The sequence below is a fragment of the Cupriavidus gilardii genome, from assembly GCF_008801915.1.
Taxonomy (GTDB): Bacteria; Pseudomonadota; Gammaproteobacteria; order Burkholderiales; family Burkholderiaceae; genus Cupriavidus; species Cupriavidus gilardii.
In genome coordinates this window covers 1-57,671 of the sequence record NZ_VZOV01000010.1, presented here as the reverse complement: position 1 = coordinate 57,671, position 57,671 = coordinate 1, and the positions used below count along the sequence as shown (strand labels likewise).

44 protein-coding genes, 5 tRNA genes and 1 other RNA gene (1 of these 50 running past the window's edge) are annotated in these 57,671 nt (G+C 67.4%); 36 read left to right on the top strand and 14 right to left on the bottom strand.

The annotated features are described in order from the left end of the window. From F7Q96_RS13905 to F7Q96_RS13875, 7 genes are all read left to right on the top strand, one after another. Positions 1–96, top strand: partial view of an acyl-CoA thioesterase gene (locus F7Q96_RS13905; protein WP_053822102.1) — the 3' end only. It extends 408 nt beyond the left edge of the window; only the last 96 of its 504 coding nucleotides appear in the window; its start codon lies beyond the left edge, outside the window; it ends in the stop codon at positions 94–96. 90 nt (positions 97–186) lie between these two features. Beyond that, positions 187–597, top strand: coding sequence for a RidA family protein (locus F7Q96_RS13900; RefSeq protein WP_151022874.1), 411 nt, complete (start codon positions 187–189; stop codon positions 595–597). A gap of 512 nt (positions 598–1,109) precedes the next feature. After that, entirely contained in the window at positions 1,110–2,246 is a 1,137-nt protein-coding gene (carA, locus tag F7Q96_RS13895; RefSeq protein WP_053822101.1) for a glutamine-hydrolyzing carbamoyl-phosphate synthase small subunit, read from the top strand. Between the two features lie 49 nt (positions 2,247–2,295). Next, positions 2,296–2,997 (top strand): leucine efflux protein LeuE, encoded by a 702-nt coding sequence (leuE, locus tag F7Q96_RS13890; RefSeq protein WP_053822100.1) that lies wholly within the window; start codon positions 2,296–2,298, stop codon positions 2,995–2,997. A gap of 68 nt (positions 2,998–3,065) precedes the next feature. After that, a complete protein-coding gene (gene carB / locus F7Q96_RS13885; RefSeq protein WP_053822099.1) occupies positions 3,066–6,314 on the top strand; it encodes a carbamoyl-phosphate synthase large subunit in 3,249 nt (1,082 codons plus the stop codon). A gap of 274 nt (positions 6,315–6,588) precedes the next feature. Next, on the top strand, positions 6,589–7,065 hold the full coding sequence (greA, locus tag F7Q96_RS13880) for a transcription elongation factor GreA (protein ID WP_053822098.1): 477 nt from the start codon (positions 6,589–6,591) through the stop codon (positions 7,063–7,065). Between the two features lie 67 nt (positions 7,066–7,132). Continuing rightward, positions 7,133–7,606: a DUF4149 domain-containing protein gene (locus F7Q96_RS13875; RefSeq protein ID WP_053823137.1), complete on the top strand. Its 474-nt coding sequence runs from the start codon at positions 7,133–7,135 to the stop codon at positions 7,604–7,606. Between the two features lie 87 nt (positions 7,607–7,693). Here F7Q96_RS13875 and F7Q96_RS13870 read toward each other — a convergent pair whose 3' ends face one another. Beyond that, positions 7,694–8,194 carry a YhbY family RNA-binding protein gene (locus tag F7Q96_RS13870; protein WP_053822097.1) on the bottom strand — a complete coding sequence of 167 codons (501 nt, stop codon included), beginning with the start codon at positions 8,192–8,194 and terminating at the stop codon, positions 7,694–7,696. Positions 8,195–8,353: 159 nt separating this feature from the next. Here F7Q96_RS13870 and F7Q96_RS13865 point away from each other — a divergent pair, with 159 nt between their 5' ends. The 11 genes from F7Q96_RS13865 (at position 8,354) to phoR (ending at position 20,800) form a co-directional block, all read left to right on the top strand. Then, positions 8,354–9,019, top strand: coding sequence for an RlmE family RNA methyltransferase (locus F7Q96_RS13865; protein WP_053822096.1), 666 nt, complete (start codon positions 8,354–8,356; stop codon positions 9,017–9,019). A 204-nt stretch (positions 9,020–9,223) separates the two neighbouring features. After that, positions 9,224–11,107 carry an ATP-dependent zinc metalloprotease FtsH gene (ftsH, locus tag F7Q96_RS13860; protein ID WP_006576612.1) on the top strand — a complete coding sequence of 628 codons (1,884 nt, stop codon included), beginning with the start codon at positions 9,224–9,226 and terminating at the stop codon, positions 11,105–11,107. 157 nt (positions 11,108–11,264) lie between these two features. Further along, on the top strand, positions 11,265–12,140 hold the full coding sequence (folP, locus tag F7Q96_RS13855; protein ID WP_082371498.1) for a dihydropteroate synthase: 876 nt from the start codon (positions 11,265–11,267) through the stop codon (positions 12,138–12,140). Positions 12,141–12,228: 88 nt separating this feature from the next. Beyond that, positions 12,229–13,572: a phosphoglucosamine mutase gene (gene glmM / locus F7Q96_RS13850; RefSeq protein WP_151022849.1), complete on the top strand. Its 1,344-nt coding sequence runs from the start codon at positions 12,229–12,231 to the stop codon at positions 13,570–13,572. A 237-nt stretch (positions 13,573–13,809) separates the two neighbouring features. Then, positions 13,810–14,841 carry a phosphate ABC transporter substrate-binding protein PstS gene (gene pstS / locus F7Q96_RS13845; RefSeq protein WP_053822094.1) on the top strand — a complete coding sequence of 344 codons (1,032 nt, stop codon included), beginning with the start codon at positions 13,810–13,812 and terminating at the stop codon, positions 14,839–14,841. A 105-nt stretch (positions 14,842–14,946) separates the two neighbouring features. Next, the gene (gene pstC, locus F7Q96_RS13840) at positions 14,947–15,912 is read left to right on the top strand and encodes a phosphate ABC transporter permease PstC (protein WP_053822093.1); all 966 of its coding nucleotides are present in this window, start codon (positions 14,947–14,949) and stop codon (positions 15,910–15,912) included. Beyond that, entirely contained in the window at positions 15,909–16,820 is a 912-nt protein-coding gene (pstA, locus tag F7Q96_RS13835; protein ID WP_053822092.1) for a phosphate ABC transporter permease PstA, read from the top strand. Before pstC ends, pstA begins: the two co-directional genes overlap by 4 nt. Positions 16,821–16,891: 71 nt before the next feature. After that, positions 16,892–17,680 carry a phosphate ABC transporter ATP-binding protein PstB gene (pstB, locus tag F7Q96_RS13830; protein WP_006576607.1) on the top strand — a complete coding sequence of 263 codons (789 nt, stop codon included), beginning with the start codon at positions 16,892–16,894 and terminating at the stop codon, positions 17,678–17,680. Between the two features lie 74 nt (positions 17,681–17,754). Then, positions 17,755–18,459, top strand: a complete 705-nt coding sequence (gene phoU, locus F7Q96_RS13825; protein ID WP_053823135.1) for a phosphate signaling complex protein PhoU — start codon at positions 17,755–17,757, stop codon at positions 18,457–18,459. A gap of 156 nt (positions 18,460–18,615) precedes the next feature. Then, positions 18,616–19,323 (top strand): phosphate regulon transcriptional regulator PhoB, encoded by a 708-nt coding sequence (gene phoB / locus F7Q96_RS13820; RefSeq protein WP_006576605.1) that lies wholly within the window; start codon positions 18,616–18,618, stop codon positions 19,321–19,323. A gap of 157 nt (positions 19,324–19,480) precedes the next feature. Beyond that, complete coding sequence (gene phoR / locus F7Q96_RS13815; protein WP_053822091.1) at positions 19,481–20,800, top strand: phosphate regulon sensor histidine kinase PhoR; 1,320 nt, start codon at positions 19,481–19,483, stop codon at positions 20,798–20,800. A gap of 102 nt (positions 20,801–20,902) precedes the next feature. On the opposite strand, the gene ppk1 is transcribed toward phoR, so the two are convergent. Then, positions 20,903–23,020 carry a polyphosphate kinase 1 gene (gene ppk1 / locus F7Q96_RS13810; protein ID WP_151022847.1) on the bottom strand — a complete coding sequence of 706 codons (2,118 nt, stop codon included), beginning with the start codon at positions 23,018–23,020 and terminating at the stop codon, positions 20,903–20,905. Positions 23,021–23,150: 130 nt separating this feature from the next. On the opposite strand from ppk1, the gene ppx reads away from it, so the two are divergent. Continuing rightward, positions 23,151–24,683, top strand: coding sequence for an exopolyphosphatase (gene ppx / locus F7Q96_RS13805; RefSeq protein WP_053823134.1), 1,533 nt, complete (start codon positions 23,151–23,153; stop codon positions 24,681–24,683). A gap of 121 nt (positions 24,684–24,804) precedes the next feature. Here ppx and F7Q96_RS13800 read toward each other — a convergent pair whose 3' ends face one another. The 3 genes from F7Q96_RS13800 to infA all read right to left on the bottom strand — a co-directional run bounded on the left by F7Q96_RS13800 (position 24,805) and on the right by infA (position 27,211). Next, positions 24,805–25,641: a GNAT family N-acetyltransferase gene (locus tag F7Q96_RS13800; protein ID WP_082371497.1), complete on the bottom strand. Its 837-nt coding sequence runs from the start codon at positions 25,639–25,641 to the stop codon at positions 24,805–24,807. A gap of 156 nt (positions 25,642–25,797) precedes the next feature. Then, a complete protein-coding gene (locus tag F7Q96_RS13795) occupies positions 25,798–26,274 on the bottom strand; it encodes a SixA phosphatase family protein (protein WP_053822089.1) in 477 nt (158 codons plus the stop codon). 715 nt (positions 26,275–26,989) lie between these two features. Continuing rightward, a complete protein-coding gene (gene infA, locus F7Q96_RS13785) occupies positions 26,990–27,211 on the bottom strand; it encodes a translation initiation factor IF-1 (RefSeq protein ID WP_006578938.1) in 222 nt (73 codons plus the stop codon). A gap of 230 nt (positions 27,212–27,441) precedes the next feature. Here infA and F7Q96_RS13780 point away from each other — a divergent pair. The 4 genes from F7Q96_RS13780 to F7Q96_RS13765 all read left to right on the top strand — a co-directional run bounded on the left by F7Q96_RS13780 (position 27,442) and on the right by F7Q96_RS13765 (position 28,532). Next, a tRNA-Pro gene (locus tag F7Q96_RS13780) sits at positions 27,442–27,518 on the top strand. Between the two features lie 51 nt (positions 27,519–27,569). Further along, positions 27,570–27,646, top strand: a tRNA-Arg gene (locus F7Q96_RS13775). A gap of 242 nt (positions 27,647–27,888) precedes the next feature. Next, complete coding sequence (locus F7Q96_RS13770) at positions 27,889–28,146, top strand: type II toxin-antitoxin system Phd/YefM family antitoxin (RefSeq protein WP_053822087.1); 258 nt, start codon at positions 27,889–27,891, stop codon at positions 28,144–28,146. Next, positions 28,143–28,532, top strand: coding sequence for a type II toxin-antitoxin system VapC family toxin (locus F7Q96_RS13765; RefSeq protein WP_053822086.1), 390 nt, complete (start codon positions 28,143–28,145; stop codon positions 28,530–28,532). Before F7Q96_RS13770 ends, F7Q96_RS13765 begins: the two co-directional genes overlap by 4 nt. An 83-nt stretch (positions 28,533–28,615) precedes the next feature. Here the strand turns inward: F7Q96_RS13765 and fabI are convergent, their stop codons facing one another. Then, positions 28,616–29,404, bottom strand: a complete 789-nt coding sequence (gene fabI, locus F7Q96_RS13760; RefSeq protein ID WP_006578939.1) for an enoyl-ACP reductase FabI — start codon at positions 29,402–29,404, stop codon at positions 28,616–28,618. A gap of 392 nt (positions 29,405–29,796) precedes the next feature. Between fabI and F7Q96_RS13755 the strand changes: the two genes are divergently transcribed. The 5 genes from F7Q96_RS13755 (at position 29,797) to F7Q96_RS13735 (ending at position 36,715) form a co-directional block, all read left to right on the top strand. Continuing rightward, the gene (locus tag F7Q96_RS13755) at positions 29,797–31,659 is read left to right on the top strand and encodes an extracellular solute-binding protein (RefSeq protein ID WP_144425816.1); all 1,863 of its coding nucleotides are present in this window, start codon (positions 29,797–29,799) and stop codon (positions 31,657–31,659) included. A 46-nt stretch (positions 31,660–31,705) separates the two neighbouring features. Further along, a complete protein-coding gene (locus F7Q96_RS13750; RefSeq protein ID WP_053822084.1) occupies positions 31,706–32,755 on the top strand; it encodes a microcin C ABC transporter permease YejB in 1,050 nt (349 codons plus the stop codon). Continuing rightward, entirely contained in the window at positions 32,752–33,954 is a 1,203-nt protein-coding gene (locus F7Q96_RS13745; RefSeq protein WP_053822083.1) for an ABC transporter permease, read from the top strand. Before F7Q96_RS13750 ends, F7Q96_RS13745 begins: the two co-directional genes overlap by 4 nt. 17 nt (positions 33,955–33,971) lie before the next feature. Further along, a complete protein-coding gene (locus tag F7Q96_RS13740) occupies positions 33,972–35,657 on the top strand; it encodes an ABC transporter ATP-binding protein (protein ID WP_170292924.1) in 1,686 nt (561 codons plus the stop codon). A 380-nt stretch (positions 35,658–36,037) separates the two neighbouring features. Then, positions 36,038–36,715 carry a C40 family peptidase gene (locus F7Q96_RS13735; protein ID WP_053822081.1) on the top strand — a complete coding sequence of 226 codons (678 nt, stop codon included), beginning with the start codon at positions 36,038–36,040 and terminating at the stop codon, positions 36,713–36,715. Positions 36,716–36,826: 111 nt separating this feature from the next. Here the strand turns inward: F7Q96_RS13735 and F7Q96_RS13730 are convergent, their stop codons facing one another. Continuing rightward, on the bottom strand, positions 36,827–37,765 hold the full coding sequence (locus tag F7Q96_RS13730) for a patatin-like phospholipase family protein (RefSeq protein WP_053822080.1): 939 nt from the start codon (positions 37,763–37,765) through the stop codon (positions 36,827–36,829). 274 nt (positions 37,766–38,039) lie between these two features. Between F7Q96_RS13730 and gltX the strand changes: the two genes are divergently transcribed. The 4 genes from gltX (at position 38,040) to F7Q96_RS13710 (ending at position 40,168) form a co-directional block, all read left to right on the top strand. Then, positions 38,040–39,446 carry a glutamate--tRNA ligase gene (gene gltX / locus F7Q96_RS13725; RefSeq protein WP_053822079.1) on the top strand — a complete coding sequence of 469 codons (1,407 nt, stop codon included), beginning with the start codon at positions 38,040–38,042 and terminating at the stop codon, positions 39,444–39,446. Positions 39,447–39,760: 314 nt separating this feature from the next. After that, positions 39,761–39,836 (top strand) — tRNA-Ala (locus tag F7Q96_RS13720). Positions 39,837–39,938: 102 nt separating this feature from the next. Continuing rightward, positions 39,939–40,014: transfer RNA gene (locus F7Q96_RS13715), tRNA-Glu, on the top strand. 77 nt (positions 40,015–40,091) lie between these two features. Next, positions 40,092–40,168, top strand: a tRNA-Asp gene (locus F7Q96_RS13710). A 190-nt stretch (positions 40,169–40,358) separates the two neighbouring features. On the opposite strand, the gene F7Q96_RS13705 is transcribed toward F7Q96_RS13710, so the two are convergent. From F7Q96_RS13705 to trxA, 6 genes are all read right to left on the bottom strand, one after another. Beyond that, a complete protein-coding gene (locus tag F7Q96_RS13705; protein WP_053822078.1) occupies positions 40,359–41,708 on the bottom strand; it encodes an MATE family efflux transporter in 1,350 nt (449 codons plus the stop codon). A 121-nt stretch (positions 41,709–41,829) separates the two neighbouring features. Next, on the bottom strand, positions 41,830–43,608 hold the full coding sequence (locus F7Q96_RS13700; RefSeq protein WP_053822077.1) for an ArnT family glycosyltransferase: 1,779 nt from the start codon (positions 43,606–43,608) through the stop codon (positions 41,830–41,832). Between the two features lie 258 nt (positions 43,609–43,866). Continuing rightward, entirely contained in the window at positions 43,867–44,133 is a 267-nt protein-coding gene (locus F7Q96_RS13695; protein WP_053823133.1) for a type B 50S ribosomal protein L31, read from the bottom strand. Positions 44,134–44,339: 206 nt separating this feature from the next. Continuing rightward, the gene (locus F7Q96_RS13690) at positions 44,340–45,191 is read right to left on the bottom strand and encodes a M90 family metallopeptidase (RefSeq protein WP_053823132.1); all 852 of its coding nucleotides are present in this window, start codon (positions 45,189–45,191) and stop codon (positions 44,340–44,342) included. Positions 45,192–45,269: 78 nt separating this feature from the next. After that, a complete protein-coding gene (rho, locus tag F7Q96_RS13685) occupies positions 45,270–46,532 on the bottom strand; it encodes a transcription termination factor Rho (protein WP_006578219.1) in 1,263 nt (420 codons plus the stop codon). 198 nt (positions 46,533–46,730) lie between these two features. Beyond that, positions 46,731–47,057: a thioredoxin TrxA gene (gene trxA / locus F7Q96_RS13680; RefSeq protein ID WP_006578220.1), complete on the bottom strand. Its 327-nt coding sequence runs from the start codon at positions 47,055–47,057 to the stop codon at positions 46,731–46,733. A 481-nt stretch (positions 47,058–47,538) separates the two neighbouring features. Here trxA and F7Q96_RS13675 point away from each other — a divergent pair, with 481 nt between their 5' ends. From F7Q96_RS13675 to F7Q96_RS13665, 3 genes are all read left to right on the top strand, one after another. Beyond that, positions 47,539–47,862 (top strand): hypothetical protein, encoded by a 324-nt coding sequence (locus F7Q96_RS13675; protein WP_226994742.1) that lies wholly within the window; start codon positions 47,539–47,541, stop codon positions 47,860–47,862. 137 nt (positions 47,863–47,999) lie between these two features. Beyond that, positions 48,000–51,134 carry a PD-(D/E)XK nuclease family protein gene (locus F7Q96_RS13670; RefSeq protein ID WP_151022845.1) on the top strand — a complete coding sequence of 1,045 codons (3,135 nt, stop codon included), beginning with the start codon at positions 48,000–48,002 and terminating at the stop codon, positions 51,132–51,134. Then, the gene (locus F7Q96_RS13665; protein WP_151022843.1) at positions 51,131–54,820 is read left to right on the top strand and encodes a UvrD-helicase domain-containing protein; all 3,690 of its coding nucleotides are present in this window, start codon (positions 51,131–51,133) and stop codon (positions 54,818–54,820) included. The genes F7Q96_RS13670 and F7Q96_RS13665 overlap by 4 nt, the downstream gene beginning before the upstream one ends. Positions 54,821–55,114: 294 nt before the next feature. Here the strand turns inward: F7Q96_RS13665 and ffs are convergent. After that, positions 55,115–55,213, bottom strand: an RNA gene (gene ffs / locus F7Q96_RS13660) — signal recognition particle sRNA small type. Between the two features lie 57 nt (positions 55,214–55,270). Here ffs and F7Q96_RS13655 point away from each other — a divergent pair. Next, on the top strand, positions 55,271–57,671 hold a 2,401-nt coding region (locus tag F7Q96_RS13655; protein WP_151022841.1), incomplete at its 3' end, for an adenosylcobalamin-dependent ribonucleoside-diphosphate reductase.

Genomic DNA, 57,671 nt, shown 5'->3' with positions numbered 1-57,671 from the left:
GCGATGGCCCGCTTTGTCGACGAGATCGGCAACGAAGCGCCTGCTGCCCCATCGGCCGCCTCGGCCGCCTCGCCCTCTCCTTCATCGAATTCCTGACGAGTCCAAGCTATGAACGATATCGTGGCGCCCACCGCCGAATCCTCGACCACCGCGAACACTGCCGCCGCTGCGCAGCGGGGCCAGCCGATGGCCGTGCTGCAGCCCCCGGGCTGGGCCGCGCCGCGCGGCTATGCCAACGGCATCCTGACCGAATTCCAGGCCGGCAGCCGGCTGATCTTCGTCGGCGGCCAGATCGGCTGGAACGGCCAGTGCGAGTTCGAAAGCGACGACTTCGCGGAGCAGACCGCCCAGGCGCTGCGCAATGTGATCGCGGTGCTGGAGCAGGGCGGGGCCCGCGCCGAGCATATCGCGCGGATGACCTGGTATGTGAAGGACAAGGCGGAATACGTCGCTGCCTATCCCGCGATCGGCAAGCACTACCGCGAGATCATCGGCCGCCATTTCCCGGCGATGACCGCGGTCGAGGTCGCGGATCTGATCGAACCGCGCGCGCGGGTCGAGATCGAAGTGACGGCGGTGGTGCCGCCGGCGGCATAAGGACAAGCTCGCGGGTGTTCTCCCTGCCGCTTGCGGGAGGGGGACGAGCATAGGGACGGGCAGAGGGAACTGGGCGGTCGCGGCGACCGCAAAGTCTCGCAGAGCCAACGCTGCGCCCTCTGCCCCGACCTCTTCCCGACCGCTTCCCCGACCTCTCTCCCGCATGCGAGAGAGGGTGGTAGTCCGAGGGCAAATGGCAAGGACCTGGCATACGCAAGTCCTTGAAAACTTGAGAAATTGGCCGGCGTGAGATAGAATCCGAAAGTTTCGCTTTCAGAACCCTTCACCCTAGCGCCAACCGCATTCCACCTTCCGCCGCCCTGACCGCTGCCCTGCGGATTCGCCCCGGAGCGCCGTGCCGATCGCCGTCGACACCCTCTGCGCACCGATGCCGAATCCCGCGCAGCCCGGCCCGACCGCCCCGGCTCGCTGCCGGCGCGCTCGCCGTCAGATTCGGGGCACGAGGCGTCGAGAGAGGTCGGTCACGGGGTGAATCCAGCAGGAGCCTACCCGTGTTACCGTCTTTTCCGCCCGCCATCCTTGCGCTAGCAGACGGCACGGTCTTTCGTGGCTATTCCATCGGCGCCTCCGGCCATACCATCGGCGAAGTGGTGTTCAACACCGCGCTGACCGGTTACCAGGAAATCCTCACCGACCCGAGCTATTCGCGGCAGATCGTCACGCTGACGTACCCGCATATCGGCAATGTCGGCGTCAATTCCGAGGATGTCGAAGCCACCAAAGTCCATGCCGCCGGCCTGATCATCAAGGATCTGCCGCTGCTCGCCTCGAACTTCCGCAAGCAGCACACGCTGCCGCACTACCTGAAGCAGGAGAAGGTGCCCGCGATCGCCGGCATCGACACCCGCAAGCTGACCCGCATCCTGCGCGAGAAGGGCGCGCAGAACGGCTGCATCCTGGCCGGCGAGGACAACGCGCAGAAGGCCATCGACCTGGCGCGCTCGTTCCCGGGCCTGGCCGGCATGGACCTGGCCAAGGTCGTGTCGGTCAAGGAACCGTACGAGTGGAACCAGACCGAGTGGGCGCTCGAGCGCGGCTACGGCAAGCTGGAGAACCCGCGCTTCCACGTGGTCGCGTTCGACTACGGCGTCAAGTTCAACATCCTGCGCATGCTGGCCCAGCGCGGCTGCCGCATCACGGTGCTGCCGGCCCAGTCGAGCGCCGCCGACGCGCTGGCCTACAAGCCGGACGGCATCTTCCTGGCCAACGGCCCGGGCGACCCCGAGCCGTGCGACTACGCGATCCGTGCCACGCAGGAATTCCTGCAGCGCGGCATCCCGACCTTCGGCATCTGCCTGGGCCACCAGATCATGGGCCTGGCCGTCGGTGCGAAGACGGTCAAGATGCCGACCGGCCACCACGGCGCCAACCATCCGGTCAAGGACCTGGATGACGGCCGCGTGGTGATCACCTCGCAGAACCACGGCTTTGCGGTCGACGCCGCAACGCTGCCGGCCAACGCGCGCGTGACCCACGTCTCGCTGTTCGACGGCACGTTGCAGGGCTTCGCGCTGAACGACAAGCCGGCCTTCTGCTTCCAGGGACACCCGGAAGCGTCGCCCGGCCCGCACGACGTGGCCTATCTGTTCGACCGCTTCACCAGGCTGATGGAGGAGGCCCGCCAGTAGGGCGGACCTCGACATCGAGAGCGGAACGAGACGACACAGGATCGCGACCATGAACGCCCTGATGCACGCTACCTTCGGCATTACCGACTTCTGGACCTATCTGCTGGGCACGATCTTCATCGTGCTGCTGCCGGGGCCGAATTCGATGTACGTGCTGTCGGTCGCCGCGCAGCGCGGCGTGCGTGCCGGCTATCGCGGCGCCTGCGGCGTGTTCCTCGGCGACGCGATCCTGATGGTGCTGTCGGCCGCCGGCGTGGCCTCGCTGCTCAAGGCCAGCCCCGGGCTGTTCTACGTGATCAAGTACATCGGTGCCGCCTATCTGGCGTGGATCGGCTTGCAGATGCTGCGCGGCGCGCTGCGCAACTGGAGCGGCCACGGCAAGGGCGGGAAAGGCGCCGAGGCCGCGGGGCAGGGCGAGGGCGCGGGACAGGCGCAGGTCGCCGACCCCGCCAACCCGTTCCGCAAGGCGCTGCTGATCAGCCTGCTGAACCCCAAGGCCATCCTGTTCTTCGTCTCGTTCTTCATCCAGTTCGTCGATCCGCAGTTCGCCTATCCGGTGCTGTCGTTCGGCGTGCTGGGGCTGATCTGCCAGGCCTGCAGCTTCGCCTACCTGACCGCCATCATCTTCGTCGGCGCGAAGCTGGCCGATGCCTTCCGCCGCCGGCGCAGGCTGTCGGCCGGCATGGCGAGCGGCGTGGGCGCGATGTTTATCGGCTTCGGCGCCAAGCTGGCGACGGCCACCCTGAACTGAATATTGATATCCGGCGCGGTGCGCCTGCTCGCGAGCGAGCGCGGACCGGCCGACAAAGTGAGCGTGCAATGCCAAAACGCACAGACATCCAGAGCATCCTGATCATCGGCGCGGGCCCCATCATCATCGGCCAGGCCTGCGAGTTCGACTATTCCGGCGCGCAGGCGTGCAAGGCGCTGCGCGAGGAAGGGTTCAAGGTCATCCTGGTCAATTCGAATCCGGCGACCATCATGACCGACCCGAACACCGCCGATGTGACCTACATCGAGCCCATCACCTGGGAAGTGGTCGAGCGCATCATCGCCAAGGAGCGCCCCGATGCGATCCTGCCGACCATGGGCGGCCAGACCGCGCTGAACTGCGCGCTGGACCTGCACCGCCACGGCGTGCTCGACAAGTACAAGGTCGAGCTGATCGGCGCCTCGCCCGAGGCGATCGACAAGGCCGAGGACCGCCAGAAGTTCAAGGACGCGATGACCAGGATCGGTCTCGGTTCGGCCAAGTCCGGCATCGCCCATTCGATGGAAGAGGCGCTCGCCGTGCAGTCGCAGATCGCACGCGAGACCGACACGAGCGGCTATCCGATCGTGATCCGCCCCTCGTTCACGCTGGGCGGGACCGGCGGCGGCATCGCCTACAACCGCGAGGAATTCGAAGAGATCTGCAAGCGCGGCCTGGACCTGTCGCCGACGCGCGAGCTGCTGATCGAGGAATCGCTGCTGGGCTGGAAAGAGTATGAGATGGAAGTGGTCCGCGACAAGAAGGACAACTGCATCATCGTCTGCTCGATCGAGAACCTGGACCCGATGGGCATCCACACCGGCGACTCGATCACCGTCGCGCCGGCCCAGACCCTGACCGACAAGGAATACCAGCTGCTGCGCAACGCCTCGCTGGCGGTGCTGCGCGAGATCGGCGTCGATACCGGCGGCTCCAACGTGCAGTTCTCGATCAATCCGAAGGACGGCCGGATGATCGTGATCGAGATGAACCCGCGCGTGTCGCGCTCGTCGGCGCTGGCGTCGAAGGCCACCGGCTTCCCGATCGCCAAGGTCGCCGCCAAGCTGGCGGTCGGCTACACGCTGGACGAACTGAAGAACGAGATCACCGGCGGCCAGACCCCGGCGTCGTTCGAACCGTCGATCGACTACGTGGTCACCAAGGTGCCGCGCTTCGCCTTCGAGAAATTCCCGCAGGCCGACAGCCACCTGACCACGCAGATGAAGTCGGTCGGCGAGGTGATGGCGATGGGCCGCACCTTCCAGGAGTCGTTCCAGAAGGCGCTGCGCGGCCTCGAGGTCGGCGTCGACGGGCTGGACGAAAAATCGACCGACCGCGACGAGATCGTCGAGGAGATCGGCGAGCCGGGTCCGGACCGGATCTGGTACGTCGGCGATGCGTTCCGCCTGGGCATGTCGCTCGAAGAGGTGTACGCCGAGACCGATATCGATCCGTGGTTCCTTGCCCAGATCGAGGACATCGTCAAGACCGAGGCCCAGGTCAAGGCCCGCACGCTGGGCAGCCTGTCGGCCGCCGAACTGCGCTATCTGAAGCAGAAGGGCTTCTCCGACCGCCGTCTGGCCCGGCTGATGAAGACCGACGCCAAGGCCGTGCGCGAAGCGCGCCTGGCCAACAACGTGCGTCCGGTCTACAAGCGCGTCGATACCTGCGCGGCCGAGTTCGCCACCAACACCGCCTACATGTACTCGACCTACGAGGCCGAGCATGGCGAGTGCGAGGCCAACCCGACCGACAAGCGCAAGATCATGGTGCTGGGCGGGGGCCCGAACCGGATCGGCCAGGGCATCGAGTTCGACTACTGCTGCGTGCACGCGGCGCTCGCGCTGCGCGAGGACGGCTACGAGACCATCATGGTCAACTGCAACCCGGAGACCGTGTCGACCGACTACGACACCTCCGACCGCCTGTACTTCGAGCCGCTGACGCTCGAGGACGTGCTCGAGATCGTCGACAAGGAAAAGCCGGTCGGCGTGATCGTGCAGTACGGCGGCCAGACCCCGCTGAAGCTGGCGCTGGATCTGGAGGCCAACGGCGTGCCCATCATCGGCACCAGCCCCGACATGATCGATGCGGCCGAGGACCGCGAGCGCTTCCAGAAGCTGCTGCAGGAGCTCGGCCTGCGCCAGCCGCCGAACCGCACCGCCCGCACCGAGGACGAGGCCCTGAAGCTGGCCGAAGAAATCGGCTACCCGCTGGTGGTGCGCCCGTCCTACGTGCTGGGCGGCCGTGCGATGGAGATCGTCCATGAGCCGCGCGACCTCGAGCGCTACATGCGCGAGGCGGTCAAGGTGTCGAACGACTCGCCGGTGCTGCTCGACCGCTTCCTCAACGATGCGATCGAGTGCGACGTCGATGCGCTGTGCGACGGCAAGCGCGTCTTCATCGGCGGCGTGATGGAGCATATCGAGCAGGCGGGCGTCCACTCCGGCGATTCGGCGTGCTCGCTGCCGCCGTATTCGCTGTCGCAGGCGACCGTCGACGAACTGAAGCGCCAGACCGCCGCGATGGCCAAGGCGCTGAACGTGGTCGGCCTGATGAACGTCCAGTTCGCGATCCAGCAGAAGGACGGCCAGGACATCGTCTACGTGCTCGAAGTGAATCCGCGCGCCTCGCGCACGGTGCCGTACGTGTCGAAGGCCACCGGCCTGTCGCTGGCGAAGATCGCCGCGCGCTGCATGGCCGGCCAGTCGCTGGACGAGCAGGGCATCGGCGCCGAGGTGGTGCCGCCGTACTACAGCGTCAAGGAAGCGGTGTTCCCGTTCAACAAGTTCCCTGGCGTCGATCCGGTGCTCGGACCCGAGATGCGTTCGACCGGCGAGGTGATGGGCGTGGGCAAGACCTTCGGCGAGGCCCTGTTCAAGAGCCAGCTGGCGGCCGGTTCGCGCCTGCCCGAGCGCGGCACCGTGCTGCTGACCGTCAAGGACAGCGACAAGCCGCACGCGGTCAGCGTCGCCCGCATGCTGCACGACATGGGCTATCCGCTGGTGGCGACCCGCGGCACCGCGTCGGCGATCGAAGCGGCCGGCATTCCGGTGCGCGTGGTCAACAAGGTCAAGGACGGCCGCCCGCATATCGTCGACATGCTGAAGAATGGCGAACTGGCGCTGGTGTTCACCACGGTCGACGAGACCCGTACCGCGATCGCCGATTCGCGCTCGATCCGGATCTCGGCGCTGGCCAACCGGGTGCCGTACTACACGACGATCGCCGGCGCCCGCGCCGCGGTCGAGGGCCTGAAGCAGATGCAGAACCTGGAGGTCTACGACCTGCAGGGCCTGCACGGCTCGCTGGCCTGATTCTGCGACGCTTCTCACGGCGCGGCGGCTTGCCTTCTCCCTTCGGGGAGGGGGCGCCCCTTGGCCCTGGTTGATGTGCTTCGGCGTCTTGACCTAAACTAACGGGAATTTCGGCGGACCCAAGTCATCAGGGGCGCCCGAAAGCTGAGCAATCAGAGCCTGGTCGTACAATCCAAGAACCACCCAAAAGCCGCGGTTGAGCGGAGGTGTGCCGGCAAGACCGCTGCGTACATCGCCCGCTGCGCTGCGGCTCATTTTTTTGCCTGACGAAGACATGAGCACCATTCCGATTACCAAGCGCGGCGCAGAACTCCTGAAAGCGGAGCTGCAACGCCTGAAGGCTGTCGAACGTCCCGCGGTGATCAATGCCATCGCCGAGGCGCGTGCGCAGGGCGATCTGTCGGAAAACGCGGAATACGACGCCGCCAAGGAAAAACAGGCCTTTATCGAGGGCCGCATCCTCGAGGTCGAAGCCAAGCTGTCGGCCGCGCAGATCATCGATCCGACCCAGCTCGATACCGACGGCCGCATCGTGTTCGGTGCCACCGTCGACCTGGAAGACCTGGAATCCGGCAAGTCGGTCCGCTATCAGATCGTCGGCGAGGACGAAGCCGATCTCGAAAGCGGCAAGATCTCGGTCAGCTCGCCGATCGCGCGGGCGCTGATCGGCAAGTTCGAGGGCGATGTCGCGACGGTGCTGGCCCCCGGCGGCGAGCGCGAGTACGAAGTCATCACCGTCCGTTACATCTGAGGCGGCGCGCGCCGTGGTGTCGCCGTCCTCCCCGCTGCCGGGCCCGGTGTCCGCCGGTCAGCCGCTGCTGCCGCACCGGCTGTTTCTGCTGCTGACCGTGATCTGGGCGGGCAGCCTCTGGACCATCGGCTATCTGGTCGCTCCCACGCTGTTCGCCGTGCTGCCGAGCCGCGAGATGGCCGGCATGCTGGCCGGACAGCTGTTCCGCACCGAGGCTGTGCTGGGCGTGGTGATCGGCGTGCTGCAGCTGGTGCTGTGCAACGTGATGATCCGGCGCGGCGCCACGCGCTACCGGGCGCTGCGCTGGCTGGTGCTCGGCATGCTGTGTTGCGTGCTGATCGGCTACTTCGGGCTGCAGCCGTTCATGGAGAGCCTGCGGCACAAGGCGCAGGCGATGGGGCTTGGGGTGTCGGAGTCGCCGTTCCGCGCGCGTTTCGGCATGCTGCACGGCGTCTCGAGCGCCTTCTATCTGCTGCAGAGCCTGCTGGCGCTGGTGCTGGTCTGGCGCCTGGCCGGCCGGCGGACGGTGGCGGAGGACTGAGGGAGGGCGACCCCCCAAGCGTCGTTTTTTTCTCCTCTCTCCCGCAAGCGGGAGAGGGAGTACAGCGCCGTGGGGCACAGGAGCCGCTCAACCCAGCGACTTCTTCTTCTGGCTGGCCTGGCGGGTCCGGGCGCGCTTGACGTTGCCGCCGGCGGTCACGCGCTCGTTGCCCAGCAGGCGGACCTCGTTGCGGGTCGGGCGGCCGCCCGGCTTGGCGGCGGGCTTGCGCACCGTGACGGTGCGCGGTGCTGCGCCGCGGCGGGCCGGTGCCATGCGGCCGAGGTCCTGCGGCTGGTTCTCCTTCAGCCGGGCCGGGCCCGGGCGCCAGACCACCAGCAGCTTGCCGATGTGCTGGATCGGGGCGGCGCCAAGTTCATCGCAAATGGCTTCGTAGATGGCGATGCGGGTGTCGCGCTCGTCGCCGAACACGCGGATCTTGATCAGATCGTGGGCCGCGAGGCTGCGGTCGATCTCGGCGAGGACGGCACGGGTCAGGCCCTCGGCGCCGATCATCACGACCGGGTTCAGGCCGTGGGCACGGGAGCGGAGTTCGGAGCGCTGGGCGGGATTCAATTGAAGGGCAGGCATAGTCAGGCAGGATAGGGGCGACGCCGGTAAAGGCGGCTGGAAAGGCGGCCGGAAAGCCGGCTGCAAACGCGGCCGGCAGGGCCTCTTACGTCGCAAGGGCGTCGCAACGGCGCGTATTATCCGTCAAACCGTCATGGTCTGGCGGCGAAATCACGAGAAATGGCCAAGAACAAGTTCAGGCAGTCGTGGCTGCACGACCATATCAACGACCCTTACGTCAAGCTGGCGCAGCGCGAAGGCTATCGCGCGCGCGCGGCCTACAAGCTCAAGGAGATCGACGAGCAGGACAAGCTGGTCCAGCCGGGTCAGGTCATCGTCGACCTGGGCGCGGCGCCGGGCAGCTGGAGCCAGTATGTCCGCAACAAGCTGGCCGCCTCGCCGCGCGCGCGGGAAGGCCATATCGACGGAGCGGTGGTCGCGATCGACCTGCTGCCGATGGAGCCGGTCGCCGACGTGACCTTCATCCAGGGCGACTTCCGCGACGAGGAGGTGTTCCGGCAGCTCGAGCAGATCGTGCTGGAGGCCTCCGGCGGCAACAAGATCGACCTTGTTTTGTCCGATATGGCCCCCAATTTGTCCGGTGTGGCCTCGGCCGATGCGGCGCGCATCGAATATCTGTGCGACCTGGCGCTCGAATTTGCCCAGGCCCATCTGAAACCCGACGGCGCGTTGCTGGTAAAGTGCTTCCACGGCAGCGGCTACAGCCAGATCGTCGAAAAGTTCAAGCGCCAGTTCAAGGTGGTGGCCAAGCGCAAGCCGAAGGCCTCGCGGGACAAGTCCTCCGAAACCTTCATTCTTGGACGCCACCTGAAGTCGCCGGGCTGAAGCCGTTGGGCCGTCCGGCACGGGCCCTGCCCAGGGCCCGGCCGGGCACCATTGGCGTCATTGCCGGTCTGACTGTCGTCCCTCAGTTGGCCGCTAGCGCTATCACTATTGGCCCGATAGGGACGCTTTTCGCCCCCCGGGGCGGCGCTGCATTACAATGCAATGCAGCTATCGTTGGCAAGGCAATCGCAAAGGAGTTCGGCCTTGAATAACAACCTGTTTCAAAAGGCGGCAATCTGGCTCGTGATCGCGCTGGTGTTGTTTACCGTCTTCAAGCAGTTCGACAAGCCCCGTGCGCAGGAAAGCGTCACCTATTCCCAGTTCATGGATGACGCCAAGAACGGCAAGGTGAGCCGCGTCGACGTACAGGGCCGGAACCTCGTGGTGACGCCCAAGGAAGGGCAGAAATACACCATCATCTCGCCGGGCGACATCTGGATGGTCGGCGACCTGATGAAATACGGCGTCCAGGTGACTGGCAAGGCCGATGACGAGCCGAATGTGCTGGTCCAGGCCCTGTACTACCTCGGACCGACCCTGCTGATCATCGTCTTCTGGTTCTACATGATGCGGCAGATGCAGGGTGGCGGCAAAGGCGGCGCCTTCTCGTTCGGCAAGTCGCGTGCGCGGCTGATCGACGAGAACCAGAACGCGGTCACCTTCCAGGACGTCGCCGGTTGCGACGAGGCCAAGGAAGAGGTGGTCGAGCTGGTCGACTTCCTGAAGGACCCGCAGAAGTTCCAGAAGCTGGGCGGGCGCATTCCGCGCGGCGTGCTGCTGGTCGGCCCTCCGGGTACCGGCAAGACGCTGCTGGCGCGCGCGATCGCCGGCGAGGCCAAGGTGCCGTTCTTCAGCATCTCCGGTTCGGACTTCGTCGAAATGTTCGTCGGCGTCGGCGCGGCCCGCGTGCGCGACATGTTCGAGAACGCCAAGAAGCAGGCCCCCTGCATCGTGTTCATCGATGAAATCGACGCGGTCGGCCGCCATCGCGGCGCCGGCATGGGCGGCGGCAACGACGAGCGCGAGCAGACGCTGAACCAGATGCTGGTCGAGATGGACGGCTTCGAGGCCAACTCGGGCGTGATCGTGATCGCCGCGACCAACCGTGCCGACGTCCTGGACAAGGCGCTGCTGCGTCCGGGCCGTTTCGACCGCCAGGTCTTCGTCGGCCTGCCGGACATCCGCGGCCGCGAGCAGATCCTGAAGGTCCATATGCGCAAGGTGCCGATCGGCAACGATGTCGACGCGTCGGTGATCGCGCGCGGCACGCCGGGCTTCTCCGGTGCCGACCTGGCCAACCTGGTCAACGAGGCCGCGCTGTTCGCCGCCCGCCGCAACAAGCGCGTGGTCGACATGCAGGACTTCGAGGACGCGAAGGACAAGATCTACATGGGTCCGGAGCGCAAGTCGACGGTGATGCGCGAAGAGGAACGCAAGGCGACCGCGTACCACGAGTCGGGCCATGCGGTGGTGGCCAAGCTGCTGCCCAAGGCCGACCCGGTGCACAAGGTCACCATCATGCCGCGTGGCTGGGCGCTGGGCGTGACCTGGCAGCTGCCGGAGCACGACAAGTACTCGAAGTACAAGGACAACATGCTGGACGAGATCGCCATTCTGTTCGGCGGTCGCGCCGCGGAAGAGGTGTTCCTCAATGCGATGAGCACCGGCGCGTCCAACGACTTCGAACGCGCCACCAAGATCGCGCGCGACATGGTGACCCGCTTCGGCATGAGCGACACGCTGGGTACGATGGTCTATGTCGACACGGAGCAGGAAGGCCTGTTCGGCAAGATGTCGTCCAAGTCGGTGTCGGAAGTCACGCAGCAGAAGGTCGACGGCGAGATCCGCCGCATCCTCGACGAGCAGTATGCGCTGGCCAAGCGCCTGCTCGAAGAGAATCGCGACAAGGTCGAGGCGATGACCGCGGCGCTGATGGAATGGGAAACCATCGATGCCGACCAGGTCAACGACATCATGGCCGGCAAGCCGCCGCGTCCTCCGCGCGGCATGCCGGGTGCCAGCGGTGGCGGCACGCCGCCGTCGGGCGGCTCGCCGGTGACGCCGTCGAACGCGCCGGCCGCGGCCTGATCCGAGACCGTCCGCCCAGAGGATGATGGCTGCGCTGCGCTTGGCGCGCTGAGCCTCGCAAAGCCGGTGCCCCAGGGCACCGGCTTTTTTCGTCCCGGCTTCCCCCGTTACCGGCCTCGTCCTTCGTCTTACTTCCCCGTTTATTCAGGACCGCAACTTGTCGACCTCGTATTTCCAGTGCGGGCGCTATCGCTTTGCACGCGACCGCCGCCCGCTGGTCATGGGCATCCTCAACGTGACGCCCGACTCGTTTTCCGATGGCGGCCAGCATGCGAGCCGCGACGCGGCGCTGCGGCATGCCGAGCAGATGATCGCCGAGGGCGTCGACATCATCGACATCGGCGGCGAATCGAGCCGGCCCGGCTCGGCGTCGCTGCCGCTGGAGCAGGAGCTGGCGCGCGTGCTGCCCATCGTCGAAGCGCTGCGCGACTGCGGCAAGCCGCTGTCGATCGATACCTACAAGCCCGAGACGATGCGCGCGGCGCTGGCGGCCGGCGCCGACCTGATCAATGACATCTGGGGCCTGCGCATGCCGGGCGCGCTCGAGGCCGTCGCGGCCGCCCAGGCGGGCCAGGGCGCCCAACCCGGCCTGTGCGTGATGCACATGCAGCGCGATCCCCAGACGATGCAGGAGGCCCCGCACTACGACGACGTGGTCGGCGAGGTCCGCGACTTCCTGCAGCAGCGCGTCGATGCGTTGCGCGCGGCCGGCGTCGACGACAGCCGCATCGTGCTCGATCCGGGCTTTGGCTTCGGCAAGACCGCGGATCATAATCTGCGCCTGCTCGGCGAGCTGCCGCAGCTGGCCGTCGACGGATTGCCGCTGCTGGCCGGGCTGTCGCGCAAATCGACGCTCGGCGCCATTCTGGGCGGACGGCCGCCGCAGCAGCGCGTCGCGGCCAGCATCGCCGCCGCTGTGTGCGCGGCCGAACGCGGCGCCTATATCGTGCGCGTGCACGATGTGCAGGCATCGGTCGACGCGATCAAGACTTGGTGGGCCGTGCGGCAGCAACGCGTCGACGCCGCGGCCTGACGCCCGTCACGGCCATCCCCGGCGACCATCTACAACCAATCGCAGCGCAAACAATTCGAACCCGAATCAGAACAGGGAGAACGATCGGATGACACGTAAATACTTCGGCACCGATGGCGTGCGCGGCAGGGTCGGCGAGGCGCCGATCACGCCGGATTTCGTGATGCGGCTGGGCTATGCGGCGGGGCGCGTGCTGGCGCTCGGCCAGCCGAGCACGCAAGGCAAGCCCACGGTGCTGATCGGCAAGGACACGCGGATCTCCGGCTATATGCTGGAAGCCGCGCTCGAAGCGGGCTTTACCGCGGCCGGTGTCCATGTGCTGCTGACCGGCCCGCTGCCGACGCCGGGTGTCGCCTATCTGACCCGCGCGCTGCGGCTGGCCGCCGGCGTGGTGATCTCGGCCAGCCACAATCCGTACCACGACAACGGCATCAAGTTCTTCTCGGCCACCGGCGACAAGCTGCCGGACGACGTCGAACTGGCGATCGAGGCCGAGCTCGAGGCGCCGATGCATTGCGTGCCGTCCGACCAGCTGGGGCGTGCGCGCCGGATCGACGACGCAGCCGGCCGCTACATCGAGTTCTGCAAGAGCACCTTCCCATACGACCGCGACCTGCACGGCCTGAAGCTGGTCGTCGACTGCGCGCATGGCGCGGCGTACCACATCGCTCCGCACGTGTTCCACGAGCTGGGTGCCGACGTGGTGTCGATCGGCAACCAGCCCAATGGCCGCAACATCAACGACGGCTACGGCGCCACCGCGCCGGACAAGCTGGTCGAGGCGGTCAAGGCGCACGGCGCCGACCTCGGCCTGGCCTTCGATGGCGATGCCGACCGGCTGCAGGTGGTCGATGCCGACGGCCGGCTCTACAACGGTGACGAGCTGCTCTATGCGATCGTGCAGGACCGCATCGCCTGTGGACAAAGCGTCCCAGGCGTGGTCGGCACGCTGATGACCAATATGGCGGTCGAGCTGGCGCTGCAACGCCAGGGCGTCGAATTCGTGCGGGCCAAGGTCGGCGACCGCTACGTGCTCGAGGAACTGGGCAAGCGCGGCTGGACGCTGGGCGGCGAGGGTTCGGGCCATTTGCTATGCCTGGATCGCCACTCTACCGGCGACGGCATCGTGTCGGCGCTGCAGGTGCTGGCGGCGCTGCGCCGCAGCGGCAAGACCCTGGCGCAGCTGCTCGACGGTGTCTCGCTGTTCCCGCAGACGCTGATCAATGTGCGGGTGCAGAAGGGCTTCGACTGGCAAAGCCATGCCGGCCTGCAAGCGGCTCGCGCCGAGATCGAGCCGGCGCTGGCCGGCAAGGGGCGCGTGCTGATCCGTGCTTCCGGTACCGAGCCGGTGGTGCGGGTGATGGTCGAGGCCGAACAGGCCGAGACCGCCGAGCAGGCGGCCCGCAGGCTGGCCGACGCGCTGGCGACCTGATCCAGCACAAGGCGCCAGCCTGCCGTGAACGCCCGGCCCCGGCCGGGCGTTTTCCTTTGTCGGACCGCAGCCGAGGGCCGATCGGTGCCTTCCATGCCTGCTCGAGTGCGTGCGGAAATGTCCGCTTAAATGTCTCTTCAGAGAAATTTTCGCGATGTCACGGAACTGTCATAGTGGCCGCATAAAGTTCGGGATGTCAAAAAACTGACATTCCCAACCATGTTCTCTGGAGGACATATGAAGCTGGTCAAGACTGCCGTTGCGGGCATCGTATCGATGGTGGTAGCAGGCTCCGCATTCGCGGCAGAAATTACCGGTGCAGGCGCTTCCTTTCCGGCGCCCGTCTATTCCAAGTGGGCCGACGCATACCAAAAAGCCACGGGTAACAAGGTCAACTATCAATCGATCGGATCGTCGGGCGGCATCAAGCAGATCAACGCCAAGACGGTCGATTTCGGCGCTTCGGACGCCCCGCTGAAGGACGAGGAGCTGGCCAAGCAAGGTCTGGTGCAGTTCCCGACCGTGATCGGCGGCGTGGTGCCGGTGATCAATCTGCAAGGCATCAAGCCGGGCGACCTGACCATCACGGGCGAAGTGCTGGCGGACATCTACCTGGGCAAGATCAAGAAGTGGGACGATCCGGCCATCAAGGCGCTGAACCCGAACGCCAAGCTGCCGAGCCAGGACATCCTGCCGGTGCGCCGCGCCGACGGCTCGGGCACCACGTTCATCTTCACCAACTACCTGTCGAAGGTCAGCGCCGACTGGAAGAGCTCGGTGGGCGAGGGCACCACGGTCAACTGGCCGGGTGGCGGCACGGGCGGCAAGGGCAATGAAGGCGTGGCCGCCTTCGTGCAGCGTCTGAACGGCGCGATCGGCTATGTCGAGTACGCCTACGCCAAGCAGAACAAGATGACGCACGTGAAGATGAAGAACGCCGCCGGTGCGGTGGTCTCGCCGAGCGATGACGCGTTCAAGGCCGCTGCGGCCGGCGCCGACTGGAGCAAGTCGTACTACCAGATCCTGACCAACCAGCAGGGCAAGGACGCCTGGCCGATCGCCGGCGCGACCTTCATCCTGGTGCACAAGAACCAGGAAAAGCCGGCGCAGGGCGCGGAAGTGCTGAAGTTCTTCGACTGGGCCTACAAGAGCGGCGCCAGCATGGCCAGCGAACTGGACTACGTGCCGATGCCCGAGTCGGTCGTCAACCAGATCCGCACGACCTGGAAGAACAGCATCAAGGACGCGTCGGGCAAGGGCCTGTACTGATCGACCTGTGGTGATCCGAAGGGAGGGCGTGCCGAGCGCGCTGCCCTCTCCCCCGGCCCCTCTCCCGCCTGCGGGAGAGGGGAGCAAAACCGAGTACTCCTGAACATGGCGACCACGTCCGATCTTTCCGCCGTACGCGCACCCGGCCGCACCGGTGACATCCTGTTCGGTGGCCTGACGCGCGGCGCCGCCATCATCACGCTGTTGCTGCTGGGCGGCATCATCGTCTCGCTCGCCATCAGCGCCTGGCCTTCGATCCAGGCCTTCGGCCTCAAATTCCTGTGGACCGCGGAGTGGGATCCCCCCGCGGACATCTATGGCGCGCTGGTGCCGATCTACGGCACCATCGTGACCTCGCTGATCGCGCTGATCATCGCGGTGCCGGTCAGCTTCGGCATCGCGCTGTTCCTGACCGAACTGTCTCCGGCATGGCTGCGCCGCCCGCTGGGCACCGCGATCGAGTTGCTGGCCGCGGTGCCGTCGATCGTCTACGGCATGTGGGGCCTGCTGGTATTCGCACCGCTGTTCGGCGAGTACTTCCAGAAGCCGCTGGCCGCGACCGTCGGCCAGTTGCCGCTGATCGGGCCGCTGTTCCAGGGCGCGCCGCTGGGCATCGGCCTGCTGTGCGCGGGCGTGATCCTGGCGATCATGATCATTCCGTATATCGCCTCGGTGATGCGCGACGTGTTCGAGGTCACCCCGGTGCTGCTGAAGGAATCCGCCTACGGCGTGGGCTGCACCACCTGGGAGGTGATGTGGAACGTCGTGCTGCCCTATACCCGTGCCGGCGTGATCGGCGGCGTGATGCTCGGCCTGGGCCGCGCGCTGGGCGAGACCATGGCGGTCACCTTCGTGATCGGCAACACCAACCTGCTGGACAACGCCTCGCTGTTCTCGCCGGGCAACAGCATCACCTCGGCGCTGGCCAACGAGTTCGCGGAGGCCGGTCCGGGCCTGCATACCGCCGCGCTGATGGAGCTTGGCCTGATCCTGTTCTTCATCACCTTCGTGGTATTGGCGCTGTCCAAACTGCTGTTGCTGCGCCTGTCGCGCAATGAGGGCAAGAAATGAATTCGACCAGCCAAGCCACCATGTCGACCTCGTCGATCCCGGCGGTCCATGCCAATGCCAACGAGGTGCGCGAGCGCCTGCAGGCGCGGCGCAAGCGCATCAACGTCTACGCGCTGGCCGCCTCGCTGGCCGCGATGACCTTCGGCCTGTTCTGGCTCGCGTGGATCCTGTGGACGACGATCTCGCTGGGCATCGGCGGATTGTCGATCGACCTGTTCACGCAGATGACGCCGGCACCGAATACCGCCGGCGGCGGTCTCGCCAACGCGATCTTCGGCAGTTTCGTGATGGTGGGCCTGGCCACCGTGTTCGGCACGCCGCTGGGCATCCTGGCCGGCATCTACCTGGCCGAGTATGGCCAGAAGTCCCCGCTGGCCAGCTTCATCCGCTTCATCAACGACATCCTGCTGTCGGCGCCGTCGATCGTGATCGGCCTGTTCGTCTATGCGCTGGTGGTGGCCCGGATGGGGCATTTCTCGGCCTGGGCCGGCATCTGCTCGCTGGCGCTGCTGCAGATCCCGATCGTCGTGCGCACCACCGAGAACATGCTGAACCTGGTGCCCAACGCGCTGCGCGAGGCCGCCTTCGCGCTCGGCACGCCGAAATGGAAGATGGTGCTGTCGATCACGGTCAAGGCCTCGTACGCGGGCATCATCACCGGCGTGCTGCTGGCGGTGGCCCGGATCGCCGGCGAAACCGCGCCGCTGCTGTTCACCGCGCTGTCGAACCAGTTCTGGAGCACGGATCTGAACAAGCCGATGGCCAACCTGCCGGTGACGATCTTCCGCTTCGCGATGAGCCCGTTCACCGAATGGCAGCAGCTGGCATGGGCCGGCGTGTTCCTGATCACGATCGGCGTCCTGGCGCTGAACATCCTGGCGCGCGTGCTGTTCAAGAAGAGCCAGTGAACGCAACCGGCAGACAGCAAAACGAACCGCAAGCAGCACGCGAAACCACGAATCTACCTGCGAGACCCAGCATGACTTCGACCGTCATCGACATCCCCGACAGCGTCCGCGCCAAGATCGACGTGCGCAACCTGAACTTCTACTACGGACAGTTCCATGCGCTGAAGAACATCAACATGTCGATCCCGGACCGCAAGGTCACCGCCTTCATCGGTCCCTCGGGCTGCGGCAAATCGACCCTGCTGCGTACCCTGAACAAGATGTACGCGCTCTATCCCGAGCAGCGTGCCGAGGGCGAGATCAACATGGACGGCGAGAACCTGCTGACCAGCCGCAAGGACATCGCGCTGCTGCGCGCCAAGGTCGGCATGGTGTTCCAGAAGCCGACGCCGTTCCCGATGTCGATCTACGACAATATCGCCTTCGGCGTGCGGCTGTTCGAGAAGCTGTCGCGCTCGGAGATGGACGACCGCGTCGAGTGGGCGCTGTCGAAGGCCGCGCTGTGGAACGAGGCCAAGGACAAGCTGCACCAGTCGGGCTACAGCCTGTCCGGCGGCCAGCAGCAGCGGCTGTGCATCGCGCGCGGCATTGCGATCCGCCCGGAGGTGCTGCTGCTCGACGAGCCGTGCTCGGCGCTGGACCCGATCTCGACCGGCCGCATCGAGGAACTGATCGCGGAACTGAAGGACGAGTACACCGTGGTGATCGTGACCCATAATATGCAGCAGGCCGCGCGTTGCTCGGATTTCACCGCCTACATGTACCTGGGCGAGCTGATCGAGTTCGGCGAGACGGAGAAGATCTTCATCAAGCCGCACCGCAAGGAAACCGAGGACTACATCACCGGCCGTTTCGGCTGAGCAGCAAGGCAGCCCGTCCAAGCAACGCCCGCCGTGTCGCGCGAAGCGCCAGCATCCGCGGCCAGGAGAACATGATGACCGACAAGCACCTGTCGACCCAATTCGACGCCGACCTCAACGCGATCAATACCAAGCTGCTGCAGATGGGCGGCCTGGTCGAGGCGCAGATCGATACCGCGATGAAGGCGCTGGCCGAATTCGATGCCACGCTGGCCGAGCAGGTCATCGAGCGCGAGAACCAGATCAACGCGCTCGAGATCGAGATCGATGCCGACTGCGGCAATATCATCGCGCGCCGCCAGCCGACCGCGCGCGATCTGCGCCTGGTCATGGCCATCTCCAAGACCATCACGAACCTGGAGCGCGCCGGCGACGAGGCCGAGAAGATCGCCAAGCGTACCAAGCACATCATGGAAGAGACCGGCGCGCAAGGCATCAACTACGCCGAGGTCAAGCTGGCCGGCGATCTGGCGATCGCGCTGCTGCGCAAGTCGCTCGATGCCTTCGCGCGCCTTGATACGGTCGCGGCCGCGCGCATCGTCAAGGACGACAAGGCGATCGACGACGAATTCCGTGCCTTCGTGCGCAAGCTGATCACCTACATGATGGAAGACCCGCGCACGATCTCGGTCGCGCTGGACTTCCTGTTCATCGCCAAGGCCGTCGAGCGCATCGGCGACCATGCGAAGAACATTGCCGAATTCATCATCTACATCGTCAAGGGCACCGACGTTCGCCACACGTCGCGCGAGGACATGGAAAAGGAAGCGCTGAGCTGATCCAACCGGTCGAGCGACGCCGTGGTACCTGTCCGTTGTCTTGCTGCCCGGTGTGTACCTGCCCGTTTCGCTCGCCGTAGATCGCCCGCTGTACTACGTCATCTCGCTGTTCCATCTGCCAATACCTGAACCTGCCAGAGAGCGGAGACCTCATTCATGCCTAGCAGTATTCTGGTCGTCGAAGACGAACCGGCCATTGCCGAACTGATCGCCGTCAACCTGCAGCACGCCGGGCACTATCCGATCCGTGCCTACAACGCCGAGCAGGCGCTGTCGCTGATGAGCGATGTATTGCCCGATCTGGTGCTGCTCGACTGGATGCTGCCGGGCAAGTCCGGGGCGGTGTTCGCCAAGGAACTGCGCAACAACGAACGCACCAAGCAGATCCCGATCATCATGCTGACCGCGCGCAGCGAGGAGCAGGACAAGGTCATGGGGCTGGAGGCGGGTGCCGACGACTACGTGACCAAGCCGTTCTCGCCGAAGGAGCTGCTGGCGCGCATCAAGGCGGTGCTGCGCCGCCGCGCGCCGCAGCTGACCGACGACGTCGTGGCGATCAACGGCCTGCGGCTGGACCCGGCCACGCATCGCGTCACCGGCCAGGACGAATCCGGCCCGATCAAGCTGGAACTCGGCCCGACCGAATTCCGCCTGCTGCATTTCCTGATGACCCACCCGGAGCGCGTGCACAGCCGCTCGCAGCTGCTGGACCAGGTCTGGGGCGACCACGTTTTCGTGGAAGAGCGCACCGTCGACGTGCATATCAAGCGGCTGCGCGCGGCGCTGGCTCCCGGCGGCTACAGCGCGATGATCGAGACGGTCCGCGGCAGCGGCTACCGCCTGGCCCGGTCGCCGGGACAGTGAGCGGCCGGCCTCGCCAGGTTTGCCGCGGGATCCGCGGGCTGGGCGAGGCGGCGTCGCTTTCCGCGGTTTCGTGGCACACTGCGGCCCATCCCGCCTGCGGGGGCGGCCCTGACTGTCGCCTTCGCCGTACCCTGCCAGGCTGCCATCGCACGATCTCATGAATGTCATCTGGGCCCGATCCGCGGCCGTCCTGATCCTGCTGGCCATCGCCGCCGCGCTGCTGGCCGTCTTCGTCGGCGTCACCGCCGCGCTGGCGGTGACCACCGGCGCGCTGCTGGCGCTGCTGGTGTTCTACCTGTATCAGATCAACCGGCTGTGGAAGGTGCTGGACGCGCCTGCCTACGGCGAGATTCCGAGCGCGGTCGGGCTGTGGGGCGAGGTCTATTACCGCCTGCACCGTCTCGTCAAGCGCTGGCGCATGCAGGTGCTGCAGGTCGAGCAGCAGCACACGCGCTTCATCCAGGCCATCCAGGCCTCGCCCAACGGCGTGCTGATGCTGGACGACGCCGACCAGATCGAGTGGTGCAACGCCGTGGCCGAGCTGCACTTCGGCCTCAGCGCGCGGCGCGACGCGCGCCAGCGCATCACGCACCTGATCCGGCGCCCGGAGTTTGTGCAGTACCTGATGTTGCAACGTTTCGACGAACCCTTGCAGATGCGCGACATGGGCGAACACAAGCAGAGCGTGCTGGCGGTGCAGGTGCTGCCCTATGGCGACAATCGCAAGCTGGTGCTGACGCAGGACATCACCAAGCTCGAGAACACCGAGTCGATGCGGCGCGATTTCGTCGCCAATGTCTCGCATGAACTGAAGACGCCGCTGACGGTGCTGACGGGCTTTCTCGAGACCGTGCGCGATCTGCCGGTCTCGGACGAGGATCGCCGGCGCTATGTCGACATGATGATGACGCAGGCGATGCGCATGCAGCATATCGTCGAGGACCTGCTGGCGCTGGCCAAGCTCGAGAGCGATATGCAGCCGCCCAGCCAGGATCCGGTCGACATCGGCGCGCTGGTGCATCACCTGGTGCACGACGCGCAGGGGCTGTCGCAGGGCCGGCACGAGATCACCGCCGACATCGACCGGACGGTCGGCATCCGCGGCAGCGAAACCGAGCTGCTGTCGGCGCTGGGCAATCTGGTATCGAATGCGGTGCGCTACACGCCCGACGGCGGCCGCATCGGCATCGGCCTGTGCTACCGCGACGGCCATGCGGTGTTCTCGGTCAGCGATACGGGCCTGGGCATCGCCGCCGAGCACATTCCGCGGCTGACCGAGCGCTTCTATCGGGTCGACCGCAGCCGCTCGCGCGATACCGGCGGCACCGGCCTGGGGCTGGCGATCGTCAAGCACGTGCTGTCGCGCCACCATGCCGAACTGCGCATCAGCAGCGAGGTAGGCAAGGGCAGCGTGTTCCGCGTGGTGTTTCCGGTCGACCGCAGCATCCATCAGCCGGGCGCGCGGCACGCGGCGTAGGGGTAGGGCGCCCGGAGGTAGGGTGCCGAGAGGCAGGGCGCCGTCTTTCTCGCGGACGCGAGGCAGGCACCTTTGCCTTCGACGGAAAAGGCGCCGTCGCCCTCAGGCGAACATGCCCAGCAGCTCCATCTGGCTGATCCGCCGTTCCTTCCCCTTGCCCGTCTGCTGGACATAGCTGCCGTCCGGCTGCATGACCCACGCCGAACCGTTGTCGCGCAGATGCACGAGCAGCCCTTCCTGGATCACGCGCGTCTTCAGCGTCTTGTCCAGGATCGGGAAGGCGACCTCGACGCGGCGGAACAGATTGCGGTCCATCCAGTCGGCGCTCGACAGGTACAGCAGTTCGGTGCCGCCGGCGAGGAAGTAGTTGACCCGATGGTGCTCGAGGAAGCGGCCCACGATCGATCGCACCGTGATGTTCTCGGACAGGCCCGGCACGCCTGGCCGCAGCGCGCAGACGCCGCGCACGATCAGGTCGATCTGCACGCCGGCGCGCGAGGCCTTGTAGAGCTCCTCGATCACCGACGGCTCCAGCAGCGCGTTCATCTTGGCGATGATGCGCGCCGGCTTGCCGGCCCGCGCGTTGCGCGCCTCGGCACGGATATGCTCGACCAGGTTGCTCTGCATCGTGAACGGCGACTGCCACAGATGCTTGAGCTTGATCGAGCCGGCCGTGCCGGTCAGCAGCTGGAACACGTGGTGCACGTCCTCGCACACCTCCTCGTTGGCGGTCAGCAGCCCGAAGTCGGTGTACAGCCGCGCGGTGCGCGGATGGTAGTTGCCGGTGCCCAGATGCACGTAGCGGCGCAGCTTGGTCTGCTTGCTCTTCGGACCGGCCGGCTCGCGCCGTACGATCAGCAGCATCTTGGCGTGGCACTTGTGGCCGACCACGCCGTAGATCACGTGCGCGCCGGCCGATTCCAGGCGCTCGGCCCAGTTGATATTGGTTTCCTCGTCGAAGCGCGCCAGCAGCTCGAGCACGACGGTCACGTCCTTGCCGTTGCGCACCGCGGTCATCAGCGCTTCCATCACCAGCGAATCGTTGCCGGTGCGGTAGACGGTCTGCTTGATCGCCACCACGTCGGGATCGTTGGCCGCCAGCTGCAGCAGATCCAGCACCGAACTGAAGCTCTCGTACGGATGGTGCAGCAGCACGTCGCGCTGGCGGATCACGTCGAACATCGGCGTGCCGCCGCTGAACGCCTTGACTGCGGCCGGAACGTGCGGCGGATACTTGAGCGCGGGGCGGTCGACCATGTCGGGGATCGACATCAGCCGCACCAGGTTGACCGGGCCGCTGACGCGATACAGGTCCTGCTCGCCCAGCGCGAACTCGGTCAGCAGCCGCCGCGTCAGCGCCGGCGGCGTCTCGGCGGCGACCTCCAGCCGCACCGCATCGCCGTAGTGGCGCGTCGGCAGTTCGTCCTGCAGCGCCTCGCGCAGATCCGTAATCTCGTCTTCGGAGACGAACAGATCCGAATTGCGCGTGACGCGGAACTGGTAGCAGCCGTCGACCTCGATCGCCGGGAACAGCTCGTGCACGAAGCCCTGCATGAACGAGGACAGCAGCACGAAGCCGTACGGATAGCCCGACAGCGACTGCGGCATCTGCACGACGCGCGGCAGCGCGCGCGGCGCCTGCACGATCGCGAGATCGGCTTCGCGGCCGAACGCGTCCTTGCCCGACAGCTCGACGACGAAGTTCAGGCTCTTGTTGGAAACGCGGGGGAAGGGATGGGCGGGATCGAGCGCGATCGGCGTCAGCACCGGCCCGATCTCGCGCACGAAAAAGTCGCGTGCCCAGTCGCGCTGTGCGTCGTTCCACACCGTCGTCATATGGAAGAACACGCCCTCGCGCTCGAGCAGGGGGAATATCACGTCCTGCAGCATGGCATACTGCGCTGCAACGAGGCGCTGTGTCCGCTCGGTGATCGACTGGTAGGTCTGCTGGAACGACAGGCCGTCCGGGGTCAGGCCGGACGGGTTGTCGCGCATCTGCTCCTTCAGGCCGGCCATCCGGATCTCGAAGAATTCGTCGAGATTGCTCGACACGATGCAGATGAACTTGAGGCGCTCGAGCAGCGGTACCGACTGGTCCGCCGCCTGGGCCAACACACGGGAGTTGAATTCCAGGATGCCGAGTTCGCGATTGAGCAGCGTACCGGGCGGGGTCGTCGACATGGGCATGACCTTCTTTGGGCGATGCGGCGACTTTTCCATAGAATCGTGTCAACTTGATGACAACGTGATTTTGTCATGACACCGACACGGCCAAGACATATTCTTCGTGCCTCGCGCGGCCGGCGCTGAGCGGAACGCCGCCGGTCCGTGTTTCCAGACTGCTATGACGATGAACAATACTCCCCGCCTGCTCGCCGCCGTCGATATGGGCTCCAACAGCTTCCGGCTGATGATCGGCCGCGTCGACGAGACGCAGACCGCGACCGGTCCGGTCAGCCAGATCTTCCAGGTCGATGCGCTGCGCGAACCGGTTCGCCTGGCCGCGGGCCTGACCGCCGACAAGTACCTGGACCAGCCGGCGCGGCGCCGCGGCGTCGATGCGCTGCGGCGCTTCGGCGACCGCCTGCGCGAATTCTCGCCGGATCAGGTGCGCGCCGTCGCCACCAATACGCTGCGCGTGGCCAAGAACGCGTCGGAATTCCTGATCGAGGCCGAGAACGCGCTGGGCTTTCCGATCGAAGTGATTGCCGGCCGCGAGGAAGCCCGGCTGATCTACCTGGGCGCGTCGCACGATGCGCCGGCCTGCGCCGGCAATCGGCTGGTCGTCGATATCGGCGGCGGCTCGACGGAATTCATCATCGGCCATGGCTACACCGCCAAGCTGATGGAGTCGCTGTACATCGGCTGCGTATCGCACAGCCGGCAGTTCTTTCCCAGCGGCAATGTCGACGAGTACGCGATGAAGCAGGCGGAGCTGGCCGCGCGCCGCGAGATCCAGGTGCTGGTGCGCCAGTACCGCAGTGCGGGCTGGCAGCAGGCGGTGGGCTCGTCGGGTACGGCGCGCGCGCTGGCCGAGTTGATCGAACTGAACGGCATGAATGACAACGCGCAGGAGCATGGCATCACGCGCGAAGGGCTGGAGCGGCTCAAGCGCGCGCTGATCAAGGCGGAGAACACCAATCGCGTGCGGCTGATCGGGCTGAAGCCCGACCGGATTCCGGTCTTGCCCGGCGGGCTGTCGATCATGCTGGGCGTGTTTGCGGAGCTCGACATCGACCGCATGGACGTGACAGATGGCGCGCTGCGGCTTGGCGTGCTGTATGACCTGCTCGGCCGCAGTCATCACGAGGACATGCGCACCGTCACGGTCGATCAGTTCATGCGCCGCTACGGCGTCGACCGCGCGCAGGCCGCGCGCGTGCGCCAGGCCGCGCAACGATTGCTGGCGCAATTTCCCGATCCCGTCAATGAGCGGCGCGATGACAATCTGGCGCTGCTGGGCTGGGCTGCGAGCCTGCACGAGATCGGCATGTCGATCGCGCACAGCAGCTACCACAAGCATTCGGCCTATATCGCCACGCATGCGGACATGCCGGGCTTTTCGAAGACCGATCAGGCTCGGCTCGCGACGCTGCTGCTCGGCCATGCCGGCAAGCTCGGCAAGCTGTCGGGACGCGGACGCTTTCTCGACTGGCGCATGCTGTTCAGCCTGCGCCTGGCCTTCGTGCTGTGCCGGCGGCGCGCCGACGTCGAACTGCCGGAGATCAAGGTCAGCCAGCGCGCCGATGCGCTGGAAGAGGGCTTCGAGGTGCGGCTGCCCAAGGCGTGGGTCGAGGCCAATCCGCTGGTCGAATACAGCCTCGGCAAGGAAGCCGACGAATGGGAGCGGATCGGCATCCGCTACAAGGTGGTGTACGTCTGAATCCGTGGCAGTCGCCGTCAGAAGGCACCCGGAAACAGCGCGGGTGTTCTCCCTCTCCCGCTCGCGGGAGAGGGCCGGGGTGAGGGCAGCGCGCCAGCGCGGCGCGCCTTACCTGATCCCGTCAGCGCTGCAGCCCGAGGAAATGCCGCGCATAACGCGGGTTCATGTCATTGACGCGCAGCAGCGTGAGGAAGTCCGCCACATTGAAGTCCGGATCCCAGGCCGGCATGCCGCAGATGCGCGCGCCCAGGCGCAGATAGCCCTTGATCAGCGCGGGCGGCTCGACTTCGAGATCCTGGTTCAGCTCGTGGACCGGCAGCGGCAGCCGCGGAAACGCGTGGTATTCGATCGGTGCCAGATAGTTGCGCGCGAACACGCGGCTCAGGCTGGCCGCGATATGGCCGCCGTCGTTGATTGGCACGCTCGCGCAGCCCAGCATCGACTCGATACCCCAGCGCTGCAGGTACTCGCCCAGGCCGCCCCACAGCGCCATGATGACGCTGCCGGTGCGGTAGTCGCGATGCACGCACGAACGCCCCAGCTCGACCATCTTCGGCTTCAGGTGCGCCAGCCGAACCAGGTCGAATTCCGATTCGGCGTAGAGGCAGCCGATGCGCTTGGCCTGGTGCGGCGGCAGCACGCGGTAGGTGCCGACGACCTTCAGCGTGGCCAGGTCGCGCACGATCAGGTGGTCGCAGTAGGCGTCGAACATGTCGATGTCGAGTTCGGGCGACGTGGTCGACAGGCGCGCGCCCATCTCCTCCGCGAACACCTTGTAGCGCAGCCGCTGCGCCTCGACTACTTCGTCCTGGTGGCGCGCCCACGCCACGCTGAGAGCAGGCGCTGCATCTTGCTGCGCAACGGATTGGCGATGAAGACGCCTCCGGCCCGGATGGCCCGCCAGGCCATTGGGCAAGGAATCGAAGAGCGGCTGGGTAGGCGTCGGGAGGTCTCGCATCAGATGTCCTTTCGATGACAACATGGCTGCGAAACAATGTAGAGGGGGCGGGTGACAGCCCCGTGAAGCGGCGATGACGGTTGCGTGACCGTGCCGCCGTGGCGACATCGAGAGGTGGCGGAGGTCAGCGTGCCACGTACCCGATCCGGACCGCGATCACAGAAATTCCGGGTTGATGACCGCACGCAGCACGACCTGATCCTCGTGCTCGCGCGTGCGCGCCGTCAGCCACCAGATGCCGCTCTTGCGGATGCTCCAGCCGATCTCCGTACCCGCCAGCAGCAGGGCCGCCAGCCGGCCGATCCAGGGCTGATGGCCGACCACGACGGTGGTGCCGGTCGCATGCGGCCAGTCGATCGCGGCCAGCACGTCGGTGACGTCGCTGTCGGGCGCCAGCGCCGGCACCACCAGCGCGTCGGAGCGCAGCGCCGCGGCGGTCTCGCGGCTGCGTTGCGCCGGGCTGCACAACAGCCGCGCATCGGGCGGCAGGTGGGCGCGCAGCCAGGCGGCGGAGGCTTCGGCCTGCTTGCGGCCGCGGCGGGTCAGGGCACGTTGCAGGTCCGCGGCGCGGCCCATGCCGGCAACATCGGGGAGCGCTTCCGCTTCGGCGTGGCGCCACAGGATCAGGTTCATTGCTGGGGATCGGCACGGCGCGAATGCCGTGCGGCGGTCGTTGGGTTGACACTCCGGAGACCGGTACCCGGCTCCGTCTGGATCGATTCGACTGGCGTGCCGCGGCTCGGTTCGGGGGGGTATTCGCCGCGGCCTTCGGTCGGTGCTGTCGGCCTGGACGTCCGCGGCATAGCGAGCCGATGCCGCGGCCAGTATGGCGCAGCGGCGTGGTCCGGGCAATGCGCCGTCATGCCGGTGGCAGGCCCATGGCGGCGCGCGACGCGGGAGTATCGGGTGCGTCGATGACAGTGAGATGACGGTCGTGCGGCGGTCACGATCGGCGCTGCCGGCGAGCGGGCAGCGTCGGACCGGGCACGGCCTATTCAGGGTTCAGCGCGGGGTTCGGCGGGAGTCAGCGGTGTGCAGCGGGGTGCAGCGGGTGCGGCGGGTGCGGCGGGTGCGGCGGGGCGTGGTGGGGCTGCCGTTCTCGTCGGCCGGCATCGCGTCGCGGGCGCCCTCCGCCAAATGGAGGAAACGTGGTCGACGCGGGAAAATGCGCTGCAAGCCGCTACGAGACAACGCGAGGGCGAACGCGACCGGCGCGGTCATTCCAGGCGAGTGACCGCGTGCGAGCTGCAATGGAGTGGGAGGCACAGCGCCGCCGGGCGACGCACAGAATCGCGTCGTCGCCGCGACGCCGAGCAGGAGCGAAACCGTTGGACCGGGCGGTCCGGTATCAGCTCTTGTGACGGAAGTTGATGCGACCCTTGGTCAGGTCGTAGGGCGACATTTCCAGCGTCACGCGGTCGCCGGCCAGAATACGGATCCGGTGCTTCTGCATCTTGCCCGATGCGTAGGCCCAGATTTCCACGCCGTTTTCCAGCAGCACGCGATAGCGGTTGTCGGGCAGCGCTTCCGAAACGACGCCGCCGAATTCAATGAGTTCTTCCTTAGCCAAGCTTCCTTCCTTTGTGGCTCCATGATGGGCAGCCGGACGGCCGCCTTTGCGGATGCGCGATTATAGCATGAACGCACCTGCAGCATTTTGGGTTCCCGGCAGGGGCCTTTAGTTCCCGCGTGCACCGATAAAGTGGCGCGAACGCCCTTTCAAGGTGCGAACGCTGCTGGACGTCCAAGGCACCGATCCCGTTTGACCGCTGCGGTGCCGGCGGATACAATGCGCGGCTTCGGGGCGTAGCGCAGCCTGGTAGCGCATCTGATTTGGGATCAGAGGGTCGCATGTTCGAATCATGTCGCCCCGACCAGAACGACAAGGGTTAGCAGGCTGAGGCCGGCTAACCCTTTTTCTCTTCCGACCGCCCTTAGCTCAGTTGGATAGAGCACTCGCCTTCTAAGCGAGCGGTCGCACGTTCGAATCGTGCAGGGCGGGCCATACTTCTTGCAGTGTCCATCAAGACACTTCCCGCGCGCGTGCCGTTCCAAGCGCGCAATTCAATCCGACTTTTATCGCCGTCGCCCGGTGGCGAATTCCGCTCCTTCTTTCGTTTTTGAGCTTGCACGCTGGCAAAGCGCATGCTTGCGTCTTAAACTAGCTAATAGTTAGCTAATTGATGTCGGCGCCGGTACTCGGTCGCGGCGCCGACTTTCCGCCTTCGCCAGTACAAGGAGAGCACGATGCTGATTGTCAACATGCACGACGCGAAAAGCCGCTTGTCCCAGTTGGTGGAGGCCGTCGAAAGCGGTTCGCAGGCCGAAGTGATCATTGCCCGCAACGGCCAGCCGGCTGCCCGCATCGTGCCGATCGAACCGCTGGACATTTCGAAACGGATCGGAGGGGGCGTCGCTTTCCTCGGTGCGTTTGCCGCGATGAGTCAGGAGGAGTTCGACGAAAGCAATGAAGAAATCGCCCGCCTGTTTACGGAGGGCGAATGATTCTTCTGCTCGACACTCAGGTAGCTATCTGGGCCGCACAGGATAGTCCCCGCTTGTCTGGTCCAGCGCGGGCACTACTGATCGACCCCGGCAACGAAGTCGTGGTGAGCGCGGTCAGCCTGTGGGAGATCGCCATCAAATTTGCCAGCGGCAAGCTGCCGTTCAGTCCGGCGATGGCGATGGCAGCCTTCCGGGCGAGCGGCTATCGCAGTCTTGCGATGACCGAAGCGCATGCGGGGATGGTGGCGAACCTGCCCGAAGTGGACGACCACAAGGATCCGTTCGATCGGATGCTGGTGGCGCAGGCGCTTGCCGAGTCGATGCGGCTCGTGACGGCCGACACCAAGCTGGCGCGCTATCCGGTCGGGTGCATTGAACCGGTGTAGCGGGCGCGGCCGGGAAAGGGTGGGGACGTAAGAAGGAGCGGCGGCCGCCGGGAACAACTCGCGGCCGCCGGGCGGACGGACGCTTATTCGCCTTCCGGCAGGCTGGCGCCGACGATGTTGAAGCCGGCGTCCACGTACGTGATCTCGCCGGTCACGCCGCTGGACAGGTCCGACAGCAGGAAGGCCGCGACGTTGCCGACTTCCTCGATGGTGACGTTGCGGCGCAGCGGGGCGGCTTCCTCGAAGTGGCCGAGCAGCTTGCCGAAGCCCTTGATGCCGGATGCGGCCAGCGTCTTGATCGGACCGGCCGAGATGCCGTTGGCGCGGATGCCGCGCGGGCCGACCGAGGCGGCCAGGTAGCGCACGCTGGCTTCCAGCGACGCCTTGGCCAGGCCCATCGTGTTGTAGTTGGGCACGACGCGCTCGCTGCCCAGATAGGTCAGCGTCAGCAGCGAGGCCTTGTCCGACAGCAGCGGCAGCGCGGCCTTCGCGAGCGCCGGGAAGCTGTAGGCCGAGATGTCGTGCGCCACGCGGAACGCTTCGCGCGACAGGCCGTCGAGGAAGTCGCCGGCGATCGCTTCGCGCGGGGCAAAGCCGATCGAATGGACCAGCCCGTCGAGCTTGTCCCAGCGCTGGCCGAGCGCGGCGAAGGTGGCGGCGATCTGCTCGTCGCTCGACACATCGCATTCGAATACCAGATCGCTGCCGAATTCCTTGGCAAAGTCCTGGATACGGTCCTTGAAGCGCTCGCCGACATAGGTGAAGGCCAGTTCCGCGCCTTCGCGCTTGCAGGCCGACGCGATGCCGTAGGCGATCGAGCGGTTCGACAGCAAGCCGGTGATCAGGATCCGCTTACCTGCCAGAAATCCCATAAGTTCTCCATGGTGGTCTTGTGATGCGCGTTCGCGGTGTGCCGGGGCAGGGCACGCTGGCGGGCACGGTTTCTGCTGAGTCCCGCCGGGCTGCAAGGGCCGGGTGGGATTCCGCTTGTTCCACTGGATCCCCGCCGCCCGTACCGGATTGCCGATGGCGAGCGGGCAGCCCCGCTGCGGCCGCGGCCACGCCGCGTACTGGAATGTCCGGATGGCTGGAACGCCGCCGAACGAAGGTAAAATTGTCGCACAACTTGGCCCGGACACCGACCGCGGCCGTACTGCCAAGCGAAGTTCAGGGGGAGGGCATCGACCGGATGCAAAGGCAAGCAGCAGGGCCGTTTTCGGCATGGCATCGTATCCGGGCGCGGACTCGCACCGGCCTGGTCCAGATGCTGGCACGGTCCGCCGCAGCCGCCCTGATGGCCGCGCTGTTGCCGACAATGCCGGCCACGGCCTGGGCCGCGCACGGCTTCGCGCTGCACGGCGACCTGAAGTACCCGGCGGACTTCCATCACTTCGACTACGTCAATCCCGACGCCCCCCGCGGCGGCACGCTGACGCTGGCCAATCCGGACCGGCGCACCAGCTTCGACAAGTTCAATCCGTTCACGCTGAAGGGCGTCGCCGCGCCGGGCCTGACTTCGCTGATGTTCGAGTCGCTGCTGATCGGCAGCGCCGACGAGACCGCCAGCGCCTACGGCCTGCTGGCCGAGGACGTCACGGTGGCGCCCGACGAGCTGTCGGTGACCTTCCGCATCCGCCCGCAGGCCCGCTTTCACAACGGCGACCCGGTGCTGGCCAGCGACGTCAAGTATTCCTACGACATGCTGATGAGCAAGGCCTCAAGCCCGGGCTATCGCAGCATGTGCGCCGACGTCAAATCGCTGACCGTGATCGACGACCGCACGGTGCGCTACGACTTCAAGCAGCGCAACGGCGAGCTGCCGCTGATCGTCGGCTCGCTGCCGGTGTTCTCGCGCAAATGGACGGCCAAGGTACCGTTCGAGAAGCTGACCTTCGAGGCGCCGATGACCAGCGGCCCCTATCTGATCGAGCGCTACGATGCCGGCCGCGGCATCATCTACAAGCGCAATCCGGACTACTGGGGCAAGGACCTGCCGGTGCGGCGCGGCACCTTCAATTTCGATCGCGTGGTCTACCGGCTGTACAAGGACGAGACCGCGCGGCTCGAGGCCTTCAAGGCCGGCGAGTTCGACGCCATCGTCGAGTACCGCTCCAAGAGCTGGGCCAAGAGCTATGTCGGCAAGCGCTTCGCCAACGGCGAGCTGATGAAGACCGAATTCCCGCACCGCAATGGCGCGGGCATGCAGGGCTTCGTGATGAATCTGCGCAAGCCGCTGTTCCAGGACGTGCGCGTGCGCCAGGCGCTGATCCTCGCGCTGGATTTCGAATGGCTGAACCGGCAGCTGTTCTACGGCGCCTACAAGCGCCTGGACAGCTGGTTCTCCAACAGCGAGCTGGCCGCCAGCTCGACCTTCGACGGCCGCCCCGGCCCCGGCGAGCTGGCACTGCTCGAGCCGCTGCGCAACGAACTGCCGCCCGAGGTCTTCGGTCCGATCGTCACGCAGCCGACCACCGAACCGCCGCGCTCGCTGCGCGACAACCTGCGCGAGGCGCGCCGGCTGCTGGCGCAGGCGGGCTGGACCTACAGCGACGGCGCGCTGCGCAACGCGAAGGGCGAGCCCTTCGTGTTCGAGTTCCTCGACGACGGCGGCGCGATGAGCCGCGTGATCACGACCTATGTGCGCAATCTGGAGAAGCTCGGCATCCAGGTCCATCAGCGCACCACCGACTTCGCGCTGTACCAGAAGCGGCTGGAGGACTTCGATTTCGACGTGGTGTCGATCCGCTTCCCCGATTCGCAGAGCCCGGGCAACGAGCTGCGCGATCGCTTCACCAGCGAGGCGGCGTCGATGCCGGGCTCGGACAACCTGTTCGGGCTTAAGTCGCCGGCGGTCGACAAGCTGGTCGACCAGGTGCTGCGCGCGCATACCCGCAAGGACCTGATCAACGCGTCGCGCGCGCTGGACCGCGTGCTGATGCACGGCTATTACGTGGTGCCGAACTGGTACAGCGCCTCGCACCGCGTGGCCTACCGGCGCGAGCTGGTCTATCCGCAGCGGCTGCCGTACTACTACACGGCCGAGGGCTGGGTGCTCAGCAGCTGGTGGCGCAGCGATGTGCCCGCCGCCGCGCAGGCCAAGACGGCCCCGGCCAGGGCGGTGCGCTGAGCGCGGCGACGGCTGCGACAGGCGCCAAAGGAAAACAGGAAACGGCATGCTGGCCTATCTGCTCAAACGCGTTCTGCTGATGATCCCGACGCTGATCGGCGTGATCACGCTGACCTTCGTCGTGATCCAGTTCGTGCCCGGCGGCCCGGTCGAGCAGATGATGATGGAGCTCAAGGGCCGCGGCGGCGGCGGCGAGGCCAGCGGTGGCGGCGCCGAATACCGGGGCCGGCGCGGCGTCGACGCGGAGAAGATCAAGGAGATCCAGGCGCTGTACGGCTTCGACAAGCCGCCGCTGGAGCGCTACTGGATGATGCTCAAGCGCTTCGCGCAGTTCGACCTGGGCCAGAGCTACTTCCAGCACCGCAGCGTCTGGGAGCTGGTCAAGTCCAAGCTGCCGGTATCGGTCAGCCTGGGCCTGTGGACCTTTTTCCTGACCTATCTGATATCGGTGCCGCTCGGCATCGCCAAGGCGATCCGGGCGGGCAGCCGCTTCGACGTGGTGACCAGCATGATCGTGCTGGTCGGCTACGCGATCCCCGGCTTCGTGCTCGGCGTGCTGCTGCTGGTGCTGTTCGGCGGCGGCACCTTCGTGCAGTGGTTCCCGTTGCGCGGCCTGACCTCGGACAACTGGGAGCAGCTGTCGCTGATGGGCAAGGTGATGGACTATCTGTGGCACCTGGTGCTGCCGATCACCGCGTCGGTGGTCGGCAGCTTCGCCGTGGTGACGATGCTGACCAAGAACGCCTTCCTGGAGGAGGTGCGCAAGCAGTATGTGCTGACCGCAAGGTCCAAGGGCCTGTCGGAGCGGCGCGTGCTGTGGAAGCATATTTTCCGCAATGCGCTGATCCCGCTGGTCACGGGCTTCCCGGCGGCCTTCATCGGCGCCTTCTTCACCGGCTCGCTGCTGATCGAGACGCTGTTCTCGCTCGACGGGCTCGGCCTGTTGTCCTACGAGGCGGTGCTGCGCCGCGACTATCCGGTCGTGCTCGGCACGCTGTACCTGTTTACGCTGATCGGCCTGGTGACCCGGCTGATCTCCGATGTCTGCTACGTGCTGGTCGACCCCCGCATCCATTTCGAGGCCATGCCGCGATGACCCCGCGTTGGCAATCCCCCTTCCGCTCGACGCCGCGGCCGCCGCGCCTGGACCGGCTGCCGTCGTCGCTGTCGCCGCGCCAGCGCGCCTGGCAGCGCTTTCGCCGCAACCGGCTCGGCTACTGGAGCCTGATCGCCTTTGTCGTGCTGTTCGTGCTCAGCATGTTCGCCGAGGTGCTGTCGAGCGACCGGCCGCTGGTGGTCAAGTACCGCGGCGAGTGGTATTTCCCGATCGTGCAGACCTATGCCGAAACGACCTTCGACGGTGACTTCCCGACGCCGACCGACTATCTCGATCCCTTCATCCGTCAGCGCATCACCAGCAACGGCAACTGGGCCATCTATCCGCCCAACCGCTATTCGTACGACACGCTGAACTACTTCGCCAAGGAGCCCAATCCCGCGCCGCCGTCGGCCGAGAACTGGCTCGGCACCGATGACCGCGGCCGCGATGTGCTGGCGCGGCTGATCTACGGCTTCCGGGTGTCGGTGCTGTTCGGCCTGGCGCTGACCGTGATCGGTGTGGTGATCGGCACGATCACCGGCGCGCTGATGGGCTTTTTCGGCGGGCGCTTCGACCTGATCTCGCAGCGCGCGATCGAGATCTGGAGCTCGATGCCCGAGCTCTATCTGCTGATCATCTTCGCGTCGATCTTCGAGCCCAGCCTGGCGCTGCTGATCATCCTGCTGTCGCTGTTCGGCTGGATGGGCTTGTCGGACTACGTGCGCGCCGAGTTCTACCGCAACCGCTCGCTCGACTACGTCAAGGCGGCGCGCGCGCTGGGCCTGTCCAATGTGCAGATCATGTGGCGCCATATCCTGCCCAACAGCCTGACCCCGGTGATCACCTTCCTGCCGTTCCGCATGAGCGCCGCGATCCTGGCGCTGACCAGCCTGGACTTCCTCGGCCTCGGCGTGCCGCCGACCACGCCCAGCCTGGGCGAGCTGCTGGCGCAGGGCAAGGCCAATCTGGACGCGTGGTGGATCTCGCTGTCGACCTTCGGCGTGCTGGTCGTCACGCTGCTGCTGCTGACCTTCATGGGCGATGCACTGCGCGATGCCTTCGACACGCGGCTGGGCCTGGCCGCGCTGCGCGGCCGGGTCGAACCGAAGCTGCCCGACGCGTCGGCCGGATCGGCCGGCGGACCGGCGGCGGATGCCGCAGCGGCGGGGCAGTCCGCCGCGGGGGCGCGGCCATGAACGACCTTCCCATCCGGATGCCCGCGCAGCCCATGGCCACGCCGCCCGACGCCGCCGACCCGGCACTGATCCGTGTCGACCGCCTGTCGGTGACCTTCGGCGACGGCCCGGAGGCGACACGCGCCGTGCGGGATGTCAGTTTCTCGCTGCGCCCCGGGGAACGGTTCGCGCTGGTCGGCGAGTCGGGCTCCGGCAAGACCGTGACCGCGCTGTCGATGCTGCGTCTGGTCGAGGACGCGCGCTACCAGGGCGCGATCCATTTCGACGGGCGCGACCTGCTGCGCGTGCCCGACCGGGAGATCCGCGCGATCCGCGGCAGCGAGATCGCGATGATCTTCCAGGAACCGATGACCGCGCTGAACCCGCTCTATACGGTCGGCAACCAGATCGTCGAGACGCTGGAGCTGCACGAGGGGCTGGACAAGCGCGCCGCGCGCGCGCGGGCGATCGCGCTGCTCGAGCGCACCGGCATCGAGGAGGCCGCGCACCGCTTCGACAGCTTCCCGCACCAGCTGTCGGGCGGCCAGCGCCAGCGCGCGATGATCGCGATGGCGCTGGCCTGCCGGCCCAGGCTGCTGCTGGCCGACGAGCCCACCACCGCGCTCGACGTCACCATCCGCGTGCAGATCCTCGAGCTGCTGCGCGACCTGCAGGCCGAGTTCGGCATGGCGGTGATGCTGATCACCCACGACCTGAACATGGTGCGCGCGTTCGCGCAGCGCATCGGCGTGATGGAGCAGGGTGTGCTGGTCGAGATCGGCGAGACCGCCGACGTCTTCGCCAACCCGCGTCATCCGTATACGCAGCGGCTGATCGACAGCCGGCCGCGGCGCGAGGTGGTGCCGGTGCTGCCGCTGGCGCCGACCTTGCTGAGCGCGCGCGGCCTGGACGTCAACTACACGCGCAAGCGCCGCGGCCTGGCCGGCTGGTTCGGCCGCGACGTGGTGCGCGCGGTCAAGGAGGTGGATTTCGACCTGCGCGAGGGCGAGACGCTGGGCATCGTCGGCGAGTCCGGCTCGGGCAAGACCACGCTGGCCCACGCGGTGCTGGCGCTGCAGCGCAAGAGCGGCGGTCAGATCCAGTTCCTCGGGAGCAGCCTGGAACAGGTCAGGCGGGCCGAGCGCGCGTCGTTGCGCGCGCGGCTGCAGGTGGTGTTCCAGGACCCGTTCGGTTCGCTGTCGCCGCGCATGACGATCGAGCAGATCGTCGGCGAGGGCCTGGCGCTGCATCAGCCGGGGCTGTCGCGCGAGGCGATGCGCGAACGCGTGATCGAGGCGCTGCGGGAAGTGGGGCTGGACCGCACGGCGCTGGGGCGCTATCCGCACGAGTTCTCCGGCGGGCAGCGCCAGCGGATCGCCATCGCGCGTGTGCTGATCCTGAAGCCGCAGGTGGTGGTGCTCGACGAACCGACCTCGGCGCTCGACGTGTCGATCCAGCAGCAGGTGCTGGCGCTGCTGTCGCAGCTGCAGCGCAAGTACAACCTCAGCTACCTGTTCATCAGCCACGATCTGGCGGTGATCCGGGCCATGGCGCATCGGGTCATCGTGATGAAGGGCGGGGAGGTGGTCGAGGCGGGAGAGACCGATGCGGTGCTCGGCGCACCGCAGCACGCCTATACCCGCAAGCTGATGCGGGCGGCCCAGCTCGGCATGGAATCGGGTCCCGGGCCGCGGGCGGGAGACGTCGGCGGCTGGCCTGGCTGATGTCCCGGCGGGGGATGTCCGCCCATGGCCGCCCATTGTCCGATCGCGCGGTCAATCACGAGAATTAGCGTGCAAGTCCCCCGCTATTCCTTTGATTACATGGCGATTTCGGCCGATTTTGTAACGAACTTTGACATCACCGGCGTGACCTTATACCATCCCGCGAGAACTTGATGTGTGGGTGGTTTGCACGCCGCACGTCTCCTGGCGGGTGCGTTCGGCCGTACCCCGACACCGTTGTCGGGCGGATTCGGCGTCTGATACCCGCCCTCAGCAGTCTTTCCACATAGTCATCTCCGATCCACACGACGATGGGTTGTCGCGTCGCGTGAGGGATCGTGTGATTTGAATCATCCGAACCGGAACCAACGGGAGAACCCATGCAGCGAACGGTGCTTCATTCCCTGGCGCGTGCCGCCATCGGACTGACCCTGGCATGCGGCGCGGCCTTGTCGAATGGAGCCCTGGCTGACACGGTGTTCAAGGAGCCGGGCGCGGAGCTGAGCGTCGAGGCCCAGCAGCCCGAGCCGAAGAAGGGCCTGCTGTCGTCGATGATGAATTCGACCAGCCATGTCGCCAACAAGGCCGGCGATCTGGTGATGAACGCGCTGGGCCTGATCGGTGTCCGTTATCGCTTCGGCGGCAACACGCCGGAGTCGGGCCTCGATTGCAGCGGCTTCGTCCGCTACGTCTTCAACGACACCTTCGGCTTCATGCTGCCGCGGCGCTCGGTCGAGATCAGCCGCGTCGGCACCAACGTCGCCGCGCACGAACTGCGCCCGGGCGATCTGGTGTTCTTCAACACGATGCGCCATGCGTTCTCGCACGTGGGCATCTATATCGGCGACAACAAGTTCGTGCACGCACCGTCGACCGGCAGCAAGATCCGCGTCGACGACATGCGTTCGGCCTACTGGGTCACGCGCTACAACGGCGCGCGCCGCATCGACGATATGCCGGAGCGCGACAATGGCGCCCCGGGCGGCATCGGAGGCATGGTCGAGACGCTCAAGCGCTTCGACCCGAACGCCAGCGGGCGTACGTTCTACGGCGGCTGAGCGCAACGGCGCCGTCGGCTGCGATCGCCATCAACGAAAAAGGACTGCCTCGGCAGTCCTTTTTCGTTGGTGCGGTGGTGATGCGCCCGTAGCGGTGCGCTCGTCCGCTGCCTACTTCCCGGCAAGCGGCGCGGCCGGCTGCAGGCGCGCCTGCGCCAGCTTCTCGCGCAGCGCGGGCAGGGCGGCCACGGCGGCTTTCTCGCCCGCCAGGATCGCGCGGTTGCGTGCGCCGAAATCGCTGCCGCTCATGTCCGGCAGGTCGGGGCGGATCACCACGTCGGCGCGGGCCAGCGCCAGCCGGTTGATCGATTGGCCCATGATCGCCGTGGTCTGCAGCAGCACGCCGCTCTGGCCGGCATTGTTCTGGCTGGCCGGATCGGCCGAGATGTTGACCGCGATCACGAAGTCGGCGCCCATGCTGCGCGCCGAGTCGACCGGCACCGGCTCGACCAGGCCGCCGTCGACGTAGTCGTGTCCCTGGATCGACACCGGCTGGAACACGCCCGGCACGCTGCTGGACGCGCGTACCGCCTGGCCGGTATTGCCGCGCCGGAACAGGATCGCGCGGCCGGTCTTCAGGTCGGTGGCGACGATGCCCAGCGGGATCTTCATTGCCTCGATCGGCCGGTTGTCCACCAGCCGGTTCACGTAGTTCTGCAGCGCCTCGCCCTTGAGCCAGCCGCCGAAGCGGGTGCCGAACGGCAGCGCCCAGTCGGCGATGGTGGCCTCGTCCATCTTCAGCGCGTGCTGGTTCAGCTCGAAGCCGTCCATGCCGGAGGCGTACAGTGCGGCGACGACTGCGCCGGCGCTGGTGCCGGTGACCAGGTCGGGGCGGATGCCGTGCGCTTCCAGCGTCTTGATCACGCCGATATGGGCGAAGCCGCGCGCGGCGCCGCCGCCCAGCGCGAGGCCGATGCGGACGGGGCGGGGCGCGGGCGTGACGGCGGACGGCGCGGCCGGCGTATCGGGCTTCGGGCCCAGGCTGCAGGCTGCGAGCAGGGACGCCGCGGTGGCGCCCGCCGCCGCGCTCAGGAAGGTACGTCGTTGCATGCGGGAATACGAATGGGAAAGGGCAGGACCCCGGGGCCGGCGTGCCGGCGCGTCACGCTCCGACTGCAGCCGGTGGCGGCAGCGGTTCAGACCGGGCGATAGCATAAATGATTCCGCGCAGCGGCCCGATCATCCGTAGCGGCCGCGGCCGGCATCAGTCAGCGCTGACTGATGCCTTTGCTACAATGACCGGCTTCGAATCGTCGCCCGCGCCCCCTGTTGCGCGGGCTGTTTTTCCGCGAATCTCCGCAGTCTTCCCCGGTTCTTCCCCTCTATGACCACACGCGTCCGCACCCGCTTCGCCCCGAGCCCGACCGGCTTCATCCATCTGGGCAATATCCGCTCCGCGCTGTATCCGTGGGCCTTCGCCCGCCGCATGAAGGGCGATTTCATCCTGCGCATCGAGGACACCGACGTCGAACGCTCGTCGCAGGAAGCGGTCGACGTGATCCTCGAGAGCATGGACTGGCTGGGCCTGGACATCGACGAGGGCCCGTTCTACCAGATGCAGCGGATGGACCGCTATCGCGAGGTGGTCAAGCAGATGCTGGACTCGGGGCTGGCCTACCACTGCTATATGAGCACCGAGGAGCTCGATGCACTGCGCGAGGCGCAGCGCGCGCGGGGCGAAAAACCCCGCTACAACGGCTTCTGGCGTCCCGAGCCGGGCAAGGTCCTGCCGGCGCCGCCGGCCGGCGTCGATCCGGTGGTCCGCTTCAGGAACCCGATCGGCGGCAGCGTGGTGTGGGACGACGCGGTCAAGGGCCGCATCGAGATCTCGAACGACGAGCTGGACGATCTGGTGATCGCGCGGCCGGACGGCACCCCGACCTACAACTTCTGCGTGGTGATCGACGATCTGGACATGAAGATCACCCATGTGATCCGCGGCGACGACCACGTCAACAACACGCCGCGCCAGATCAATATCATCCGCGCGCTGGGCGGCACGCCGCCGGTCTACGCTCACCTGCCGACCGTGCTGAACGAGCATGGCGAGAAGATGAGCAAGCGTCATGGCGCAATGGCGGTGACCGCCTACCGCGACGAAGGCTATCTGCCCGAGGCGGTGCTCAACTATCTGGCACGGCTGGGCTGGGCGCACGGCGACGCCGAGATCTTCTCGCGCGACCAGTTTGTCGAATGGTTCGACCTCGAACATCTGGGCAAGTCGCCGGCGCAGTACAACCCGGAAAAGTTGGCCTGGCTGAACAACCACTACATCAAGGTCGGCGACAACGCGCGCCTGGCCGAGCTGACGCGGCCCTTCATCGAGCAGCTGGGCGGCAAGGTCGAGGGCGCCGACCTGGTCGGCGTGGTGGCGCTGGTCAAGGATCGGGCCAATACGCTGAAGGAGGTCGCGCAGACCGCGCTGCTGTTCTATCGCGGGGAGCCGCAGCCCGATCCGGCGCTGAAGGCCGAACATCTGACCGCCGAGATCGTGCCGGCGGTGCGCGCGCTGGCGCAGCGCCTCGAAGCGCTGACCGAATGGCGGCGCGAGGCGATCTCGGCCGAGTTCAAGGCGGTGCTGGCCGAGTTCGGCCTGAAGATGCCGAAGCTGGCGATGCCGGTGCGGCTGCTGGTGGTCGGGCAGCTGCAGACGCCAAGCATCGATGCGGTACTGGAACTGATCGGCCGCGATACGGTGCTGCGCCGGCTGCAGGCCGGCGTCAGTGCCTGATTCAGCAAAAAAAGTTGCGGCGGGGGCTTGCGCTTTCGTCGTGACTTGCGCATAATCTCTTTCTCCCTGCAGCGCGGTTCAACACCAAGCGGGCATCACGGCAGTACCGCAGCGGTTTGGCGGCGAATATCCGAAGCGATTTCGACGACAACCGAAGCAGTAAAAAAAGTGAAATGGGGGCTTGCAAAAAATCAAGGCTGTTATATAATCTTGGCTTCGCTGGAAACGACAAGATAATCGCTTCGATAAAACGAACGATAATCCGAAACGAAAGGCGAATCGCCGGTGACAATAACGGCGACAGCAGTACATATGGGGCTATAGCTCAGCTGGGAGAGCGCTTGCATGGCATGCAAGAGGTCAGCGGTTCGATCCCGCTTAGCTCCACCAAAATTCCAGCGATGACATCAGCAGTACGGTGTTGTCCGTTTCGATCAAGCGGTTCGCCGCGGCCGTCGGAACAAGACGGAACGTGTTGAAAAACAGGTTTCTGTCCCCTTCGTCTAGAGGCCTAGGACATCACCCTTTCACGGTGAGTACAGGGGTTCGAATCCCCTAGGGGACGCCAGATAATGGGCGTAATCAAACGTCCAGATTATCGGTAAAGCCTGCACCCCGGTGCGGCAATATCGATAAGCCGACTAAGGAGTGGTAGTTCAGTCGGTTAGAATACCGGCCTGTCACGCCGGGGGTCGCGGGTTCGAGTCCCGTCCACTCCGCCAAAACTGAACCCGCATGGTTAGCGCCATGCGGGTTTTTCTTTTTGGATTTTCCATCCGGTTTTCCTTTTCGTCCCGCCGACTTCTTCGCGCCGACTTCATCCCGCCGATTTCCACCAGCGATATGCCCGAAAGCGCGGGGCAGGGTGGCCGGCAATGCCGCCCCGTCCCCCTCGCTTTGCCTTCGCCGCTGTCAGCTGCGCTCTTCGCTGATGCGAATGAAATAGAAGACCAGCAGCGCACCGGCGACCGCCAGGCTCAGGCTGTTGGCCAGCCAGAAACCGGCCGCGCCGTGTGTGAAGGCCGGCATGCCCTCGATCAGCCCGAAACCCAGTACATAGCCGCCGCCCAGACCGATTCCCCACAGCGACACCGCATAGATCACCGTGGGCACCAGCGCGATCTTGTACGCGCGCAGCACGAAGGCCGTGGTCACCTGCACCGCATCGAAGGCTTGGTAGAGCGCGACGAACGTCACCAGCGGCAGCGCCGCCTGGACCACCGCCGCGTCGCTGGCATAGGCCCGCAGCACCGGCGCGCGCAGCAACCATAGCGTCGCGCCGACCGCCAGCGCCAGCGCCGCCGCCAGCCGGATCCCGCGCCAGCCGACGCGCCGCGCACCGGCACGGTCACGTGCGCCGACCGCCTGCGCCACTAGCGTCGAGGTGGCGATGCCCAGCGACAGCGGCAGCATGTAGGCGACGGCGCCAAGGTTGGCGATGATCTGGTGCCCGGCCAGCGTCACCGTGCCCAGGCGCGTGATGAAGACCGACATCAGTGTGAACGACGTGATTTCGATCAAGTAGGTCAGCCCCATCGGCACGCCCAGGCGCAGCAGCGCCCACAGATGCGAACGCATTGGCCAGCTCCATGCCGCGAAGATGGCTAGCGGGCGGTAGGCGCTGCCATGGCGCAGGATCAGTACGCCGGACAGGCACCACATCCAGCTGATCAGCGTCGAAGCCAGCGCGCAGCCCGGACCGCCCATCGGCGCCAGACCCAGCCCGCCATGGATGAACCACGCATTGAGCGGCACCTTGACCGCGAGCCCCAGCAATTGCAGCAGCGTCACCATGATCGGACGCGACAGCGCATTGTTCAGCGCCGAATAAATGCGAAAGCCCAGCGCCGCGGGCAGGCCGAACGCCTGCAGATGCAGATAGGCGGTGGCCTTGTCGACCAGTTCGGGCGGCGCCTTGGCGAAGGCCAGCAGCGGCCCGGGGAAACTGAGCAGCAGCATGCCGGGCACGGCCAGCGCGAGGCCTAGCCACGCGGCCTGCCGCACCTCGACGCCGATCTCGGCGTGGCGGCCGGCGCCATAGAGCTGGCCGGCGATCGGCGCCAGCGCCTGCAGCACGCCCATCAGGCTGATGTAGACCGTGACGTAGATCGATCCGCCCAGCCCGACCGCGGCCAGATCGGTGGCCGAGGCGCGGCCGGCCATGATGGTGTCGATCACGCTGAAGGCGATCACGGCCAGCTGGCCCACCAGCACGGGGCCGGCCAGCGCGGCAATGCGGCGAAGGTCCTGGGTCAGGGTCATGTTCGTTCGGGGGCACGGGCCGGGCGATGGCGGGACTGCCACGCGATGGCGCCGGCGGGCGCGCGACAAGGCCAGGCCCGGCGGGCAGGGCGGGCAGCGCGGCAGTCGCCGCAACCGCCGATCAAGGCTGCCGGGGCAGCCGGCGCGTGCTCTTGCGCGGCGGCACCGCGGGCTTCTCGATCAGCTGGTACATGCGGAAGCGTTCGTCGCGGTCCGACGGGCGGCGGCCTTCCCAGATCAGCCGCCATTCGAAGCGCGAGATGCTGGACGGCTCGCCGTAGTCGACCGGATCGTGCCGCAGCAGCACGTCGCAGCCGTCCTCCGGGCCGCCGAAGCGGAAATGCCCGAAGAAGGCGAACGAGGCCAGCTGCGCATCGCCCATGCGGATCGGCTGTACGCACTCGTAGGTCGACGGCAGCGCCATCGAGGCGGCCTCGGCGACATCGCGGTAGGTCTTGCCATAGTTGATCGACGGCAGCCACAGCGTCATCGCCATCACCCACATCAGCGTGGTGCCGGCGGCCGAGATCACCACCGGGCGCCAGATCTGCTTCGGCGCGCGCGACAGCCGCCAGCGTACTACCAGCACCCAGGCCGCGGTCGCCGCCAGCGCGAACAGCACCGCGCTGACGGAGAACACATGCAGGTAGCCGGGCAGCTGCTTGAAGATGTTGTTGGCGATCCGCGGCGGCCAGCCGGTCGTCTTGGCCAGCCACATGAACCAGACGGTGCCGCCGAAGATCGTGAAGAACAGCAGCGCGAACCAGTCGATCGCATTGATCGTCGCGCGTGTCAGCGTCGGCAGGCCGAAAGCCGCCAGCACCGCCATCGGCGGCAGCAGCAGGATGAACTGCACGTCGCCGGGCTGGCGCAGCATCAGCAGCAGCACGAACAGCGGCAGCAGCAGCGCCAGCGGCAGCGCGACATGGGGGCTGCGCCGCATGCCGGCCCAGCTGAGCCAGGACCAGATCGCGATCGGCCATACCGGCCACGAGAACAGGAAGAAGTTGCGCGCGACGAAGCCGATCGCGAAGCCGTTCGGCCAGCTATAGGTGCGGCGGTCGTAGCGCGACCATTCGCGGATGAAGCCGACCGCCTCGTCGCGATGCGAGGCGCCGAAGTAGGTGGCCGCCATCCACGCCGCGACCATTGCCAGCGCGATCGGCAGGGCCATCGTCAGCACGCGCCGCAACGGCAACGGCTTGCAGACCAGGCCGCCGATCAGGATCGCGGTGAACAGCACCAGCGGCAGGATCGGCCCGCTGGCCAGCGTCAGCGCGCCCAGGCCCGCGCCAAGCCACAGCGCGCCCTGGGTCGGCATGTCGAGGCTGCGCACCAGCCCATAGAGGCTCATCGCGACGAAACAGACCTGGCCGACCTGCGGCGTGGTCTCGTGGCCGCGCATCGCCAGGCCGACGCAGGCCAGGAAGATCAGCAGCGCGCCATCGGCCAGCGTGCGGCCGTAGTCGCGCGCATTGGGCTGGCCGCCGAAGGCGAAGGCGAAGGGCTGGACCTCGGCGCGGCGTCCCAGCAGGTAGGTCGCGTACCAGATGAAGGCGCAGGTCGCGAAGTAGAACAGCGCGGTGGCGAGCCGCGCGGCATCGGGCGCGCCCAGCCAGCCGCCGGCCAGCCGGATCATCGCCGCGCCAACCCAGAACACCAGCGGGCCGTCCTGCCCGTAGGGCCGGCCGGCGATATTGGGCATCAGCCAGTCCTGCCATCCACCGATGGCCAACTGCCACATCACGCCGAAGCCGGCGGCGTCCTCGTTCTTCCACGGGTCGCGGCCGAACAGGCCGACGGCGCCGTAGATGATGCAGATCGCCAGCAGCAGCGCGCGGGGCAGGGCCCCGGTGGCGGCGGCGGTCAGGTGGACGCGGGAAGCTTTGACGGGGCTCATCGATCGGTCAGCGGACTGGGCGGCGTGGTTTGGCGGCGGCGAGGCCCCGGGCGGGGCACCGAGCCTGGCGGGTGCGGTTGACTGCTTGCATTGAAGGGAAGACAGCGCCGCGCTCCACGCGTTGCAAAAGCAAAGAGGCAGCCTGGGCTGCCTCTTTTAACACAATGTGCACCGATTCCTGCAGGAAGGCGCGCATCGGACGGCGGCAGAAGGCATGCGGGATGCGCTGCCGGCGCCGTCTCTGGGTCCAGCGCCGGATTACTTCGCGGCGGCCTTGCCCAGCTTGCTGCCGAACTTCTGGCGGAACTTCTCGACGCGGCCGGCGGTGTCCATGATCTTCTGGGTGCCGGTGTAGAACGGGTGCGATTCCGACGACACTTCGATCTTGGCCAGCGGGTATTCCTTGCCGTCCTTCCAAGTGATCGTTTCCTTGGTCTGGATGGTCGAGCGGGTCAGGAAGCTGAAGTCGCACGACACGTCGACGAACACGACTTCGCGGTAATTCGGGTGAATGCCTTCTTTCATGGTGTTTCCTTGCAGGTTGGGTAGCCAGTCCGCGGCCGCCTGTTCGTGCTGGCCATGCTTGGCCATTTGCTGCTGCGCTGCTGGCGGCGAGCGAACCACTTGCCGGTGACGGACAAACGCGGATTATGGCAGAGAAACAAGGACTTGGGCAAGGTGCAACAAGCACCGCGCCGTGAAGATTCCGATGCTTCTTTATGCAGCAAGCATCACATCGATGCCGGATCCTGCCGATAGAAGGTGCTCAGCAGCCCGTACAGCACCGGCCAATGCCGCGAAAGCCCCGCCGGCTCGACGAAGAACGCCTCCGAGGCGACCGCGAAAAACTCGCCCGGCGCCTCGGCTCCATAGGGGTCGATCACGCGCACCGGCGCCGGCAGCCGGTCGGGCTCGTCCCAGACCGAGTCCGGCACCGCATCGCAGGCATCGGCGAAGCGCTGGTATTCGGCATCGAAGGTCCGCGCCCATTGGCTGCGCTGGACGCCGGCATGCAGCGCGCGCGAAAAGGGCGGCACGCCGTCGGCCTCGCCATCGAGCATGTCGAGCTTGTGGGCGAACTCGTGGATCACCACGTTGTAGGTGTCGTCGGGATGGTCGGCGGCGGCATCGAGCCCGGCGCCGGGCAGGCTCGCGTCCGGCCACGACAGGATCACGGGCCCGTGCTCCCATGCTTCGCCGCTGGCCTCCTCGACCACGCCATGCACCAGGCCGATCTCGTCCTCGACGGTCCGCCGGATGATGAATTCGCCGGGATACAGCACGATGCCGTGCCAGCCGCGATACCACTGCAGCCCGAGCCGCAGGATCGGCACGCATGCCTGCGCCGCGACGCTGACCACCATCTCGTCGGTCAGCACGAGCTCGTGCGCGGTCGAATATTCCTTGTCGGCGATGAACAGCGTGGCGAGCTCACGCAGTGCCGCCAGGTCTTCGGCGCCGTAGCGCTGCAGGAAGGGCAGCGCGGAAACGGTCTGCTGCCACAGCGCGTCGTCGATCGCGTAGCGGCGCAGCTTGCGCTGGCGCGAGCGGGCATGCAGCAGTCTGGCGAGGCGAGCGAGCATGGCGGGCAGGTGCAGGAAGAAAAAAGGCGCGCCGCGGCGCGCCTTGATCATGCGGCGATGATGCGGGCCGGCGCGGCCTCAGCCGCCGCGGCGCATCATGTCGAAGAATTCGGCGTTGTTCTTGGTCGCCTTCATCTTGTCGAGGATGAATTCCATCGCCTGCACTTCGTCCATGTCCGAGATGAACTTGCGCAGCACCCAGATCTTTTGCAGGATCTCGGGCTTGATCAGCAGTTCCTCGCGGCGCGTGCCGGACTTGTTCAGGTTGATCGACGGGTAGACGCGCTTCTCGGCCAGCCGGCGTTCGAGGTGCACTTCCATGTTGCCGGTGCCCTTGAACTCTTCGTAGATCACGTCGTCCATGCGGCTGCCGGTCTCGATCAGCGCGGTGGCGATGATCGTCAGCGAACCGCCTTCCTCGAGATTGCGGGCGGCGCCGAAGAAACGCTTCGGACGCTGCAGCGCGTTGGCGTCGACACCGCCGGTCAGCACCTTGCCCGAGGCCGGCACCACCGTGTTGTAGGCGCGCGCCAGACGCGTGATCGAGTCCAGCAGGATCACCACGTCGCGCTTCAGTTCGACCAGGCGCTTGGCCTTCTCGATCACCATCTCGGCGACCTGCACGTGGCGGATCGCCGGTTCGTCGAAGGTCGACGCCACGACCTCGCCGCGCACCGAGCGCTGCATCTCGGTCACTTCCTCGGGGCGCTCGTCGATCAGCAGCACGAACAGGTCGGCTTCGGGATGGTTGTTGGCGATCGCGTGGGCGACGTGCTGCAGCATCACGGTCTTGCCCGACTTCGGCGAGGCCACCAGCAGCGCGCGCTGGCCGCGGCCGATCGGCGCGATCATGTCGATGATGCGGCCGGTGATGTTCTCCTCGGCCTTGATATCGCGTTCGAGCGTCAGCGGCCGGTTCGGATGCAGCGGCGTCAGGTTCTCGAACATGATGCGGTTCTTGACCGCTTCGGGCGGCTGCCCGTTGACCTTGTCGACCTTGACCAGCGCGAAATAACGCTCGCCATCCTTCGGCGTCCGGACCTCGCCCTCGATCGAATCGCCGGTATGCAGATTGAAGCGGCGGATTTGCGAGGGGGAAATATAGATATCGTCCGTGCTGGCCAGATACGACGTTTCGGGCGAGCGCAGAAAGCCGAAGCCGTCAGGCAACACTTCCAGCGTGCCGTCTCCGTAGATGGTTTCGCCCATCTTGGCGCGCTTCTTCAGGATCGCAAACATCAGTTCCTGTTTGCGCATCCGCTGTGCGTTGTCGATCTCGAGGGTCGCGGCCATTTCGAGAAGGGCAGACACGTGAAGCGATTTGAGTTCTGTCAGGTGCATAGACGAGGGGTACAGATGGGCCCGGACGGGCGGAAGCAAGGGAAGGGGAAAGAAATGAGCGAACGCTCGGGGAAGTTGTAGGGGGCATCTTAGCACAATCCGACCGGCGCACCAGAGGCGGCGCGCCGGTCGGATCGAGCCGCCCGGGAGGGCGGCGATGCCTGTCGCGGCGCGCGTTGCGCGGCGCCGCGGGGGCAATTACAGGTTGCCGTCGAGGAAGGCGGTCAGCTGCGACTTCGACAGCGCGCCGACCTTCTGCGCGGCGACCTGGCCGTTCTTGAACAGGATCAGCGTGGGGATGCCGCGGATGCCGAATTTGGCCGGCACCTGCTGGTTCTCGTCGACGTTGATCTTGGCCACTTGCAGCTTGTCGCTGTAGTCCTTGGCGACTTCGTCCAGGATCGGCGCGATCATCTTGCAGGGGCCGCACCATTCGGCCCAGAAGTCGAGCAGCACGGGCTTGTCGGACTGGAGGACGTCGGCGTCGAAGGAGGCGTCGCTCACATACTTGATTTGTTCGCTCATGGCGGAAAACCTCAGGTTTCGCTCGGGGATTTCAAAAGGCTGGATTATGCCGAACCGCTACATTACACGACTTTTTCGCGGCTCGTCGGAGCCGGTCATATTGCGCCGGCTGGCGCTGCCCGGATTGGCCGCCCGGATTCGCAATACGGAAGATGGCGGCGGCGGCCCCGAATTCAACCGTCCCTTCCATCGCCCGTACGCATCGCCCGTACGCGGGCGAACCGTGCGGTCCCGGCGCCGGCGGCATCGGCCTCGTACCAGGGATGACGCCATTTTGCCGTGCCCGGCGCCGCGAGGCCAATGATGCCTTTCAATCGGCGCCAGAGATTTTGTCAATATCGCAGGCTGCGCGTCGGGTTTTCCCGAGGCACGGGGGCACCGCGCTGCCCCGCGCTTGCCGTCGGCGAGCATGGCGGGCGTAGAATGAACGCGTGCCGGACAAGTCCCGGCGCCGCTGCCACCTATCGATCAGGCCACCACCATGACGCCCGAAGACGATCCGACCCGCGACCCGATCCGCGACCCCCTGCGCGATTCCAAGCCGTTGCCCGAGGCGGATGCCGAAGGCCGGGCCGAATCCGCCGGCGCCGAGCATCTTGGCGACGCGCTGGCCCATCTGAGTACCGCCGTCGAGGAGAACAGCATTGCGGTTGGCGCGGCCAAGGGCCTCGTCTACAGCATCATCGAGACGCTCGGTACGCTGGTCGGCGATCCGGACCTGCCCGAACATGCGCGCTCCGGCTACGAAGGACTGCTCGAAACCGCGCGCGAGATCCGCGCCCGCATCGAAGGCGACCGCTCCTGAGCCCGGCCGCAATCGCGTGACGCCGGCGCGGGACCGCGCGGCGTCCGGACCGGCATGCGCCCGCGCCGGGCGCGGGCCGATGCTCCCCGATTGCCACGGATTCCGCCGGCCAAGCCTTCGCCATTTCACCCCGCTACATGACAACGCTGCGTTTCCGCCCCGGCCGCGACTTTCTCGACAATGCCGCGGCCGCGGCCTGGTATTTCCTCGATCGCTGCGAACAGCACGGCCAGAGCGCGTCCGCCGCGCATCTGGTGGTGCCGACCGCGGCGCAGATTCCGGGCGTGCGCCAGGCGCTGGACCGCGCCGCGCGCGCGGCCGGCGCACCGCGCCTGCTGCCGCGCATTCTGACGCTGGGCCATTGGCTGCTCGATTTCCCGCCGGCGATGCTGCATGGCGGCAAGGTACGCAGCCACGCCGCGCGCCTGCTCGCAGTGCAGCAGGCGATCCGCGGCCAGGACTGGTTGCGGCAGGCCTTCGGCGCGCAGACCGAACCGGCGGCCTGGGGGCTGGCGCAGACGGTGCTGACCGTCTGCGACGAGCTGTCCGCGCGATGGCTCGAGGATGCCGCCATTCGCGACGATGACGCGGTGCTTGCCGACGATCGCGCCGACCTGCTGCAGCAGGCGTTGCAACGGACCTATGCGCATCTGTCCGAGCGCTTCCTCGGCGAGGAGGCGCGCATCGTGCTGGCGTTCTGGCAGGCGCTGTCCGGACCCGACGATCCGCTGCCGGCGCGCCGGCGTGCGTTGCAGGCGCTGGCCCAGCAGCTGACCGGCCCGGTGGTCTGGCTCGGGCCGACTCCGCCGACGCCGATCGAGGCCGCCTTCCTGCGCGCCGCCGCCGACATGGTGCCGGTGCTGGAGATCGGCTACGACTGGAGCGGCGGGGCGGCCGAGGGCGAGACCAACGAGGGCGCGGCGAACGAAGCCGATCGGCAAGGCCGCGGCGATGCGGAAGCGGCGACCGGTTTGCCCTTCGATCGCGCCGGCAATGGCGATGGCGGCAACTGGTATGGCACCTTGCTCCGGCTATGGCCTGAGTGCCGTCTGCCCGCCGACACGACCGCGCTGCCCTCGCTGCCGACGCTGATGGCGCCGCGCCTGCCCGCCGATCGTCCGCGCGTGCGGCTGATCGGCAGCGCGCGCTTCGAGGACGAGGCCGCCGCCGCGGCCGACCAGCTGGTGCGCTGGCTCAACGAGGGCCGCAAGCAGCTGGCGCTGGTCGCGCATGACCGCGTGGTCGCGCGGCGGGCGCGCGCACTGCTGGCGCGCGCCGGCGCGCCGGTACGCGACGAGACCGGCTGGAAGCTGTCGACCACGCGCGCCGCCGCCGCGCTGATGCGCTGGTTCGACCTGGTGGTCGGCGACGGCGATACCGCGGCGCTGCTCGATCTGCTGAAGAGCCCGTTCTGCCTGCCGCAACTGCCGCAGCGCGGCGCCGCGATCGCGCTGCTCGAGCGGCAGGTGCGACGCCACGGCATCACCGGCGGATGGCGCCGGCTGCTGCAGCGCTTTCCGGCGACGCCGCAGGCGCAGTGGAGCGCCGACACGCTGTCCGATACCGGCCCGCATGACGACGAGCAAGCGGCCGTGCTGGCAGCGGCCCAGGGCGCCACTGCCGCGCTGCTGCGGCAGTTGGCCGGCGAGGCGCAAGCCTGGCCGCGCGGCAATGACGCGCGGCCGGTCGGCTTCTGGCTGCAGCGCCTGCAGGCCACGCTCGACGCGCTCGAGATGCGCGCCGCGCTGACCGCCGACGATGCCGGCGCGCAACTGCTCGACGCGCTGGCGCGGCTCGACGAACTGCCCGACGACGAGGCGAGCGCGACCGCCACGCTGACGCTGGCCGAATTCCGCGCGATGCTCGCCGCGCTGCTCGAAGCGGTGGCCTACAAGGAGCCGAGCGAGCCCGCCGCCGCGCGCATCACGATCCTGCCGCTGAACGGCGCGCGCATGCGCCGCTTCGACGGCGTCGTGATCGTCGGCTGCGACGACGCGCAACTGCCGTCGACCGCGGCCGAGCTGATGTTCTTCTCCAACCAGATGCGCCGCGAGCTCGGCCTCGAGGATCGCGAGGCGCGCTTTGCGCAGCAGGCGCGCGATCTGGCCGAGGTGCTGCTGAACAACGACGACGTGGTAATGACCTGGCAGCGTTTCGGCGGCCGCGGCGAGCCGAAGCATGTGTCGGGCTGGCTGGAACGATTGGCGGTGCACTGCGAAGCGGCCGGTGCGCCGATCGGGGCGAGCGTCGCACCTTCCGTACACGAGGCGATCGCCCAGGCGGGCGGCATGCCCGCGCCCTCGGCGCCCGAACTGGCCCCGGCGCGCTGGACCGCGCAGTCGTACAACATGCTGCGCCGCTGCCCGTACCAGTTCTTCGCCGGCCGCATGCTGGGCCTGGCCGGCCTGGAGGCCGTCAGCGACGATCTCGAGAAGCGCGATATCGGCGAACTGCTGCACCAGATCCTGCTGCGCTACCACCGCGACGTGCAGGCGCGGGACCTGCGCGACGATGCGGCGCGCGTCGCGCATCTGCAGGCCGTCTCGCGCGAGGTCTTCGACGGCGTGATGGCCGAGGACGGCAATGCGATCGGCTACTACCGCCGCTGGCTCGCGGTACTGCCGTCATACGTCGCGTGGCAGGCCGCGCGCGAGCGCGAGGGCTGGTACTGGCAGGCGGGAGAGCTCGACGCCGGTGCCGAGCTGCCGATGCGCGACGGCCAGCCGATCCGGCTGCATGGCCGCATCGACCGGCTCGATCGCCATCGCGACGGCCGCCATGCGGTGCTCGACTACAAGACGCAAAGCGCCGCGCGCCTGAAGCGCAAGGCGCGCGATGCGCAGGAGGATTGCCAGTTGCCGTTCTACGGCCTGCTGCGCGCCGATGCGCGCGCGGGCAGCTGGATCGCGCTGGAGGACGGCCGCAACGAGCCCCGCAGCGCCTCGCCGGCCAGCCGCCGCGAGGTTTCGCTGCCGGACTTCGGCGAGGCGGTGGCCTGGCTGCAGCAGCAGCTGACGCACGACGCGCTGCGGCTGCGCGAAGGCGCGCCGCTGCCGGCGTTCGGCGACGCGGCGGCCTGCACCTGGTGCAATGCGCGGGGGTTGTGCCGCAAGGGGTTCTGGCAGTCGACCGCGTTGCCGGACGCGGTCGCCGCGGCGCCCCGATACATGCATGACCGCCCGCCCGCGCAGCGGTCGGCAGCGCCGGGGGAGCGAACGGACGAACCATCCAACGAGCCATCGAGCAACGATCCAGGAGGACCGCTGGCATGACCGTGCACGCCTATCTGCGCGACGGCCACGACGTCAGCGAAGCCGAATTCACGCGCGCCGCCTGCGATCCGGCGCGTTCCGTGGTGGTCGAGGCCTGCGCCGGCAGCGGCAAGACCTGGCTGCTGGTGGCGCGGCTGCTGCGCCTGCTGCTGGCCGGTGCCGAGCCGAGCCAGATCCTGGCCATCACCTTCACCCGCAAGGCCGCCGAGGAAATGCGCGAGCGCCTGCTCGACGTGCTGGCGCAGCTGGCGAGCGGCACCGACGACCAGGTGCTGGCCGCGCTGGAGCAGCGCGGCCTGTCGCCCGACGCGGCGCGCGCCGCGCTGCCTCGCGCGCGCACGCTGCATGCACGCGTGCTGGCCAGCCCCGGCCGCATGGCCATCGACACCTTCCACGGCTGGTTCGGTACCTTGCTGCGCGGCGCGCCGCTGGCCTCCGGCATCGTGCCCGGCGCCGCGCTGCGCGAGGATGCGCTGCGGATGAAGCGCGAGGCCTGGGCACCGTTCTGGCGCGGCCTGTCGGCGCCCGAGGCGGCGCCGTACCGCGAAGCCTACGAGCGGCTGGTCGATGCGATCGGCGAGTTCTCGGCGCGTGCGCTGCTGGACGCGATGTTCCACGCGCGCAGCGAATGGTGGGCGATGCGCGAGGCCGCGCCCGATGAAGATCCGGCCGAGCGGCTGGCCGCCGATCTGGGAGACGACGCGCGCATCGACGTGCTCGCGCAAGCCATCGGCGATGCGGCGCTGCGCGCCGATTGCGAGGCGCTGGCGGCGATCCTGTCGCAGGGCGGCAAGACCGAGCAGGGCCATGCCGACCGCATCGGTGCCGCGCTGACGGCGATGCGGGCCTGGGCCGAGGCCGGCGCGCACAGCGGGCAGCCCGCGCAGGACGCGTTCGGCTGCTGCTGGGAGGCCTTCTTCACCGGCAAGGGCGAGCCTCGCGCGCTGCGGCGCACGGCGGCACTGGTCAAGGCCGCCGGCGGCGAGGCCGAAGCCGACGCGCTGCTGGCGCGGCACGCGGCGCTGTGCGACGCGTTGCGGCAGGCCGCCGCGCGCCGCTGCGAGGCCGCGGTGCTCGCGCTCAATCGCGACCTCTATCTGCTCGGCGATGCGTTGCTGACGCGCTATCAGCAGCACAAGGGCCAGCAGCGCGCGATGGACTTCGCCGATCTCGAATGGCTGGCGGCGCGGCTGATGCGCGACGAGCAGACCGCGACTTATCTGCAGGTGCGGCTCGACGCGCGCTATCGGCACCTGCTGCTCGACGAATTCCAGGATACCAACCCGCTGCAATGGCGCATCCTGCAGGGCTGGCTGGCCGGCTATCAGGATCTCGCGGAGCGGCCCACGGTCTTCCTGGTCGGCGATCCGAAGCAGTCGATCTATCGCTTCCGCCGGGCCGACGCGCGGCTGTTCGAGGTCGCGCGGCAGATGCTGCAGCAGGAGTTCGGCGCCACGGTGCTGCGCACCAACCGCACCCGCCGCAACAGCGGCAGCGTGCTGCGCTGGGTCAACGCAGTGTTCGACCAGGCGCGCGCCGAAGGGCGCTACCCGCTGTACGAAACGCAGACCACCGCGCTGACGCAGCAGGGCGGGCCGGTGTGGCTGCTGCCGCTGGTGCCGGCGAACGGCAATGGCGGCAACGGCGGCAACGGCGACAACGGCGGCAACGGCGAGCGCGACAGCAACGGCGACGGCAACGGCAACGGCAACGGCAACGGCAACGGCAACGGCAACGGTAACGGCAATGATGGCTCCACCATCGCCCCCGAGTCCCGCGACACGCTGACCCAGCCGCGTACGCCGCTGGGCGATTCACCGCGCTTCGAGGAGGGCCGCCGTGTCGCCGCCTGGCTGCGGCATCTTCGGGCCACCGTGCCGGTCGAGGAGGGCGACGGCCAGCGTCCGGCCTGCTGGAGCGATATCACGCTGCTGGTCCGGCGCAAGACCTATCTGGCCGACTACGAGCGCGCGTTCCGCGAGGCCGGCATTCCGTGCCTGAGCCCGCGCCGCGGGGGGCTGCTGGCCACGCTCGAGGCGCTGGACCTGTCGGCGCTGCTCGCCTTCCTGATGACGCCCGAGTCCGACCTCGATCTGGCGCACGTGCTGAAGAGCCCGCTGGTGGGCGCGGGCGACGACGATCTGATCGCGATTGCGCAGCTGGCCGGCAAGCGCCGCTGGTGGCCGACGCTGTCGGCCGGCGAGCTTCCGCAGCAGGTGTCGCCGGCCCTGCGCGAAGGATTGGCGCGGCTGCGCCGCTGGCTCGAGATCGCCCCGCATCGGCCGGTGCACGATCTGATCGACCACATCTATCACAGCGGCGAGGTGCGCCGCCGCTATGCACAGGCGGCGCCCGCGGAAATCCGCGAGCAGGTGCTGGCCAACCTCGACGCGTTCCTGAAGCTGTCGCTCGATCTCGACGGCGGCCGCTATCCGAGCCTGCCGAAGTTCATCGACGAACTGCAGGCGATCCGCCGCGGCGACGAGGACGAGAGCCCCGACGAAGGCGGCATGGGCGATGCGGCCGAAGCCGAGGCCGACGAGCCCGAGGGCGCCGACGACAGCAACGGCACGCTGGACGCCGTGCGCATCCTGACCGTGCACGCGGCCAAGGGGCTGGAGGCGCCGTTCGTGGTGCTGCTCGATGCCAACCACAGCGAGCCGGCAGCCGATCGCGCCGGCATCCTGATCGACTGGCCGCCGTCGGCCCCGGCGCCGGTGCATTTCTCCGCGTACGGCAAGCGCTCGGAGCGGGGACTCGCGCGGGCGGCACGCTTCGAAGAGCAGGCCGCGCTGGCGGAACGCGAGAACTGGAACCTGCTCTATGTCGCGATGACGCGTGCCCGGCAGGGCCTGATCGTCAGCGGCATCCAGCGCAACGGCAAGGGCGGCCCGGGGCGCAGCGAGCCGGACAGCGAGATCGCCGGCAGCTGGTACGTGCGCCTGCAGGTCGCGGCGGTCGGCGAGCCGGTGCCGGCGCTGCCGGGCGAGGATGCCGGCGTGCGCGGCGCCGCCTTCGGCGCTGCGGCGGGACCGATCCGCTTTACCGACTTCCGCGCACGCTATCGCGATGCGCCGCCCGCGACGCCGCTCGATGCCATCGGCAAGGACGACGCTGTCGAGGACGGCGAAGAGAGCCACGACGAGATCGTCTTCGATGCCGCCGCCGCTCGTCACGGCGAACTGGTGCATGCGCTGCTCGAACGGATCACGCGCTATCCCGGGGCCTACGAGGGCGTGCCGGACGCCGATGCGGTGATGCGCTGGTTCCCGCTGGCCGGCGCCGGCAGTCCGCAGGCGCGCGCCGAGTGGCGCGAGCAGGCCGAGGCCGCGGTACACGCGGTCAGTACGATGCTCGCTGCGCCGGCGCTGCGCGCGCTGCTGCTGGCCGACGGCGCGCTGAGCGCGCGCAACGAGGTCGAGCTGTACGACGCGCAGGGGCGGCTGTTGCGGATCGACCGGCTGGTGGAATTCGCCGATCGCGTGGTGGTGGTCGACTACAAGCTGCGCCTGCTGCCGCAGGAACATGCCGCCTACGCGGCGCAGCTGCGGCGCTACGAGGCCGCGCTGCGGCCGATGTTCCCCGGCCGGCGCATCGAGTCGGGCATCGCCACGGCGGACGGCGAATGGATCGCGCTGGCGCAACTGTCGACGTCCCGGCGGCCGCGGCAGGCGTCGCTGTTCTGAGCGCGCGGCCCGGCGAACGGGAATAAGATGCGAACGATGCGGGGCGATGCGGCGTCGTTGCGCTCTCCCCCGAGCCCTCTCCCGCGGGGGAAAGGGGAGACGAGATGCGGTGGCGTCAGCGTACCCGTACCCTGTACCGATGCCGCGCTCCCTTTTCCCGCCGTGCGGGAGAGGGGCTGCGGGAGAGGGCAATGTCGCGCCATCGCGAACGAATGCGAACACCATCGTTCGGCCGATCTGGCACGCTGGAGCGAACAGCTGGAGGGAAGGGCAACGCAGGAGGGGAAAAGGAAGGGGGACGAGCCTGACCCTCGGCACTGGCGGAAAACGGCTGTGGCTGCTTCGTTCCCGACCTGACCAGGTTGACCGCGCCGCCATGCGAGGAGGCCCGTCCGACCGGCATTGTAACCCAGAGCGCGAGTCCCGCGCCAAAACCTGGTGATCTGACCGATGAATGCCAACGAACAGATGATGCAGGCCGCGCTGCCGCCGCAGGAAATCTCGATCGAAGTGCTGCGCGAAAAGTACGCCAAGGGCGAAGAACGGAGCGCGGCCGATGTGCGCGCCCGCGTGGCGCGCGCGCTGGCCGAGGCCGAGCCCGAGGCGCAGCGCGAACGCTGGGCGCAGCGCTTCCTCGCGGCGCTCGAAGGCGGCTTCGTGCCGGCCGGGCGCATCCATTCGGCGGCGGGCACCCGCATCGAGGCGACGCTGATCAACTGCTTCGTGCAGCCGGTCGGCGATGCGGTGTCCGAGACCGTCGACGGCAAGCCCGGCATCTATGCCGCGGTGGCGCAGGCCGCGGAAACCATGCGCCGCGGCGGCGGCGTCGGCTACGACTTCTCGGCAATCCGTCCGTCTGGCGCGCTGGTGCGCGGCACGCATTCGCGCGCGTCGGGGCCGGTCTCGTTCATGAAGGTATTCGACGCCTCGTGCGCCACCGTCGAATCGGCCGGCGCGCGGCGCGGCGCGCAGATGGGCGTGCTGCGCGCCGACCATCCCGATATCGAGGCTTTCATCCACGCCAAGGACCGTGGCGAGCTGACCAACTTCAACCTGTCGATCGGCGTCGATGATGCCTTCATGCAGGCGGTCGAGGCCGATGGCGAGATCGAACTGGTGCACGTTGCCGAGCCCGCGCCCGAAACCATCGCCGCCGGCGCCTGGCGCCGCGGCGACGGCATGTGGGTGTACCGGCGCGTGCCGGCGCGGCAGCTGTGGGATCAGGTCATGCAGGCGACCTACGATCACGCCGAACCGGGCATCCTGTTCCTGTCGCACATCAACGACGACAACAACCTGCACTACTGCGAGCGGATCGAGGCCACCAACCCGTGCGCGGAGCAGCCGCTGCCGGCCTACGGCTGCTGCGACCTCGGTTCGATCGATCTGACGCGCTTCGTGCGCGGCCCGTTCAGCGACGCGGCGGCCTTCGATTTCGACGGCTTTCGCGCGCTGGTCGCGGTCGCGGTGCGGATGCTGGACAATGTGCTCGACGTCACCTACTGGCCGCTGCCCGAGCAGCGTGCCGAGGCGATGGCCAAGCGCCGCGTCGGCCTCGGTTTCCTGGGCCTGGGCAGCGCGCTGGTGATGCTGGGCGTGCGCTACGACAGCGAGGCCGGCCGCGCATTGGCCGCGCGCATCGCGCAGACGCTGCGCGATGCCGCCTATCTGGCCTCGACAGACCTGGCGCGCGAGAAGGGCGCGTTCCCGCTGTTCGACGCCGATGCCTATCTGCGCAGCGGCTTCGCCAGCCGGCTGCCGGAACCGGTACGCGCCGCGATCCGCGCGCACGGCATCCGCAATTCGCATCTGCTGTCGATCGCGCCCACCGGCACCATCACGCTGGCCTTCGCCGACAACGCCTCCAACGGCATCGAGCCGGCCTTTTCGTGGACCTACCAGCGGCGCAAGCGGATGGGCGACGACAGCTACAAGGTCTACGAGGTCGCCGACCATGCCTGGCGGCTGTACCGGCATCTGGGCGGCGACGTCGAGCAGTTGCCCGACAGCTTCGTCACCGCGCTGCAGATGTCCGCGCTCGACCATATGAAGATGCTCGAGGCGGTGCAGCCCTATATCGATACCAGCATCAGCAAGACCGTCAACGTGCCGGAGGACTATCCGTACGAGGCGTTCCGCAACCTGTATCTGGAGGCGTGGAAGGCCGGGCTGAAGGGCCTGGCGACCTACCGGCCCAATCGCGTGCTGGGGGCGGTGCTGTCGGTCGAGCAGGCGGGGCAGGGCGCGGCGGCGGCAGCCGCCGGTGCTGCCGCCGCCAATGGCGACGATCCGCTGCGCAAGCCCTTCGAGAGCCGGCCCGTCGGCGATCTCGAGGGCGTGACTTCCAAGGTCGAGTACCTGACGTACGAGGGCCACAAGACCGTCTACCTGACCGTCAATTTCATGCGTGTCGACGGCGTGGTCGACGGCAAGCCGGTGACGATCGAGCGGCCGGTCGAGTTCTTCATGCCGGCCGGCCAGCGCAGCGAAGGCCAGCAATGGATTACCTCGACGATGCGGCTGCTGTCGATGGTGGCGCGCTCGGGCGGCTCGATCGCCAAGGCGCTGGCCGACATGCGCAACGTGGTGTGGGACAAGGGCACCGTGCGCTACGGCACGCTGACGCGGCAGGACGGCACCGAAGTGCCGCGCTTCCACGATTCGGAGGTGGCGGCGCTCGGCTATGCGCTGCAGCGCATCCTGATCAAGCGCGGTTTTCTCGATGCCGAGGGGCAGCAGGTACCGGTGGCCGTGCTGGCCGAGCGGCTGGCGCAGCGCGAGGCCGGCCTCGCGCCGGACGCCGCGCCGCTGCAGGGCGCAGCCGCACCGGGCGCGGGCCTGCCGGTCGGCG

Excerpts from the sequence above, each read along its gene's own strand:
- F7Q96_RS13700 (WP_053822077.1), bottom strand. The coding sequence starts at position 43,608 with ATGAGCCCCGTCAAAGCTTCCCGCGTCCACCTGACCGCCGCCGCCACC.
- rho (WP_006578219.1), bottom strand. The coding sequence starts at position 46,532 with ATGCACCTGACAGAACTCAAATCGCTTCACGTGTCTGCCCTTCTCGAA.
- F7Q96_RS13705 (WP_053822078.1), bottom strand. The coding sequence starts at position 41,708 with ATGACCCTGACCCAGGACCTTCGCCGCATTGCCGCGCTGGCCGGCCCC.
- pstS (WP_053822094.1), top strand. The coding sequence starts at position 13,810 with ATGAAGCTGGTCAAGACTGCCGTTGCGGGCATCGTATCGATGGTGGTA.
- F7Q96_RS13795 (WP_053822089.1), bottom strand. The coding sequence starts at position 26,274 with ATGAACCTGATCCTGTGGCGCCACGCCGAAGCGGAAGCGCTCCCCGAT.
- trxA (WP_006578220.1), bottom strand. The coding sequence starts at position 47,057 with ATGAGCGAACAAATCAAGTATGTGAGCGACGCCTCCTTCGACGCCGAC.
- F7Q96_RS13670 (WP_151022845.1), top strand. The coding sequence starts at position 48,000 with ATGACAACGCTGCGTTTCCGCCCCGGCCGCGACTTTCTCGACAATGCC.
- gltX (WP_053822079.1), top strand. The coding sequence starts at position 38,040 with ATGACCACACGCGTCCGCACCCGCTTCGCCCCGAGCCCGACCGGCTTC.
- F7Q96_RS13730 (WP_053822080.1), bottom strand. The coding sequence starts at position 37,765 with ATGCAACGACGTACCTTCCTGAGCGCGGCGGCGGGCGCCACCGCGGCG.
- fabI (WP_006578939.1), bottom strand. The coding sequence starts at position 29,404 with ATGGGATTTCTGGCAGGTAAGCGGATCCTGATCACCGGCTTGCTGTCG.
- F7Q96_RS13800 (WP_082371497.1), bottom strand. The coding sequence starts at position 25,641 with ATGCGAGACCTCCCGACGCCTACCCAGCCGCTCTTCGATTCCTTGCCC.
- greA (WP_053822098.1), top strand. The coding sequence starts at position 6,589 with ATGAGCACCATTCCGATTACCAAGCGCGGCGCAGAACTCCTGAAAGCG.
- F7Q96_RS13665 (WP_151022843.1), top strand. The coding sequence starts at position 51,131 with ATGACCGTGCACGCCTATCTGCGCGACGGCCACGACGTCAGCGAAGCC.
- F7Q96_RS13690 (WP_053823132.1), bottom strand. The coding sequence starts at position 45,191 with ATGCTCGCTCGCCTCGCCAGACTGCTGCATGCCCGCTCGCGCCAGCGC.
- F7Q96_RS13900 (WP_151022874.1), top strand. The coding sequence starts at position 187 with ATGGCCGTGCTGCAGCCCCCGGGCTGGGCCGCGCCGCGCGGCTATGCC.
- F7Q96_RS13870 (WP_053822097.1), bottom strand. The coding sequence starts at position 8,194 with ATGCCTGCCCTTCAATTGAATCCCGCCCAGCGCTCCGAACTCCGCTCC.
- phoU (WP_053823135.1), top strand. The coding sequence starts at position 17,755 with ATGACCGACAAGCACCTGTCGACCCAATTCGACGCCGACCTCAACGCG.
- F7Q96_RS13755 (WP_144425816.1), top strand. The coding sequence starts at position 29,797 with ATGCTGGCACGGTCCGCCGCAGCCGCCCTGATGGCCGCGCTGTTGCCG.
- F7Q96_RS13750 (WP_053822084.1), top strand. The coding sequence starts at position 31,706 with ATGCTGGCCTATCTGCTCAAACGCGTTCTGCTGATGATCCCGACGCTG.
- pstA (WP_053822092.1), top strand. The coding sequence starts at position 15,909 with ATGAATTCGACCAGCCAAGCCACCATGTCGACCTCGTCGATCCCGGCG.
- pstC (WP_053822093.1), top strand. The coding sequence starts at position 14,947 with ATGGCGACCACGTCCGATCTTTCCGCCGTACGCGCACCCGGCCGCACC.
- F7Q96_RS13695 (WP_053823133.1), bottom strand. The coding sequence starts at position 44,133 with ATGAAAGAAGGCATTCACCCGAATTACCGCGAAGTCGTGTTCGTCGAC.
- F7Q96_RS13745 (WP_053822083.1), top strand. The coding sequence starts at position 32,752 with ATGACCCCGCGTTGGCAATCCCCCTTCCGCTCGACGCCGCGGCCGCCG.
- ppk1 (WP_151022847.1), bottom strand. The coding sequence starts at position 23,020 with ATGGAAAAGTCGCCGCATCGCCCAAAGAAGGTCATGCCCATGTCGACG.
- pstB (WP_006576607.1), top strand. The coding sequence starts at position 16,892 with ATGACTTCGACCGTCATCGACATCCCCGACAGCGTCCGCGCCAAGATC.
- F7Q96_RS13765 (WP_053822086.1), top strand. The coding sequence starts at position 28,143 with ATGATTCTTCTGCTCGACACTCAGGTAGCTATCTGGGCCGCACAGGAT.
- leuE (WP_053822100.1), top strand. The coding sequence starts at position 2,296 with ATGAACGCCCTGATGCACGCTACCTTCGGCATTACCGACTTCTGGACC.
- ppx (WP_053823134.1), top strand. The coding sequence starts at position 23,151 with ATGAACAATACTCCCCGCCTGCTCGCCGCCGTCGATATGGGCTCCAAC.
- phoB (WP_006576605.1), top strand. The coding sequence starts at position 18,616 with ATGCCTAGCAGTATTCTGGTCGTCGAAGACGAACCGGCCATTGCCGAA.
- glmM (WP_151022849.1), top strand. The coding sequence starts at position 12,229 with ATGACACGTAAATACTTCGGCACCGATGGCGTGCGCGGCAGGGTCGGC.
- F7Q96_RS13770 (WP_053822087.1), top strand. The coding sequence starts at position 27,889 with ATGCTGATTGTCAACATGCACGACGCGAAAAGCCGCTTGTCCCAGTTG.
- carB (WP_053822099.1), top strand. The coding sequence starts at position 3,066 with ATGCCAAAACGCACAGACATCCAGAGCATCCTGATCATCGGCGCGGGC.
- phoR (WP_053822091.1), top strand. The coding sequence starts at position 19,481 with ATGAATGTCATCTGGGCCCGATCCGCGGCCGTCCTGATCCTGCTGGCC.
- F7Q96_RS13735 (WP_053822081.1), top strand. The coding sequence starts at position 36,038 with ATGCAGCGAACGGTGCTTCATTCCCTGGCGCGTGCCGCCATCGGACTG.
- F7Q96_RS13675 (WP_226994742.1), top strand. The coding sequence starts at position 47,539 with ATGACGCCCGAAGACGATCCGACCCGCGACCCGATCCGCGACCCCCTG.
- F7Q96_RS13740 (WP_170292924.1), top strand. The coding sequence starts at position 33,972 with ATGCCCGCGCAGCCCATGGCCACGCCGCCCGACGCCGCCGACCCGGCA.
- F7Q96_RS13865 (WP_053822096.1), top strand. The coding sequence starts at position 8,354 with ATGGCCAAGAACAAGTTCAGGCAGTCGTGGCTGCACGACCATATCAAC.